At 43.2% G+C, this 57,671-nt stretch carries 56 protein-coding genes (1 of these 56 running past the window's edge); 41 read left to right on the top strand and 15 right to left on the bottom strand.

Translation table 11 applies throughout. From position 1 onward, the window contains the following. Positions 1-355, top strand: partial view of a phosphotransferase gene (locus tag LC455_RS25790; RefSeq protein ID WP_223595310.1) — the 3' end only. Its footprint begins 599 nt before the window's first position; only the last 355 of its 954 coding nucleotides appear in the window; its start codon lies beyond the left edge, outside the window; its stop codon occupies positions 353-355. Between the two features lie 23 nt (positions 356-378). Here the strand turns inward: LC455_RS25790 and pepT are convergent, their stop codons facing one another. Beyond that, positions 379-1,611: a peptidase T gene (gene pepT / locus LC455_RS25785; protein WP_223595309.1), complete on the bottom strand. Its 1,233-nt coding sequence runs from the start codon at positions 1,609-1,611 to the stop codon at positions 379-381. 338 nt (positions 1,612-1,949) lie between these two features. Then, the gene (locus LC455_RS25780; protein WP_223595308.1) at positions 1,950-2,930 is read right to left on the bottom strand and encodes a nuclease-related domain-containing protein; all 981 of its coding nucleotides are present in this window, start codon (positions 2,928-2,930) and stop codon (positions 1,950-1,952) included. 165 nt (positions 2,931-3,095) lie between these two features. On the opposite strand from LC455_RS25780, the gene LC455_RS25775 reads away from it, so the two are divergent. Genes LC455_RS25775 through LC455_RS25760 form a run of 4 tightly spaced genes read left to right on the top strand, consistent with a single transcriptional unit; the run spans position 3,096 to position 6,240 of the window. Next, a complete protein-coding gene (locus LC455_RS25775; RefSeq protein WP_223595307.1) occupies positions 3,096-3,719 on the top strand; it encodes a TetR/AcrR family transcriptional regulator in 624 nt (207 codons plus the stop codon). A gap of 15 nt (positions 3,720-3,734) precedes the next feature. After that, positions 3,735-4,619, top strand: a complete 885-nt coding sequence (locus LC455_RS25770; protein ID WP_223595306.1) for an ABC transporter ATP-binding protein — start codon at positions 3,735-3,737, stop codon at positions 4,617-4,619. Between the two features lie 6 nt (positions 4,620-4,625). Next, positions 4,626-5,423 (top strand): ABC transporter permease subunit, encoded by a 798-nt coding sequence (locus LC455_RS25765; protein WP_223595305.1) that lies wholly within the window; start codon positions 4,626-4,628, stop codon positions 5,421-5,423. A gap of 19 nt (positions 5,424-5,442) precedes the next feature. Next, positions 5,443-6,240, top strand: coding sequence for an ABC transporter permease subunit (locus tag LC455_RS25760; RefSeq protein ID WP_223595304.1), 798 nt, complete (start codon positions 5,443-5,445; stop codon positions 6,238-6,240). A 28-nt stretch (positions 6,241-6,268) separates the two neighbouring features. On the opposite strand, the gene LC455_RS25755 is transcribed toward LC455_RS25760, so the two are convergent. Then, on the bottom strand, positions 6,269-6,967 hold the full coding sequence (locus LC455_RS25755) for a hypothetical protein (RefSeq protein ID WP_223595303.1): 699 nt from the start codon (positions 6,965-6,967) through the stop codon (positions 6,269-6,271). Between the two features lie 145 nt (positions 6,968-7,112). Here LC455_RS25755 and LC455_RS25750 point away from each other — a divergent pair, with 145 nt between their 5' ends. From LC455_RS25750 to LC455_RS25660, 19 genes are all read left to right on the top strand, one after another. Further along, a complete protein-coding gene (locus LC455_RS25750; protein ID WP_223595301.1) occupies positions 7,113-7,847 on the top strand; it encodes a gluconate 2-dehydrogenase subunit 3 family protein in 735 nt (244 codons plus the stop codon). Between the two features lie 25 nt (positions 7,848-7,872). Beyond that, on the top strand, positions 7,873-9,588 hold the full coding sequence (locus LC455_RS25745; RefSeq protein ID WP_223595300.1) for a GMC family oxidoreductase: 1,716 nt from the start codon (positions 7,873-7,875) through the stop codon (positions 9,586-9,588). 68 nt (positions 9,589-9,656) lie between these two features. Beyond that, a complete protein-coding gene (locus LC455_RS25740; protein WP_223595299.1) occupies positions 9,657-10,004 on the top strand; it encodes an ASCH domain-containing protein in 348 nt (115 codons plus the stop codon). 142 nt (positions 10,005-10,146) lie between these two features. Further along, entirely contained in the window at positions 10,147-11,874 is a 1,728-nt protein-coding gene (locus LC455_RS25735; RefSeq protein ID WP_223595298.1) for an ABC transporter ATP-binding protein, read from the top strand. Position 11,875: 1 nt separating this feature from the next. Continuing rightward, complete coding sequence (locus LC455_RS25730) at positions 11,876-13,723, top strand: ABC transporter ATP-binding protein (RefSeq protein WP_223595296.1); 1,848 nt, start codon at positions 11,876-11,878, stop codon at positions 13,721-13,723. 140 nt (positions 13,724-13,863) lie between these two features. Next, complete coding sequence (locus LC455_RS25725) at positions 13,864-14,526, top strand: hypothetical protein (protein ID WP_223595294.1); 663 nt, start codon at positions 13,864-13,866, stop codon at positions 14,524-14,526. Between the two features lie 131 nt (positions 14,527-14,657). Beyond that, positions 14,658-15,758 (top strand): N-acetylmuramoyl-L-alanine amidase family protein, encoded by a 1,101-nt coding sequence (locus LC455_RS31800; RefSeq protein ID WP_223595292.1) that lies wholly within the window; start codon positions 14,658-14,660, stop codon positions 15,756-15,758. Positions 15,759-15,942: 184 nt separating this feature from the next. Beyond that, a complete protein-coding gene (locus tag LC455_RS25715) occupies positions 15,943-17,139 on the top strand; it encodes an MFS transporter (RefSeq protein WP_223595290.1) in 1,197 nt (398 codons plus the stop codon). Positions 17,140-17,455: 316 nt separating this feature from the next. Further along, complete coding sequence (locus LC455_RS25710; protein WP_223595289.1) at positions 17,456-18,631, top strand: ABC transporter substrate-binding protein; 1,176 nt, start codon at positions 17,456-17,458, stop codon at positions 18,629-18,631. A 272-nt stretch (positions 18,632-18,903) separates the two neighbouring features. Continuing rightward, on the top strand, positions 18,904-19,782 hold the full coding sequence (locus LC455_RS25705) for a branched-chain amino acid ABC transporter permease (protein ID WP_223595287.1): 879 nt from the start codon (positions 18,904-18,906) through the stop codon (positions 19,780-19,782). Positions 19,783-19,797: 15 nt separating this feature from the next. Then, positions 19,798-20,772 carry a branched-chain amino acid ABC transporter permease gene (locus tag LC455_RS25700; protein WP_223595285.1) on the top strand — a complete coding sequence of 325 codons (975 nt, stop codon included), beginning with the start codon at positions 19,798-19,800 and terminating at the stop codon, positions 20,770-20,772. Further along, positions 20,747-21,526 (top strand): ABC transporter ATP-binding protein, encoded by a 780-nt coding sequence (locus LC455_RS25695; protein WP_223595415.1) that lies wholly within the window; start codon positions 20,747-20,749, stop codon positions 21,524-21,526. Before LC455_RS25700 ends, LC455_RS25695 begins: the two co-directional genes overlap by 26 nt. 1 nt (position 21,527) lies before the next feature. After that, on the top strand, positions 21,528-22,235 hold the full coding sequence (locus LC455_RS25690) for an ABC transporter ATP-binding protein (protein WP_223595283.1): 708 nt from the start codon (positions 21,528-21,530) through the stop codon (positions 22,233-22,235). Positions 22,236-22,782: 547 nt separating this feature from the next. Next, entirely contained in the window at positions 22,783-24,648 is a 1,866-nt protein-coding gene (locus tag LC455_RS25685) for a GAF domain-containing sensor histidine kinase (protein ID WP_223595280.1), read from the top strand. After that, positions 24,623-25,273 (top strand): response regulator, encoded by a 651-nt coding sequence (locus LC455_RS25680; protein WP_223595279.1) that lies wholly within the window; start codon positions 24,623-24,625, stop codon positions 25,271-25,273. Before LC455_RS25685 ends, LC455_RS25680 begins: the two co-directional genes overlap by 26 nt. A gap of 197 nt (positions 25,274-25,470) precedes the next feature. Beyond that, on the top strand, positions 25,471-27,933 hold the full coding sequence (locus LC455_RS25675) for a S8 family serine peptidase (RefSeq protein ID WP_223595274.1): 2,463 nt from the start codon (positions 25,471-25,473) through the stop codon (positions 27,931-27,933). 71 nt (positions 27,934-28,004) lie between these two features. Then, the gene (gene ybaK, locus LC455_RS25670) at positions 28,005-28,490 is read left to right on the top strand and encodes a Cys-tRNA(Pro) deacylase (RefSeq protein WP_440446427.1); all 486 of its coding nucleotides are present in this window, start codon (positions 28,005-28,007) and stop codon (positions 28,488-28,490) included. A gap of 89 nt (positions 28,491-28,579) precedes the next feature. After that, positions 28,580-29,683 carry a PRK06851 family protein gene (locus LC455_RS25665; RefSeq protein ID WP_223595270.1) on the top strand — a complete coding sequence of 368 codons (1,104 nt, stop codon included), beginning with the start codon at positions 28,580-28,582 and terminating at the stop codon, positions 29,681-29,683. Positions 29,684-29,817: 134 nt separating this feature from the next. Next, positions 29,818-30,294, top strand: a complete 477-nt coding sequence (locus LC455_RS25660) for a transporter (RefSeq protein WP_223595269.1) — start codon at positions 29,818-29,820, stop codon at positions 30,292-30,294. A 51-nt stretch (positions 30,295-30,345) separates the two neighbouring features. Here the strand turns inward: LC455_RS25660 and LC455_RS25655 are convergent, their stop codons facing one another. Continuing rightward, positions 30,346-30,501, bottom strand: coding sequence for a hypothetical protein (locus LC455_RS25655; protein WP_223595268.1), 156 nt, complete (start codon positions 30,499-30,501; stop codon positions 30,346-30,348). Positions 30,502-30,632: 131 nt separating this feature from the next. Between LC455_RS25655 and LC455_RS25650 the strand changes: the two genes are divergently transcribed. From LC455_RS25650 to LC455_RS25640, 3 genes are all read left to right on the top strand, one after another. Next, complete coding sequence (locus LC455_RS25650) at positions 30,633-31,295, top strand: DNA alkylation repair protein (RefSeq protein WP_223595267.1); 663 nt, start codon at positions 30,633-30,635, stop codon at positions 31,293-31,295. A 69-nt stretch (positions 31,296-31,364) separates the two neighbouring features. After that, complete coding sequence (locus tag LC455_RS25645) at positions 31,365-32,219, top strand: HAD family hydrolase (RefSeq protein ID WP_223595265.1); 855 nt, start codon at positions 31,365-31,367, stop codon at positions 32,217-32,219. Between the two features lie 14 nt (positions 32,220-32,233). Beyond that, on the top strand, positions 32,234-33,304 hold the full coding sequence (locus LC455_RS25640) for a PQQ-dependent sugar dehydrogenase (protein WP_223595262.1): 1,071 nt from the start codon (positions 32,234-32,236) through the stop codon (positions 33,302-33,304). Positions 33,305-33,438: 134 nt separating this feature from the next. Here the strand turns inward: LC455_RS25640 and LC455_RS25635 are convergent, their stop codons facing one another. The 7 genes from LC455_RS25635 to LC455_RS25605 form a co-directional block, all read right to left on the bottom strand. Next, complete coding sequence (locus tag LC455_RS25635; RefSeq protein ID WP_223595260.1) at positions 33,439-34,341, bottom strand: FixH family protein; 903 nt, start codon at positions 34,339-34,341, stop codon at positions 33,439-33,441. Next, positions 34,338-35,015: an ABC transporter ATP-binding protein gene (locus tag LC455_RS25630; protein ID WP_223595256.1), complete on the bottom strand. Its 678-nt coding sequence runs from the start codon at positions 35,013-35,015 to the stop codon at positions 34,338-34,340. The genes LC455_RS25635 and LC455_RS25630 overlap by 4 nt, the downstream gene beginning before the upstream one ends. Continuing rightward, positions 35,012-35,809, bottom strand: coding sequence for an ABC transporter permease (locus LC455_RS25625; RefSeq protein ID WP_223595254.1), 798 nt, complete (start codon positions 35,807-35,809; stop codon positions 35,012-35,014). Before LC455_RS25625 ends, LC455_RS25630 begins: the two co-directional genes overlap by 4 nt. Further along, on the bottom strand, positions 35,773-37,113 hold the full coding sequence (gene nosD, locus LC455_RS25620) for a nitrous oxide reductase family maturation protein NosD (protein ID WP_223595252.1): 1,341 nt from the start codon (positions 37,111-37,113) through the stop codon (positions 35,773-35,775). The genes LC455_RS25625 and nosD overlap by 37 nt, the downstream gene beginning before the upstream one ends. 1 nt (position 37,114) lies before the next feature. After that, positions 37,115-37,684 (bottom strand): hypothetical protein, encoded by a 570-nt coding sequence (locus tag LC455_RS25615; protein WP_263297907.1) that lies wholly within the window; start codon positions 37,682-37,684, stop codon positions 37,115-37,117. 79 nt (positions 37,685-37,763) lie between these two features. Next, positions 37,764-39,632, bottom strand: coding sequence for a Sec-dependent nitrous-oxide reductase (gene nosZ, locus LC455_RS25610; protein ID WP_223595251.1), 1,869 nt, complete (start codon positions 39,630-39,632; stop codon positions 37,764-37,766). A gap of 20 nt (positions 39,633-39,652) precedes the next feature. Continuing rightward, entirely contained in the window at positions 39,653-40,096 is a 444-nt protein-coding gene (locus LC455_RS25605; RefSeq protein WP_223595250.1) for a cytochrome c, read from the bottom strand. Between the two features lie 616 nt (positions 40,097-40,712). On the opposite strand from LC455_RS25605, the gene LC455_RS25600 reads away from it, so the two are divergent. Then, positions 40,713-42,110 carry an amino acid permease gene (locus LC455_RS25600; protein WP_223595248.1) on the top strand — a complete coding sequence of 466 codons (1,398 nt, stop codon included), beginning with the start codon at positions 40,713-40,715 and terminating at the stop codon, positions 42,108-42,110. 71 nt (positions 42,111-42,181) lie between these two features. Here LC455_RS25600 and bshB2 read toward each other — a convergent pair whose 3' ends face one another. From bshB2 to pdxK, 3 genes are all read right to left on the bottom strand, one after another. Next, positions 42,182-42,853, bottom strand: a complete 672-nt coding sequence (gene bshB2 / locus LC455_RS25595) for a bacillithiol biosynthesis deacetylase BshB2 (protein WP_223595246.1) — start codon at positions 42,851-42,853, stop codon at positions 42,182-42,184. Positions 42,854-42,876: 23 nt separating this feature from the next. Further along, positions 42,877-43,224 (bottom strand): YojF family protein, encoded by a 348-nt coding sequence (locus LC455_RS25590; RefSeq protein WP_223595244.1) that lies wholly within the window; start codon positions 43,222-43,224, stop codon positions 42,877-42,879. A gap of 139 nt (positions 43,225-43,363) precedes the next feature. Further along, positions 43,364-44,206 carry a pyridoxine/pyridoxal/pyridoxamine kinase gene (gene pdxK / locus LC455_RS25585; protein ID WP_223595242.1) on the bottom strand — a complete coding sequence of 281 codons (843 nt, stop codon included), beginning with the start codon at positions 44,204-44,206 and terminating at the stop codon, positions 43,364-43,366. Between the two features lie 274 nt (positions 44,207-44,480). On the opposite strand from pdxK, the gene fdhD reads away from it, so the two are divergent. From fdhD to LC455_RS25515, 13 genes are all read left to right on the top strand, one after another. Then, a complete protein-coding gene (fdhD, locus tag LC455_RS25580; RefSeq protein WP_223595240.1) occupies positions 44,481-45,257 on the top strand; it encodes a formate dehydrogenase accessory sulfurtransferase FdhD in 777 nt (258 codons plus the stop codon). Between the two features lie 258 nt (positions 45,258-45,515). Further along, on the top strand, positions 45,516-48,494 hold the full coding sequence (gene fdnG / locus LC455_RS25570) for a formate dehydrogenase-N subunit alpha (RefSeq protein WP_263297911.1): 2,979 nt from the start codon (positions 45,516-45,518) through the stop codon (positions 48,492-48,494). Next, entirely contained in the window at positions 48,494-49,321 is an 828-nt protein-coding gene (locus tag LC455_RS25565) for a 4Fe-4S dicluster domain-containing protein (RefSeq protein ID WP_223595236.1), read from the top strand. Before fdnG ends, LC455_RS25565 begins: the two co-directional genes overlap by 1 nt. Continuing rightward, positions 49,314-50,021, top strand: a complete 708-nt coding sequence (locus LC455_RS25560) for a formate dehydrogenase subunit gamma (RefSeq protein ID WP_223595235.1) — start codon at positions 49,314-49,316, stop codon at positions 50,019-50,021. The genes LC455_RS25565 and LC455_RS25560 overlap by 8 nt, the downstream gene beginning before the upstream one ends. Before the next feature lie 185 nt (positions 50,022-50,206). Continuing rightward, the gene (locus LC455_RS25555; protein WP_223595233.1) at positions 50,207-51,022 is read left to right on the top strand and encodes a formate dehydrogenase accessory protein FdhE; all 816 of its coding nucleotides are present in this window, start codon (positions 50,207-50,209) and stop codon (positions 51,020-51,022) included. Then, the gene (gene mobA, locus LC455_RS25550; protein ID WP_223595230.1) at positions 51,019-51,618 is read left to right on the top strand and encodes a molybdenum cofactor guanylyltransferase; all 600 of its coding nucleotides are present in this window, start codon (positions 51,019-51,021) and stop codon (positions 51,616-51,618) included. Before LC455_RS25555 ends, mobA begins: the two co-directional genes overlap by 4 nt. A 17-nt stretch (positions 51,619-51,635) precedes the next feature. After that, positions 51,636-52,868, top strand: a complete 1,233-nt coding sequence (locus LC455_RS25545) for a molybdopterin molybdotransferase MoeA (RefSeq protein ID WP_223595228.1) — start codon at positions 51,636-51,638, stop codon at positions 52,866-52,868. A 12-nt stretch (positions 52,869-52,880) separates the two neighbouring features. After that, positions 52,881-54,806: a molybdopterin biosynthesis protein gene (locus tag LC455_RS25540; RefSeq protein WP_223595226.1), complete on the top strand. Its 1,926-nt coding sequence runs from the start codon at positions 52,881-52,883 to the stop codon at positions 54,804-54,806. Continuing rightward, on the top strand, positions 54,803-55,270 hold the full coding sequence (locus LC455_RS25535) for a molybdenum cofactor biosynthesis protein MoaE (RefSeq protein ID WP_223595225.1): 468 nt from the start codon (positions 54,803-54,805) through the stop codon (positions 55,268-55,270). Before LC455_RS25540 ends, LC455_RS25535 begins: the two co-directional genes overlap by 4 nt. Continuing rightward, a complete protein-coding gene (gene moaD / locus LC455_RS25530) occupies positions 55,263-55,496 on the top strand; it encodes a molybdopterin converting factor subunit 1 (protein WP_223595224.1) in 234 nt (77 codons plus the stop codon). The genes LC455_RS25535 and moaD overlap by 8 nt, the downstream gene beginning before the upstream one ends. A gap of 153 nt (positions 55,497-55,649) precedes the next feature. Beyond that, complete coding sequence (locus LC455_RS25525) at positions 55,650-56,669, top strand: thiazole biosynthesis adenylyltransferase ThiF (RefSeq protein WP_223595223.1); 1,020 nt, start codon at positions 55,650-55,652, stop codon at positions 56,667-56,669. A 162-nt stretch (positions 56,670-56,831) separates the two neighbouring features. After that, the gene (locus LC455_RS25520) at positions 56,832-57,128 is read left to right on the top strand and encodes a YwdI family protein (protein ID WP_223595222.1); all 297 of its coding nucleotides are present in this window, start codon (positions 56,832-56,834) and stop codon (positions 57,126-57,128) included. Positions 57,129-57,147: 19 nt separating this feature from the next. Then, entirely contained in the window at positions 57,148-57,519 is a 372-nt protein-coding gene (locus LC455_RS25515) for a DUF423 domain-containing protein (protein ID WP_223595219.1), read from the top strand. A 63-nt stretch (positions 57,520-57,582) separates the two neighbouring features. Here LC455_RS25515 and LC455_RS25510 read toward each other — a convergent pair. Further along, a partial coding sequence (locus LC455_RS25510) for an IS3 family transposase (RefSeq protein ID WP_223588723.1) occupies positions 57,583-57,671 on the bottom strand: 89 nt, incomplete at its 5' end.

Genomic DNA, 57,671 nt, shown 5'->3' with positions numbered 1-57,671 from the left:
AATGATGATTTTGGATTGGGAGCACACGCACCTTAATACGCCATACTGGGATTTGTATCATGTTTTGGATATGTCTCATCCCCTTTTTCCAAGGACGATTACGAGTGAATTTCGCGAAATGATTTTAAAATCGTATCTTAGCCAAGTGAAGTTAGAGATAAATGACTATAATTTTATGAAGGAGTATTATTTGTTCGCGGCGGCTTTTTCCATTTGGATGCTCCTGCTGATTCAAAAGGACTTACAGAATAACGGCGGAAAGTGGTCGGTGGAACAGCTGATTACGCAGCGGGAAGAGACGGCTTGCAGTTTGCGGCAGTGTGGTGCTGCTCTCTTTTCGACAGAAAAAAGCTAACCATGGGGGTTAGCTTTTTTTGGTTAAGCTTTTTGCTCGGTAAGTTTGATGATTTCAATCACGGTGTTGGTGGCATTGATCATGTTATCAACGGAAATAAATTCATATTTGCCGTGGAAATTTTCGCCGCCGGTAAAAATATTCGGCGTTGGCAGTCCCATGTAGGATAATTGGGAGCCATCAGTGCCGCCGCGAATTGGCTTCGTAATCGGTGTAATGTCCAGATTTACCATTGCCTGGTGAGCAATGTCGACAATTTCTTTTACTGGTTCGATTTTCTCTCTCATGTTGTAATACTGGTCTTTTAATTCTAGCTGGATGGAGTTTGTGCCGTATTTTGCTTGTAGGTCCGCAACAATTTTTTCCATCGTGGCTTTTCTTCCATTGAATTTTTCCTTGTCATGATCCCTGATAATATAGTGAAGCTTCGTTTGTTCAACCTCGCCATTAAAAGAGATTAAGTGGTAGAAGCCTTCGTATCCCTCGGTATGCTCTGGGGCTTCTTGTGCTGGAAGTTTACTATGTAATTCCATGGCAATTTTCATGGAGTTGACCATTTTGTCCTTGGCCGAACCAGGGTGAATATTCGTTCCTTGGACAGTAATTTTAGCGGCAGCTGCATTGAAGCTTTCGAACTCCAGCTCCCCTAGCGGACCACCATCAACGGTATAGGCATAGCTGGCATTGAAGGCAGCAACGTCAAACTTATGAGGTCCCCTGCCAATCTCTTCATCCGGTGTGAACGCAACGCGGACCCTGCCGTGCTTGATTTCCGGATGCTTAATTAAGTAAGCCATCGCAGTCATAATTTCGGTGACGCCAGCCTTATTGTCCGCACCAAGGAGTGTCGTGCCGTCGGTGGTAATTAAGGTGTGACCCTTATAGTCTTGAAGACTTGGGAAATCCTTAGGTGACATGATTACTTTTAGTGCTTCATTAAGGACGATTTCTTGGCCATCATAGTTTTCCACGATTTGCGGATTCACGTTTTTACCAGTAAAATCAGTTGCGGTATCGACATGGGCAAGGAAGCCGATGGTTGAGACTTGCTTTTCTGTGTTGGATGGCAGGGTTGCCATCAGGTAGCCATTCTCATCAAGCGTGATTTCTTCCATCCCAATGGCTTTTAATTCATCTTCGAGCATACGAAGCAGTGTCCATTGACCTTCTGTTGATGGACAAGTTTCACTGCTTTCATCAGATTGAGTGTCAACTTTTACGTAGGAAGTAAATCTTTCAATCAATTCGTTTTTCACTATTGCTACACTCCCTTGTTAGGTTTTTGTACATGAATATCATATCATTTTGTGGGAGCGGTTACACATTTTAACGGGGAGCGGAATCTAATTATCGGATAGCGTGCTCCAATCAGCGGATAAGGCGAGTCAATTGGCGGATAACGCCCTCCAATCATCAAAAAGCAAACCCAATTATCGGATAGCGTGCTCCAATCAGCGGATAAGGCGAGTCAATTGGCGGATAACGCCCTCCAATCATCAAAAAGCAAACCCAATTATCGGATAGCGTGCTCCAATCAGCGGATAAGGCAAGTCAATTGGCGGATAACACCTGCCAATCATCACATTAGAAAAAATTATCTCACCTTAAAGAAATTTATGTTATTGAAGTCCATCATATAAGACCGATATCGGTATTCACCATCACTTAAGAGATTCATACTTTGCAAAATTCGTTTAGCTGTATTGACATCATCCACCCCCAAAAACTCCCGACACTCCCTATTCGTAATACTTCTCTTAAAAATCAAAAACCACTCCAGCAAAGCCCTTTGATGGGCATTGTGGTCACTCGCCCCGCAAAATGGACAATTCCAGGTCCGTGGCAGTTTAATCATTCCAAATCTGCCGCATTCCTCACATCTCACCCCTGGCTTAAAATCGCTAAAAGGTATCGAAAAACTCTCACTTATTGGCTTTGGAATAAATCGTTGATGACTGGCTAATAATTCATTAGAAAGCCAATGGAGGGTATCTATATCCAACTGTTTGCTTTGTTGAGGGATGCTTCGAATGTAGGATGGTATCAAATTGGGGAATAATATCTTTGTTTTCGCAGGAGGAACGGCCACAATTTGCTTTGGATACGCCAGTACAACGGCACCGTAAATGGGGAAATTGATGCCGCGGCTTCTTAGCCAGGCACTCAACAAATCACGGTTCCGCTCTAATTGGAAGACAGGGCTTTCATAGCCATCCCTATGCCCATCTTCTCTGGTCCGAATCAACTGAGGGGGATTATCCTTAAACTCCAAAACGCCCGCAATATTTTTAACTTCTAAAACCAAACCATACCAGGGAGAGAAAAAAAAGTTGTCCATTTGAAATTGCTCATCAGATGTGGGAGATAAATCGTGGAAAATGCGGTGTTCAAATGGAAATGAATGTTTTCGGAAAATCTCAGAAACTCTTTCCTCCCCTCCAATTCCGGCCTCGACCGAAGCTTGTTTTGCAGCCAAAATAGGCATACAAGGATGGCCGCTGGACAACCGATTTTGAGCAGCAATTAATCCTTCTAACTTTAATGATGGATCTCTATTTTTAAGATTAATGTTCATCCACCTCCTTCACCATGCATGTTAGCACATCGATAAAAATCCTACTATACATTTCATAATTTTGTTAAAAATATAGATTGACCACTATTGACCACAGGAGTCAACGGGATTATAATGATGCCATTGACCCACATGGTCAACAGAAACAAAAGGAGGGCTGGCACAGTGTTTTCAAAGTTTCTCAGCCTAGAAAAGGAAAAACAAGATCGAATCATCAATGCTGCCATAAAGGAATTTGCCCAGAAAGGATATGATAATGCCTCAACGAATGAAATCGTGAAGGAGGCAGGAATTTCAAAAGGGCTGCTATTTCATTATTTCGGCAATAAAAAGCAGATGTATTTCTTTTTATTTGATTATTGCACTACTCTCATAACCGACGAATATTACCAAAAGGTAAATTTTAAAGAAACAGACTTTTTTACAAGGATCCGGCAGGCGGTTATCGTCAAAATGGAAATGCTGGGTACCCATCCAGATATATTTAAGTTCATTCAAGAGGTATTTTTGGAGGACTCTCCAGAAATAAAAGTGGAGTTTGATAAGAAGAAACAGGAAATGACCCATATCAATATGGAGAAGTTTTATGAGGGCATTGATTATTCCAAATTTAGAGAAGATGTTGATCTCAAAAAAATCTTAAAAATCATTACTTGGACCTTTGAGAAAATGAGTGATGAGGTCTTATATCAAGCAAAAATGGCACCTAACCATGAAATTGATTATCAAAAAATTCTGGATGAAACGGAAGAATATTTTCAAGTGTTAACCAGATGTTTTTATAAATAAAGGGGGCTATTAACGATGAATGTGATTGAAATTAAAAATCTAACAAAGACCTACGGGAAAGCAAGAGGAATCACCAACATCAGCTTCAATGTCGAAGAAGGTGAAATCTTTGGATTCATCGGGCCCAATGGTGCTGGTAAATCCACCACCATCCGCACGCTGCTGTCGCTTATTTATCCAACAAGCGGCACCGCGAGCATTTTTGGCAAGGACTGCATCCAGTTTGCCCCGGAAATAAAAAGGGAAATTGGCTACCTGCCGTCGGAAGTTTTTTACTATGACAATATGAAAGTGAAAGATCTATTAAAATACTCAGCTAGTTTTTATAAAAAGGATTGTAGTAAGAGAATCAAAGAATTGGCGGAAATCATGGACCTCGATCTCAATAAAAAGATCGATGACCTATCATTAGGTAACAAAAAGAAGGTTGGAATTGTGCAGGGGCTGCTTCATGAACCAAAGCTCATTATCCTTGATGAACCAACAAGCGGCCTTGACCCGCTGATGCAGCAAAAATTCTTTGAACTGCTCGAAGAAGAAAATAAAAAAGGAGCGACGATTCTCTTTTCATCGCATATCCTTAGCGAAGTTCAGCGCCTTTGCAACCGAGTGGCCATTATTAAAGAGGGCAAGATCGTTACCGTTGAAAAGATTAGCACCTTAAAAGAAAACAACTATAAAAAGTTCAAGATTGAGACGAAATCACCAATCAACCAGAATTATTTCCAAATGAGCGGCGTGAATAATTTAGCCATTGATGGCAGCATTACCAGCTTCCTATTCCGAGGAGATATTAATGCCATCATGAAGAAAATAGCCGACATAGAAATTGCGAATCTATGGATTGAAGAGCCAGACCTTGAGGAGATCTTTATGCACTACTATGAAAAGGAGGCCTAAGAAACTATGAATATCTTTTTACATGAGTTGAAGGCTTATCGGAAGTCGACAATCATCTGGTCGATCTCATTAGTGTTGATTATCGCTCTGTTTATGTCGTTGTATTCTTCCATTGCTAAGGATGCAGAGGGGTTTTTGAAGATATTAGAAAATTACCCAGAGGCGATTAGAAATGCAATCGGATTTAATCAAGGGAACTTCTTTACAATATTAGGTTTTTATAGCTTTCCATTATCGTTTATTACTTTGTGCGCCGCCATCCAGGCGATGAATCTCGGAACCTCCATTGTCAGTAAGGAAGTCCGTGAAAAAACAGCCGATTTTCTTTTAACAAAGCCTGTGACACGCAGCCAAATCCTCACAGCTAAGTTAATGGGGGCATTCGTGTCCTTGGTCATCACCAATATTATTTATTTTGCTGCAGCAAGTGTCTTGGCATTCCAAGTGAAAACAGATGATTTTAGTATGAAAATTTTCTTTTTGCTTTCGCTGACGGTTTTTTTCATTCAACTGATTTTCCTGGCTTTAGGGATTATCATTTCCGTGATTGTTCCAAAAATCAAATCGGTACTGACTATCTCGCTTGCAACGGTCTTTGCCTTCTATTTTCTGGGGATATTTAGTGACACCACTGGAGAAGAAGTAAAACGTTATATTTCACCATTCAAATATTTTGACACTGCCTATATTATCAAACACGCAGGCTATGAAGCGTCCTTTTTGATAGCCGGCGTTGTCATTATCTTTCTAGCCATTATGGCAAGCTTTGTTGTTTATTCTAAAAAGGATATTCATGCTGTTTAAAAATGGAGGTGTTTCCAAGGTGAATATTTATATAAAAGAGTTGAAGTCCCACCGAAAATCAATTATCTTTTGGAGCATTGGTGTCTTCCTGATGGTGGTATCGGGTATGACAAAATATGACGCATATTCTTCATCAGGGCAATCGATCAATGATTTGCTAAAAGATATGCCAAGGTCACTAAGGGCTGTTTTTGGCATGAGCGATTTGGATTTATCGAAGGTAAGTGGGTACTTCGGGATGCTGTTCATCTATTTATTATTAATGGCCACCATCCATGCGGCGATGCTCGGGGCAACGATTATTGCCAAAGAGGAGCGAGACAAAACCTCTGAGTTTTTGTTCGTCAAACCGGTATCTAGAAATACCATCATTACGGAAAAATTATTAGCAGCATTAACGAATATCATTATTTTCAATCTGGCAACCTGGATTTCTTCCATTGCTCTTATCACAAAATACAATGAGGGTGAAGCGGTGAATAGGGATATCGCCCTTTTAATGGCTGGGATGTTCATTTTACAGCTGCTGTTTATGGTCATCGGCAGTGCCCTCGCGGCGGTCAAAAAGAGACCTAAGACGGCCGCCTCACTTGCAACTGGTATACTTTTAGTAACGTACATGTTATCGATATCGATTGATTTAAATAAGAATATAGAGAGTTTAAAATATTTGACTCCCTTTAAATATTTTGAAGCTAAAAATGTCATGTTTGGCGGTGGGCTCGATCCCGTTTTTGTTGTGCTTTCAGTCGTATTGATCGCCGTACTATCAGCCGTAACGTATGTTTTTTATAAAAAAAGAGATTTAAACATCTAGAAGACCGGGAGTTAATTCCCCGGTCTTCTTATTTTTCATTGGCCATTTTTACAAGGGTAATAATATCACTTGAAAGCTTGCTGTAAGACGGGGCTGGCGCTTTAATATTGGCTTTGATTCCGTCGATGAGCGGCATGGCTTTTGGATTAGTGATCGTTAGGATTTGAACTTGGCCGTTGAAGGCCTTTGTCATGATTTCCTTCGCCCGTGCTAAATTGTCATCGGTATTCAGGTTTGTCTTGTCGACCCCGTCTAAATTTCCTTTTCCGGACAGTCCATTCGTATTGGTTAACACCTTTGACTGCATTTCATCATAACGGGTGGAGGTGGTTTCTTGATTCGCTCTTGCAAGGATGATGGTGTCATCAAGGACGAACACCTTAATGCCTGGAACCCCTTCCCCTGCAAGTCGTGACTCTAAATGTGATGAAATTCCCCCGTCATGTAAACTGGAGCTGCCAATTAAGCTGTAGACATTGCTGCCAAGCCCGCTTGTCGCTTGAGTTGTTTTCTTCTTGGCGCGATCCACACTTGGAATCACATTGACACTATTATGATTGCCGTGGACGACTCCATTCCCCTTGTTGTTCAGGGACTGTTGGTGCAGATCATGATTGATGGCCGCATCTGCCTCATGTGCTTTTAGATCTTGCTGCCCAGAACATCCGCCTAGTAACAGAAGGGTCCCAATTAAAGGTGTACAGCAAATTTTCCAATTCTTCTTCATTCCTTCGTCGCCTCCTTTTTAAAAATAAATTTCCCTTTTCCTTTTCTGCGTATGAATGGTTTATTTTGGGAACATTATCAAACAGAAGGCAGAAAACTGCCTAAGTCTACTATTTTTTGATTCATTTTCCTTGGAGGTGTTTGGAATGACAGAAGAAAAAAAGGAAAAGCCGGATTTATTATCAAGGAGAAAATTTATTCGTAATACGGGCTATACAGTTGGAGGCCTTGCCGTTGGCGGCGTTTTGGGTAGCATCCTTCCACTGGGGACGGCAAAGAAAAATAAAGAGGAAACAGCCCAGAATTTTAATCGAGCGCTCATGTATTTTACTCCTGAACAATATCGGATTGTCGAAGCAGCGACCGAGCGGATTTATCCGAAGGATGATCATGGTCCGGGTGCCAAAGAATTGGGGGTTGCCTTTTTTATTGATCACCAATTAGCAGGCGATTGGGGCTTTAACTCACGGGAGTATATGCAGGCACCCTTTTTTAAAGGGGAAAAGGTTCAAGGCTTCCAAGGCCGGTTAAAACGGAGAGATATTTTTGACATTGCCTTACGCGAACTGAATAACCATAGCCAATCTGTTTACAAAAAGGACTTTGTCGACTTAAAGGGCGATGAGAAGGACGCAATTTTGAAAGACTTTGAGGAAGACAAAGTGAATATTACCACGATTTCACCAAGTGGATTTTTCAATATGCTGAGGAGTTCAACCTTAGAAGGTGTTTATAGTGACCCGCTTTATGGCGGCAATAAAAATATGGACGGCTGGAAAATGCGCAATTATCCGGGAAGTCAAATGGCTTACGCTTCTGTAATTGAAAAGGATTTTAAGAAAATTAAACCGCAAAGTCTGCAGAACCATATGGGTAAGTAGAATTTTTTAAAAAGAAGGTGAAAACATGGCGAGAAAGTTACCGAAAGTAGATGTTGTTTTGGTTGGTGTTGGCTGGACTGGAGGAATTATTGCCTCCGAGCTAACGAAAAAAGGCTTAAAGGTAGTCGGCTTAGAGAGAGGAAAGGAACGAAAAACCGAAGATTATTATATGGTTCATGATGAATTGCGCTATGCCTTGCGTTATGACCTTATGCAGGACTTGTCGAAGGAAACGATCACCTTCCGCGGAAATGAAAATATCCGTGCCCTGCCAATGAGGCAATACGGTTCGTTCCTGCTTGGTGATGGTTTAGGCGGATCAGGAGTTCATTGGAATGGGCAGACATACCGGTTCCTTCCATATGATTTCGAGATCCATAGTAAAACGATTGAAAAGTACGGAAAAAATAAAATCCCGGCGGAAATGTCCCTGCAGGACTGGGGCATCACCTATGATGAGCTTGAACCCTATTATGATCGATTTGAAAAAACAGCGGGGATTTCCGGTGAGGAAAATCCACTGGGAGGCAAGAGGTCCGATAAATATCCTACTCCGCCAATGAAAATGTCTCCGCCAATGAAAATGTTCGAAAAAGCGGCGAAGAAATTGAATCTCCATCCTTATATGATGCCATCTGCTAATTTATCGGAGTCGTATAAAAACCCGGATGGGATCCAGCGGTCAGCCTGTCAATACTGCGGCTACTGCGAAAGGTTTGGCTGTGAGTATGGGGCAAAGGCTGATCCGGTTGTGACGGTGATTCCGGTAGCACTAAAATCGGGTAATTTTGAGATCAGGACGCATTCTAATGTTAGAAGAATTTTAAAACAAGGTAACAAGGTGACGGGAGTTATGTATGTAGACACGACAACCGGAGAAGAAATTGAACAGCCAGCTGATATTGTCGTGATGACAAGCTATGTATTCAATAACATCCGTTTGCTCTTGATGTCTGATGTAGGAAGACCGTATGATCCTAAAACAGGGAAGGGCGTTATCGGAAAAAATTATGCTTACCAGGTCATGAAAGGTAATGCTGTCGGGTTTTTTAAGGATAAAGAATTTAACACCTATGCCGGGGCAGGTTCGCTTGGTATTATATTTGATGATTATAATGGCGATAATTTTGACCACTCCAACTTAAATTTTATTCATGGCGGAGGCATATCGCTTACACAAACGGGCTACAGGCCGATTCAAAACAATCCTGTACCAAAGGGAACGCCAATGTGGGGGAAAGAATTTAAGAAGCAGTCATTAAAATATGCAAACCGTGTTTTAACCGTTGCAGCACAAGGATCATCCATGCCATTTAAGCATCATTTTCTTGACCTCGATCCTACCTATAAGGATGCATTCGGCGACCCGTTAATTCGGATTACCTTTGATTTTGAAGAACAGGACCGTCAGCTCGCCGTGTTCCTTGCTAATAAATGTGCCGATGTCGTTAAGGAAATGGGTGCGGACCATATTGATTCATTGAAGGAGTTAGGACCGTATGATATTACCACTTATCAATCGACGCATAATACAGGCGGGGTGATTATGGGGGCAGACCCGTCCACCTCTGCGGTCAATAATTACTTGCAAATGCATGATTACGATAATTTATTTGTTGTGGGTGCATCCGCCTTTGCACATAACTCAGGGTATAATCCGACGGGAACAGTCGGGGCTCTGGCCTACCGTGCGGCCGAAGGCATCCTGAAATACCACGAAAAAGGTGGACAAGTGGGTTAGAAAGCGTTTAAAAAGTTACCAACAATGGTAATATGGTAAAATAAACATATTAAAGGAGGAGAAACTCTATGACGACACAAAATGAAAGCAAGTCCTTACCGCCAAAAACATGTTCTGTTGAGCGACTCGTAACATTGGAAGAGGATGTAAAGAAGGTCCTATCCGGAGAAAAAACAGCCACACGCCGGAATGGCCGTTACGCTGATCCAGGCGAAATCATGACACTAGAAGGTCGAAAGTTCGTTGTGGATAAGGTTTATTCACAAAGCCTAGGCGAGCTGACAGATGATGATGCCCGCCGCGAGGGCTTCCAAACAGTGGAAGAATACAAGCAATCGATTCTATCCATTCACCCAGGTATGCCTTGGCTCCCGCAAATGCGCGTCTGGGTTCATGAATTCAGCCCGGTTGAATAGAAAAGAAATGGTCCATTACCAATGATGGGCCATTTTTTAATGGAATTTTAATCTTTCGGCAGTCGTAAAAATTTGTTTAAACCTTAAACACAAAATTATAATAGCCTTATCAAAAGATTTCCGACAAGCCGGGGTGACTAGAATGAAGTTTTTTAATAAATACATAAACAAGTATTGGAAGTCTTTTAGCATGGCTGTCTTATTTCTCACCTTCGAGGCGATTAGTGATTTAATGCAGCCTACAATCATGGCTAAAATCATCGATAAAGGTGTGGCGGAAAAGGACCTTCATTATGTATTAAAAATGGGCGGCGTCATGCTTCTGATTACGGCCGGTGGTGCAGTTGCGGCCTCGACGAGAAGTGTCATCGCCAGTATTGTATCGCAAAATTTCGGCACGGAGCTCAGGTCCGATTTGTTTAAAAAAATCCAAACACTTTCGTTTAAACATATTGATAGGTTTGACCGCGCGTCGTTAATTACACGGCTCACCAATGATGTTACCCAGGTACAGGTCTTCGTCAATGGCTTAATGCGGATATTCGTTAAGGCACCTCTTCTCGCCATTGGCGGCCTGATCATGGCGACGCGCCTTAACCTTCACCTTGCGGTCGTCCTCGCAGTCGTAGTGCCAATTGTGGCCATTCTCATTATTTTCAATATGAAAATAGGATTTCCGCTTTTTTCCAAGGTGCAAAAAGCGCTCGACCGGGTCAACGCTGTCATGCGTGAGTACTTATCAGGGGTCCGCGTTGTCAAAGCTTTTAATCGATTCGATGTGGAGATTGGCAAATTTACGAAGGCAAATGAGCATTTTCGTGATCAATCCATTACTGCAGGCCGCTTGATGGCGACCTTCAGTCCGGCGATCATGCTGACTGTGAATCTGGGAATTGTTGTCGTTCTATGGATCGGTGGTTTAGGGGTAAATAAAGGGAATATCCAAGTCGGCCACATTATTGCCTTTACCAACTATATGACGCAAATCTTATATTCTTTAATGATGATCTCAATGGTTTTTAATATGTTTGTCAGAGCGAGGGCTTCTGCAAGCAGAATTGGTGAGGTCTTTATGCTTGAGGATCCTTCCGTTATGGAAACGGAAGCCGCGCCAAAACAAGGAGAAAAAGGCAGCATTGAATTTGAGAATGTCTCTTTTACCTATGAGACTGCATCGGGCCAGCCCATCTTAAAACATATCAATCTAACCATTTTACCCGGAGAAACAGTCGGTATTATCGGCTCGACAGGTTCGGGAAAAAGTACGCTTGTTGGGCTTATTCCACGCTTCTACGATATCACAAGCGGTACAATTAAAGTCGATGGAGAGGATATTAGCCAGGTAAATCCCAAAAAACTAAGGGAGAAAATTGCGATTGTCCCGCAAAAGAATATTTTGTTTACGGGAAGTATCGCGGAAAATCTCCGCTGGGGAAAAGAGGACGCCACTGAGCAGGAAATGGAAGAAGCGGCATTAATCGCCGGTGCACACGACTTTATCTCAGCCTCCCCTGAAGGCTACAACACGAAAATTGGCCAGGGAGGCGTTAATTTTTCCGGTGGGCAGAAGCAGCGGATTTCGATTGCCCGCGCATTGGTGAAAAAACCGGAAATTTTAATCTTGGATGACAGTACAAGTGCTGTCGATGTGGCAACTGAGGCAAGAATTAAGGAAGGCTTGAAAAAATATGCCAGGGGCCTTACATGTCTCCTGATTGCCCAGCGGATAACCTCGATTATGGATGCCGATAAAATCGTTGTCATTGACCACGGGGAAATCGTTGGGGTCGGCAGTCATCCTGAATTAATGAAAGATTGTAAGGTTTATCAGGAAATTTACCACTCGCAAATGGGCAAGGAGGTATCATAAAATGTCAAACCAGCAAACAAACAATCCCCCTTCCCCTCCTCCATTACGGCCTGGCGGTGCCCAGCGATTAAGGGGCCCGGTGGTAAAGCCGAAGAACTTTAAAGGAACGCTAAAACGGCTGTGGACTTACTTTGGGAAAGAACGGAAAATGTTGACCGTCATCTTTATCTTTATACTTGTTGACGCTGCCCTCATGTTGGCAGCTCCGTACCTGATTGGGAAATCCATCGATGCCATGACTCTAAAACGGGGCAAGGTAGATTTCGATGTTCTCGAAATGATGATTATCGTTTTAATAGCTGCATATATAGCGGATGCCCTCCTCACCTTTTTGCAAGGATGGCTGATGGCCGGCGTAGCGCAGCGAATAGTCAAGAGCTTACGGGAGTCTATTTTTCAAAAACTGCAAAAGCTGCCTGTCTCGTTTTTTGATTCACGTACCCACGGCGAGCTGATGAGCAGGCTGTCCAACGATGTCGATAATGTCAGCAATACCATTTCCCAATCGACAACCCAATTAATGTCCGGGGTGATTGTCATCGCCGGGTCGTTAATCATGATGCTGATATTAAGCCCACTGTTAACATTAGCAAGCCTAATTACCGTGCCGCTAGTATTTTTGCTGACAAGGACGATTGCGAAAAGAACGAGCGTCATGTTTAAAAATCAACAAATCCAGCTGGGCCAATTAAACGGCCATATTGAGGAAACAATTTCTGGGATTGAAGTGGTCAAAGCCTTTAATCATGAAGAGAAGGTAATTGAAGAGTTTAGTACGGTCAACGAGAAGCTGCGTGAGGTCGGCCTTAAGGCGCAAATTTGGTCAGGGTTCCTGATGCCGATTATGAATGTTATCAATAATCTTGGCTTTGCGGTCGTTGCAGTAGTCGGCGGCATACTTGCCGTAAAAAGCCTGATTACCGTTGGGGCTATTGCCAGCTTTATCACCTATTCGAGGCAATTTGTCAGGCCGCTTAATGATCTGGCGAACATTTTTAATATCCTTCAATCGGGCGTCGCCGGGGCGGAGCGGGTTTTTGAAATCATTGATGAGCAGGAAGAACCTGCTGATTCGAGTGATGCTGTGCCGCTGGAAAGCCCAAAAGGTCATGTTGTGTTTGAAAATGTCAGCTTTGGTTACAGGGCAGATGTCCCAATTCTAAAGAATGTCAGCTTTGAAGCGGAGGTAGGCAGCAGTACGGCCTTGGTGGGGCCAACCGGCGCAGGAAAAACGACGATTGTGAATCTGCTGACAAGATTTTACGATGTGACTAGCGGAAGAATCCTGCTCGATGGCCGTGATATCCGTGATTACACAAGGGACAGCCTGCGAAGCTGCTTCGGTTTTGTTCTGCAGGATACGTATTTATTCTCCGGAACCATTAAGGAGAATATCAAGTATGGAAAGCCGGAAGCAACTGATGAAGAAGTCGAGCAGGCAGCAAGGATGGCGAATGCCGATGCCTTCATTAAGCGGCTGCCCCGTCAATATGACACCGTGCTTTCAGAAAATGGCGGAAACCTCAGCCAGGGTCAGCGTCAGCTGTTAGCGATCGCCAGGGTCTTCTTAGCGAAACCCTCGCTGCTTATTTTGGACGAGGCAACCAGCAGCATCGATACGAGGACAGAGCTCCATATTCAAGCTGCATTGCTGACTTTGATGAAGGACCGGACCAGCTTTATCATTGCCCACCGTTTAAATACGATTCGTGATGCCGATACAATCATGGTCATTGACCAAGGGCAAATCATCGAAAAAGGAAGCCATGATGCCCTAATGAGCCGGCAAGGGCGATATTACCAGATGTTTTTTAACCAATTTAAAAATGTAGAAGGTGCACTAGATTAAGTGAACTTGAAAAGCTCCCGCTGCAGGCGGGGGCTTTCGTTATGTTTTCTATAAAAAGTAATTATATAAAATATTATCTAAAAATACCAAAATATGATAATGTAAATAGGTGAATTTGTCGAAATAAAGGTGGATCGAACGTGAAAAAGTGGACAATTTTTTTAAGCAGCATCGTTGTCATATTAGCAGTTGGGGCAGGGTCGCTTTATTATTACCTCAATATTAAAGAATATAAGACGGCTGATCCAAAAGTAGATAATATTGTAAAAACGGATTTTACTATCAAATTACCTGATGAGAACACTACACAGACTGGATCTGTGGCAGATGAACAAGGTCAAAATTTAAGCAAGGCGGTTGAGAAGGTTTCGTCAAACTCCGCCAATGAAACGTTTAAACCTGCAAAAATAGAAAGTAAAACAACGGCTCCTATCGTCAAAACAAAGCCGACTGCTGCTAGCATTATCGGAAAATATCAAGCGTCTTTTAATGATCTCGAAGGCCAAGCTGACAGCAAACTTAATAATCTTTTATCCTACGCCATGAGTGAATATCAAGAAAAAAAGGCAAATGGTGAGGACATTTCCTATTTCTATTTTTATTCAAAATATAATAGTGCGGCCAAAAGTTTGGAAGCGAGTACTGATAATTCGTTTTACTATATTTATAATACCCTTGTGAAAGAATTAGAAAATTATGGGTACAGTGCTGACGAAGCGAAGCCGATTAAGAATCATTATGTAAGTCTGAAAAAGCAGAAAAGATCCGCACTAATGGATAAAGCTGTCGGTGCATTAAAATAATAGGAAAAATGTATTATTTTGTTGTAGAAAATGGTAGTTTTATGTAAAATAAGACTATTACTTCTTATAGTAAACTAGCATTCTAGTTTATAGATTCAGAGGTTCAGTACATAACAACTAGGAGGATTATTGTGAAAAGAATTATTGCATTATCTAGCTTTTTATTCCTTTTACTGATGACAGTACTTCCTGCCGGCATTTCACACGCGGCAACGAATGCAGCTGTTAAGTTGAATGGAATCACCCTCGTTTTAGCCGATGGAAAGACAATCAATGCAGTTGGTGCTGGCAACAACAACTTCTTGTTAAACTTAGTTGGCGGCCATGATGTAGGAGACAAAATCGTGAAGGAAATTCAGATTACTTCCGATACTGCTACTACCCTATCATTGCTTCCGGCTGACTTTGATTACAGTCAGGTTGCTCCTTTAACAAAAGACGAATTTGATATCCAATTTGTCGATGGTGTGGCGGTTTTAGATCCTCAGAAAGCAGCAAACTGGTCGGATAGAATTGCAAAATTAATGGGCGATACAGATCCTGTTGAAGAAAATCTTGACTATTTGTTTACTGTTGATGAGCTAAGAACGGATATTTTCCCAACGCTTTCTGGACTATACTCTAATTTCCTAGATGTTAATGTTGAGTCAAACAACAAATATGTGTTCCCAGGATATTTGACTGATAAAGATGGAAATAAGTCAACGGCTTCTTTAACAGTTTTGACAAAAGGCTGGAAGAAGGAAGCAAAGGGTTGGAAATACTATGATGAATATGGCGATTATCTAACTGGCTGGTACAAGGAAAACGGTAAGTGGTACTACCTTAACCCTAAAGCAGAAGGAGTTATGGTAACTGGCTGGTTTAAAGTGAATGGCAAGTGGTATTTCTTTAATCCTGCAGGTGACATGAAAACAGGCTGGTTCAAAGATAAAGGCAAATGGTACTACCTCGATCCAGTAAATGGAGATGCGTCAATCGGCTGGGATAAAATTGGCGGAAAATGGTACTATTTTGATTCAGTTAATGGTGATATGAAAATAGGCTGGATTAAATTAGCTAACAAGTGGTACTATTTAGATCCAGTTAATGGTGACATGAAAACAGGTTGGATTAAATTAGCTAACAAGTGGTATTATTTAGATCTTTCAAGTGGTGTAATGAAAACTGGCAAAGTAAAAATTGGTTCCAAAACGTATACTTTTGCAAGTGACGGACATTGGTTATATTAATTTTTAGTAAGAGAGGATGCAAGTTGGCATCCTCTCTTTTTTATGACATTTTTGGAAAAGTAGTGACAACTGTAAAGACACTTGCTAGAATATCTATGTTTAGTAGCGTTTAATTCCTAATCGAAAATAAAGAGAACAAATTGGGGAATAATGTTAATGAACGCTACAGCATAGGGGGATTTTAATGGACAAAAAGGAAATATCAGGCCGTAAATTACTTGGCATTGCCGGGATGGGCTGGATGTTTGATGCCATGGATGTCGGAATGCTTTCCTTCATCATTGCGGCTTTAAAAGTAGAATGGAATCTAACCCCGGGGCAGATGGGCTGGATTGGCAGCATCAATTCTATTGGAATGGCTGTCGGTGCCCTGCTTTTCGGCGTAATGGCTGACCGTATCGGGCGGAAAAATGTCTTTATTATTACGTTATTATTATTTTCAATTGGCAGTGGCGCCTCTGCATTTACGTCAACGTTAACTGTCTTTTTAATTTTTAGATTTTTAATAGGAATGGGCTTGGGGGGAGAACTCCCTGTCGCTTCCACTCTCGTATCCGAAAGTGTTCCGCCGGAAAAACGCGGCCGAATTGTCGTCCTTTTGGAAAGCTTTTGGGCGGGCGGCTGGCTGATTGCAGCCCTGATTTCTTATTTTGTCATTCCTAAGTTTGGCTGGCAGACGGCTTTAATCATTAGTGCCATCCCTGCTCTTTATGCCCTATACTTACGAATAGGGCTTCCGGATTCACCGCGGTTTTCAGCCATAAAAGAAAAAATTTCTGTTTTCCAAAGTCTTTCGAAACTTTGGTCAAAAGAGCATGGACGCCAAACGGCGATGCTATGGGTTTTGTGGTTTTGCGTCGTCTTCTCTTATTACGGGATGTTTCTCTGGCTGCCAAGCGTGATGGTGATGAAGGGCTTTAGTTTAATTAAAAGCTTTGAATATGTCCTGATCATGACACTGGCCCAATTGCCGGGTTATTTTACCGCTGCCTGGTTTATTGAAAAATTTGGCCGGAAATTTGTATTAGTTGTTTATTTATTCGGTACTGCTGCCAGCGCTTATTTCTTTGGCACCGCCGAATCAACCGCCCTTTTGATGACCTCTGGAATCCTGCTTTCCTTCTTTAATCTTGGAGCCTGGGGCGGCCTATATGCCTATACTCCTGAACAATATCCAACGATTATTCGCGGGACAGGTGCTGGTATGGCTGCTTCTTTTGGGCGAATTGGAGGGGTGCTGGGTCCATTATTAGTGGGTTATCTTGTAGCCCAAAAAATGTCGATTCAGTCCATCTTTACGATCTTTTGTATCTCTATCATTATTGGAGCGTTAACAGTATTGTTTTTTGGAAAAGAAACAAAAAACAAAGAATTGGTATAACAATTTGTTGAGAGGGATCCCCTTTTGGGGTCTCTTTTTTTTCAATTTAAGAGGAAAGAAATATATTTAGACAAAATATTAATCTGATTATAACCCTTTTAATGGAAAAGTAAATTCTTATTCACTTTAATTGAATAAAGCTTTAAAATGTACGAAAACCGAAAAAAATATTATTTTCAAAATTATTTTAAAATAACGCAGAAATAGACTAGACGAACTATAAAATTTTAGATACAATGTTTTCAGAATATTATATGTTTTTAAAACAGTAGCACAAAAGGTTGGGAAAATTTTTCGGAAAAACAGGGGGTAAAGTATGAGGAAGAAAAAGGTAGCTGGAATTTTTATGTCGCTGATGATGGCGGCAGTCGTAATGGCAGGCTGTGGCTCTGCGAGCACGAGCGGAGATGCTGAAAAGGGCGGCACAATCAAGATCGGTGCAAACCTAGAGCTATCCGGCGGTGTAGCTTCTTACGGCCAGTCTGTAAAAGAAGGTGTTGAATTAGCCTTTGAAGAAATCAACAAAAAAGGTATTGACGGCAAGAAATTAAAATTAGTGGCAGTTGATAATAAATCAGATGCTGCAGAAGCAACAAACGGTGCTATTAAGCTAGTCAGCCAAGATAAGGTATCAGCAATCATCGGTTCCGCAACAAGTACAAATACCCTAGCCCAAGTTCAAATTGCCCAAGATAACAAAGTTCCATTAATTACACCAACTGCTACTAACGCAACAATTACAAACAAAGACGGTAAGGTAAATGACTTTGTATTCCGTACTTGCTTTATCGACCCATTCCAAGGTACTGTTGCTGCAACTTTTGCACTAGATACTCTAAAGGTTAAATCTGCAGCCGTTATTATCGACAGCTCTAGTGACTATTCAAAAGGCCTAGCGTCTTCCTTTAAAGCGAACTTTAAGAAAAATGGCGGTACTATCGTTGCAGAAGAAGCATATGTAGCAAAGGATACAGATTTTAATGCAATCCTAACAAATATTAAAGCAAAAAATCCAGATTACGTGTTCCTTCCTGGATTCTATGAAGAAGTTGGTCTAATCGTAAAGCAGGCTCGTGCTCTTGGTATTAATGTTCCAATTATGGGCGGCGATGGCTGGGATTCTCCTAAACTAGTAGAAATTGCTGGTGCCGATCCGCTTAAAAATACATTTATCACAAACCACTATTCTTCTGGTGATAGCGATAAGAAGGTTCAGGAATTCGTATCTGCATTTAAAGCTAAGTATGATGGTAAATCACCTGATGCCTTTGCTGCTTTAGGTTATGATACTGCTTACTTCGTTGCCGATGCCATTAAGCGTGCAGGAAGCAGCGATCCTAAGAAAATTCAAAAAGCCCTTGAATCAACTGACGGTCTTCAACTTGTATCTGGAAACTTAAAGCTTGATAAAAACCATGATCCAATTAAAGCCGCAGTAATTCTTGAGTACGTAAACGGTCAACAACAATTTAAGACAAAAGTAAATCCTTAATCTAGAAAAGCGAAAGCGCCTTGACCGGGGGCGACAAGCATAAGACGAGCCGGCGGGAAGGCTGCTTTTTAACCTTCTCGACGGATTGGCTGTAGACCTGCGAGCCCCTAGGCGCTGTAGCTAGACAATTTCTATAAGTGTTTTAATTGGATAGGGAGCGAAATGCCTCCCTATTCCAATTTATTAGAAATAAACACTTTTTCCACCATGTTAACCTAGTTAACGCCTAATTTTTTAAAAAAGTTGAGTCCTTCTAAAGGAGTGTTACACAAATGGAAATCATACAGCAGCTAGTCAACGGAGTTTCCTTAGGCAGTATTTACGCTTTAATTGCCTTAGGGTACACAATGGTATATGGTATCGTAAAATTAATTAACTTTGCCCATGGGGACGTCTTCATGGTTGGTGCATTTATCGGATTTTATTGTATTTCAATTTTTCATTTAGGATTTTTCCCAGCATTAGTGATTGCCATGGTGGCCTGTGCTATTTTTGGAGTCTTAATTGAACGGATTGCCTATAAGCCGCTAAGAAATGCGACAAGGATTGCGGCGCTGATTACAGCGATTGGTGTATCCCTGTTTATCGAATACGGAACAATTTATGCCCGCGGTGCACAGCCGGAAGCATATCCAAGCAACATCGTTCCACTAAAGAGCTTAGAGATTTTTGGTGTTAAGATCAGCGGACAATCTCTTTTAATCTTAGGTACATCCGTTTTCTTAATGATTTTACTGCAATTTATCGTTCATAAAACCAAAATTGGTAAAGCAATGCGTGCGGTATCACACGATATGGACGCTGCAAGATTGATGGGAATCAATGTAAATAATACGATTTCTGCAACTTTTGCGATTGGTTCTGCCCTTGCTGGAGCAGCAGGCGTTATTTTCGGAATGTACTACACAAAAATTGAGCCATTAATGGGAATTATCCCAGGTCTTAAGGCTTTCGTTGCTGCCGTTTTAGGCGGAATTGGCATTATCCCTGGTGCAATGACAGGCGGTTTATTACTAGGTGTTATCGAGGCCCTTGTAAGTGCATCCGGATATTCTTTATGGCGTGACGGTGTAGCCTTTGTTGTCTTAATTCTAATTTTAATTTTCCGACCAGCAGGTTTATTTGGTAAAAATGTCAGGGAAAAAGTCTAGGGGGTGGCTAAAGCGATGAAAACATTAAAACAAACAAAGACTTTTTGGATTTGGATCGCTGCTGCCGTTGTTTTTGCAGTAGTAACACAGTTTTTAATTAACGGAGGTACATTAAACTCCTTCTATGTAAACACACTCTTCTTTATCGGTATTAATATCATTCTTGCGGCTAGTCTTCACTTAATCATCGGGATTACAGGACAGTTTTCAATTGGACATGCTGGATTCCTTGCCGTAGGTGCCTATGCTTCGGCAATCGTAACAACTAAATTAAGTCTGCCATTCCCGGTCGCTTTAATTGCAGGCGGTATCGTCGCGGCAATTGCCGGATTAGTTATTGGTATCCCTACACTAAGATTAAGAGGCGACTATCTTGCCATTGCAACATTAGGTTTTGGCGAGATTATGAGAATTGTATTTTTAAATATGGATTATGTAGGCGGAGCAAGCGGTATGACCGTTGCCCACCTGATCACATGGCCTTGGCTGTTTGCATGCGTACTGATTACAATTGTTGTCATCGTTAACTTTACGAATTCTACTCATGGACGAGCGTGTATTTCGGTCAGGGAAAATGAAATTGCCGCAGATGCCATGGGAATCAATACAACTTATTACAAGGTTATGGCTTTTGTTATCGGTGCTTTCTTTGCCGGTATTGCTGGTGCCTTACATGCTCATAACTTTTATATTATCCAGCCGACAAACTTTGGCTTCTTGAAATCCTTTGATATTTTAATTTTCGTCGTGCTTGGCGGTCTTGGCAGTATGTCTGGTGCCGTTATCGCAGCCATACTATTAACGATTATCTCAACTTTCCTTGCCGATTTTCCAGAGGTTCGGATGGTCGTTTACAGCCTTGTGTTAATTGCAATGATGCTTTTCCGCCCACAAGGATTGTTAGGAACAAGAGAAATTACCTCATTCTTCAAGGTTGGTAAGTCTGCTAAGGGAGGTTCTCATGATGCAAGCAAACAAACCGTTGCTTAAAGTAGATAATGTAGGAATCCGATTTGGCGGATTAAAGGCTGTATCAGATGTAAACGTGGAATTAAATCAGGGTGAACTTGTCGGTTTAATTGGCCCAAACGGTGCTGGAAAGACGACATTTTTCAATCTTTTAACAGGTGTCTATATCCCTACGGAGGGAAGCATTTCGCTCGATGGCGAAAAACTAAATGGGCAAGCACCCTATAAAATTACGAAAAAAGGCATCAGCCGTACATTCCAAAATATCCGTTTGTTCAGTGAATTATCGGTATTGGATAATGTAAAGGTAGCCTATCATTCTCATGCCAAACATTCGATCTTGAGCTCAATCTTCCGCCTTCCTTCCCACTTTTCCGGGGAAAGGGAAATGGAAGAAAGAGCGATTGAATTTTTAAAAATCTTTAAACTTGATGAGGTCATGCATGAGAAAGCAAAGAACCTGCCATACGGCCAGCAGCGCCGCCTGGAGATTTCCAGGGCACTCGCAGCCAATCCAAAGCTGCTTCTGCTAGATGAGCCTGCAGCAGGGATGAATCCGCAGGAAACAGAGGAACTTATGAATCTAATTGCCTTGATTCGTGAGCGCTTCTCCTTAACTATTCTCTTGATTGAGCATGATATGCCCCTAGTCATGGGAGTGTGTGAAAGAATTTATGTACTTGACCACGGTCAACTGATTGCCAGCGGTACTCCAGAGGAAATCAGAAATAATCCAAAAGTCATCGAAGCGTACTTAGGCGAGGAGGTCTCTTAAAATGCTAAAAGTCAACGATATAAATGTCTACTACGGAAACATACATGCATTGAAGGGAGTATCCCTCGATATCAACCAAGGTGAGATTGTTACACTGATTGGTGCTAACGGAGCTGGAAAAAGTACTCTTTTAAAAACGATTTCCGGCTTATTGAAGCCGAAGAACGGTGAAATTGTTTTTAAAGACGAGCACATTGCCGGCAAGGTTCCGCAATTGATCGTGAAAAGAGGCCTATGTCAGGTACCAGAAGGGCGTCGTGTTTTTTCCAACATGTCGGTTGAAGAGAACCTTGAATTAGGGGCTTACCTGCGTAATGATAAAAAAGGCATTCGCGAAGATTTTGAAAAAGTCTATCAACTTTTCCCGCGTTTGCATGAACGCCGCAAGCAGCTGTCAGGAACTTTATCCGGTGGCGAGCAGCAGATGCTGGCAATGGGCCGTGCGTTAATGGCACAGCCTCGTCTATTGCTTTTGGATGAACCTTCGATGGGTCTTGCACCTTTATTAGTAAAACAGATTTTTAACATCATCGAAGAAATCAATAAAACAGGTACAACAATCCTGTTGGTCGAACAGAATGCCAACATGGCCTTATCAATTGCTGACCGTGCCTATGTCATCGAGACTGGGAAAATTGTTGCCTCTGGCTCGGCTGCAGAACTTAGTGCAAGTGATCAAATTAGAAACGCCTATCTGGGCGGGCATTAAAAAAGGGAATCGGAGTTTTCCGGTCCCTTTTTCCTTTTATATTTTCATTTTCCTACGCTCCGGTTCGAGTTTGAATTACCGGCGAAGTTTTGGCTGAAGCTGATTTCTAATTTTATTGGCATAATCAACATAGAGCTGCTCTAAGCCTACCAGGTAATCAATCTTTGCCGATATAGGCCATCGATTTTTCTATCTTCCACTTAATGTCTTCATACCCTATCAGATCAATCAAGTGATATTTTAATTTTGTTAACGATTGATTTTACTACAAAGGTACTAATGGAGAATAATCCATTTAGCAAATGGAAAATATGGGTATTCTGTGTGATAATGTTACTATCAAACCTCCACCAGGTTTGCGGGACCCAGTATCGGTAAGTGTAAACATTGTGCCGGTCTGGGCTTTTTTGTGAGGTTAAGAGGCTGGGAAATATCTGCTTGCCCAAAGGCTTCACTCGACTTCGATAATTGTTTTTCTTATATCATTCCATTACAATAATAATTGACAGAAAATTATGTTATTTGTAATAAAATGTGGAGGTGCATCATGACCAATTCTGAGATTTTGCATAAGAAGGAACGACTCGCAAGGTTCTTTTTGCTGTTGACATCTATTATAGGAACGGTGATTTTCATCCAATTTGGACTGTTAAAATTAACGTCGCCGAAAGAGCCGATGATTTTTGCTCTATTAGTGATTTTCCTTTTTATCGTCGAGTTCTTCCCCCTCCCAATTTGGAAAGGTACCGTAACGATTTCTTTTTCGCTTGTTTATGCCATATTCATCATGGATGGACTTGCGTTTACTCTTGTATTTTACGGTTTGATCGTTGCAGCCGTTAATCTTATTAAAAGACGCCCATTACGACTTGTTTTTTTTAACCCGGCTCTCTTGGTAATTAGCTTCTTTCTCGCATACATACTAAGCATGTCCTTGTTTCCAGCTCTGCCGATTGCAGACCAATCAAAAGTAGTAAGAGGAACAGTCTTTTTCACTCTTCTGATGATTCCTTTTTATGTGATTAATAACATCCTAGTCGATATTTTGCTTGTACTTCGGCCGCAAACCTATAGTTTTAAAGCATGGAAGCGCAAGTCATTGCAGGAAATGAATAGTTTTTTTATTTCGTATGCCTATCTCATTCTGTTTCATTTTTTAGGTAACCAAAACAGAGGCGAAATTGATGCCATTTCCTTTTTCTTCTTTTTCTCACCGTTGGTTTGCTTTGCCCTGCTAAGCTCGATCATTGCTAATATGAAAAGGGAAAAAGCTAAATTAAAAGCGCTTTTCAGTATTTCCTCGGAATTAAATAAAAAAATTGCTGCTGCCGATTGGATGATCTTTTTAACCGAAAATCTCCAAGAATTTATTGATGTTGATGCTTGGGTTTTATGGAAAAGAGAAGAAAACGTTTGGAAATTAAAGACGGCCTCCGGACTTCTTAAGGAGGGGTGGACTTTATCTAAGCAAATGGCCGATTCCCTGGATGAACTTATGCAATTAACGGTCTATCACAATACGAAAAAAGCAACGGGTCCTGTTGGGGAAATTTTTAAGGAAGAAATTGCTTCGCTGTTATATGCACCATTGATGCTAGAGAAAGAACTGGTCGGCATGTTTGTGTTTGGCAGAATCCGTACGAAAAGCTTTGCCGAGGAGGATATGCAGTCAGCAGCGACACTTGCCAATCAGATGGCCGTCCTGATCAAAACGAGATGGTTATTTGCCGAGCAGGAAAAACGATTAATTTTAGAAGAAAGAAATCGAATTGCCCGTGAAATCCACGACGGGGTTGCCCAGTCGCTTGCCGGGGCGATTATGAATTTAGAGACGGCTCAGCGAAAATTTGCGAAGATGCCCGAGGATTCTTTCCGCTTAATGAATGGCAGCACGGAAAAGCTGAGGAGAAGCCTTAAGGAGGTCAGGGAATCGATCTATGCGCTCCGGCCTTATCCAACGGAACGTGTCGGTTTGCTTACGGCTGTTTCCACGAAGATTAAAGCAGTGGAGCTGGAAGCAAAAATCCCTATTTCCTTAGAAACGAGGGGACCAGAGTTTCAGTTAAGTCCAATGGTGGAAAAAATTATGTTTGAGATTTGCCGGGAAAGTGTGCAAAATGCGATCAAGCATGCTGATGCTTCCAAATTAGATATTCTCTTAAGCTATCAAAAAGAGCATGTCTTATTAAAGGTGAAGGATAATGGCAAAGGATTTTCGCTTTTCCAGGCAATGATAAAGGCACGCGAACACCCGCATTTCGGAATCTTGCATATGAATGAAGCGGCTGAAAAAATCCAGGCCACCCTCCAGGTTGACAGCAAGGAAGGGGCTGGGACAGAAATTACCTTAACAGTACCAAGGATGGGGATTGAAGGGAGTGAATTGCGTGATCAAGCTTATGTTAGTCGATGATCATGCCGTCTTACGGGATGGGTTAAAGAATATTTTAGATATGGAAACAGATATTGAAGTGGTCGCAGAAGCTGTAAATGGGAATGATGCCATCGCCAAGGTGAAGGAAGAGCAGCCTGACGTCATTTTGATGGATATTAATATCCCGGAGAAAAACGGTATTGAAGCCACAAGTATCATTAAGCAGCTTTATCCATCAGTAAAAATATTAATGCTGACGATGTATGACCATGATGAATACTTTATGTCGGCGATTCGTGAAGGGGCGGATGGTTATCTTCTAAAGGATGCCCCTTCACAACAGGTGGTTGATGCCATCCGTGCGGTTGCGGGCGGGCAATCGGTGATTCATCCTACGATGACCAAGAAGTTTCTTGCCTTTCAACAGCCAAAAGCGGCAGAGCCTGTTGAGGAGAAAGTGGATGGTGCCCTGACTGGAAGAGAAAAAGAGGTTCTTCTTTGCCTTGTAAAGGGGATGAATAATAAGGAAATTGCTGGTTCCCTTTACATAAGCGACAAAACCGTTAAAATTCATGTGTCAAACATATTCAAAAAACTAGGCGTCAAAAGCCGTTCCCAGGTCGTCATCTACGCCGTTCAAAACCAGCTCGTCCCATTGACATAAGGTGTCAGGCACCATGTGAAATCTTCACATGGTGCCTGACACCTTTTTTAACCTTTTGGTCTGGTTAATATTACTTTTGTACGAGTTGAAAATAGTACCTTTTCTTTTTTTAATTACTCCCTTTGTTGAATAGTAAGCTGGTCTGAATTTTTAGACAATAGTCCTATCATATGTAATTTGGAAAAGGGGAATGGAATGTGAAAAGGTGGTTTTCAGGCTTACTTGCTTTCTTATTACTGTTTTCGCTCGTTTTACCAAATCTATCAAAGGCACATGCCTCGGTTACATCTGCGGTTCTTGATAGTAAACTAGTTAAAGCACTAGAATCTGCAACAGAACCTTTGCAGGTTATCGTGAGCTTTGACGGCCATGGTGCTCCGACAAAGGGCAATTTGGATTTATTGAAGGGCCTTGGAATTGCCAAAGGAATAACGATGAAGGCATTACCGATGGCTGGAATTGTTGCCACAAAGGATCAAATTAATAAGCTGGCTGCTTCGCCTGGAGTTAAGTCCATTTATTTAAATCATAAACTAGAATATTACAATGCTGATGCTACCAATATTACAGGGGTAGATAAGGCTCGCACAGACGCTGCAATGCAAAAAGCAAACGGCGGCCTTCCATTAACCGGTAAGGGTGTAGGGGTTGTCATTAACGATAGCGGCGTGGATGGAACACATAAAGATTTGCAGTTTGGCACTCATGTTGTTCAAAACGTGATGGCGAGCCTAAATTTAAACAGCTTGGAACCGAGCTTGCTTCCCATTACGTATGTTGAAAATGTACCAAACACTGACACGAATTCTGGCCATGGAACCCATGTTGCCGGGATTGTCGGCGGAACCGGCGCAGCCTCTAACGGAAAATATGAAGGTGTCGCCCCGGGTGCAACCTTAATCGGGTATGGATCTGGTGCTGCCTTACTGGTACTCGATGGAATTGGCGGCTTCGATTATGCCATTACCCACCAGTCTCAATACAATATTCGCGTGATAACAAACTCTTGGGGCTCTTCCGGCGATTTTGATCCGAATGACCCTATTAATTTAGCAAGTAAAGCGGCCTATGACCGCGGCATTACCGTATTGTTTGCAGCAGGAAATGAAGGTCCTGGCGAAAACACTCATAATCCATATGCAAAGGCACCATGGGTCATTTCCGTGGCGGCCGGTGAAAAGGATGGCTCACTAGCAGACTTTTCTTCGCGGGGAACTAAGGGTGTCGGAGGCACGTTTGAACTGGATGGCCGCACATGGACTTGGAAGGATGAGCCAAGTGTTACCGCCCCTGGGGTGGACATTATCTCGACACGGGCAGTGGCCCCGGTATCTTCGTTAGCGGCAACGGATGACGCCGCGATGATTGAACCGGCTTACCTCCCATACTATACGGTGATGAGTGGTACTTCCATGGCAACGCCGCATGTTGCCGGGATTGTCGCCCTTCTCCTTGAAACAAAGCCAACGTTAACGCCGGATGAAATTAAGAAGGTGTTGCAGGATACCGCGACGAATATGCCTGGATATGAAACGTGGGAAGTCGGAAGCGGGTATGTTAACGCTTATGCGGCGCTGGATGCAGTTCTTTTTGGCAGTACCTACGGAAAGACCGTGAATGCGAATCAAACATTTAATAGCAATGCAGCTTCTTCTGTTGAAAGGTCGCTCTTTCAAGTAGACTATAACCCATTGCTGTCAACGTCAAACACCTACTCGTTTGATGTCCCGGCAGGTGTCTCCCAATTATCAGCCCGAATTGATGCTTATGGATTACTTGGTCAAACCGGGAACCCTGTCAACCTTATATTAACGGCGCCGGATGGCACGGAATACAGCTCAGGGATCAGCCTATTGTTTACGCTTTATCCCGACCGTACGGCGACAGTCAATTCACCAATGGCTGGTACATGGCAGGTAAAGATTGATGGTTTACACTATAATACGGCCAATCTGGTTGGTGTCGGCTTGCCTGAAACGATCCAGGGGACGATTTCTGTAGCGAAGGTCAATGGTTTTTCAGGTTTGAATGATATTGCCGGCAGCCCTGCAGCCTCCGCGATTCAAATGGCGGTAAGTGAACGATTAGTAGATGGTTATGCGGATGGATCATTTAAGCCGCAGCAGAATCTGCTAAGGAAGGATTTATCCCGGTTTTTAGTAATGGGAACTGGAATTCGTCAAAGCCAGGCTCCTGCCTTGAAGGATGTTCAGCCAGCTGACGTTCCGTTTGTTAAGGCAGTTACGGCCAAAGGGGCTGCCATTCGTGATGGTTTACAGACGCAGAGCGGCGTTATGCTCCAGGATTCGGCCGGTAATTTTAATCCAAACGGTGAGGTCACCCGTGCGGAGCTCGCCTACTCGCTTGTGCAGGCGCTTGGTTTAGAAAAACAGGCAAAGGATTTCAGCGGTGATACGGTAACGGTGCTTTATAAGGATGAGCGGATTCCTTTGAAGGATAATGCGTCTATTCCCGCAACACTTAAAGGTTATGTCCAAACAGCGCTTGACCTCAATATTTTAAATGCCACTTTTGCTGTAAAACAAGGACCTTACGATTTTGTGCCAACTGTCGAAGCCAGCTTTGATCCAGCGAAAAAAGTGACAAGAGGCGACTATGCGGTTGCCGTAACGCGTTACTTTCAGGCGTGGCTGCAATAATCGTTTTTGGAGGAGAGCTTGACTGTGAGCTCTTCTCTTTTTTTTGATAAAATAGTATTCAAAAAAGAAGGATGATCAAATTGGCACTGGCAAAAACAAATGCAATGCGGATATTGGATGCAAAAAAGGTCCAGTATGACATGCTTACATACGACAACAAAGATGGAAAAATTGACGGTGTTTCCGTGGCTGAAAAAATTGGCAAGGATATAAAAGAGGTCTATAAAACGCTTGTTGCACAGGGAGCGAGCAAAAATATTTATGTTTACGTTATTCCGGTTGCAGAAGAACTGGACTTAAAAAAAGCGGCGAAGGCAGCTGGAGAGAAAAAAGTTGAAATGCTTCCGATGAAGGATATTCAAAAATGGACGGGCTACATTCGCGGCGGCTGCTCCCCCATCGGCATGAAAAAGGAATATAAGACCTTTATTGATGAAAGCAGCCGCGAGATCCAGACAATTGTTGTAAGTGCCGGAAAAATTGGGATGCAAATCGTCCTCACCCCTGCAACTTTAAAGGAAGTAACAAACGCATGTCTTACCGATATTCTTAAATAATTTTCATAGGCATTCACCTATAAATGACAAAAGCATAAGATAGGGTGAAATAAACTTAAGCTTTCGTCATAAAAAGGGAGTGTTGAAGAGTGGCAGGTAAAATTAAGAATTATTTTGCCGGCGGTAATACAGCTAGGGGGTTCCACAATCTGTACGATTCAAATCTCCAAGGACTTGACCGGATATTTATTTTAAAAGGCGGGCCTGGAACAGGTAAATCCTCGCTGATGAAAAAAATTGGCAATGAGTGGGTTGGAAAAGGCTTCGATATCGAGTTTCTCCATTGCTCATCAGATAATAATTCCATTGATGGTGTAATTATTCCGGCGTTGAAGGTGGGAATAGTCGATGGAACCGCGCCGCACGTCATTGAACCGAAGGCACCTGGTGCAGTCGAAGAATACATTAACCTTGGCGAGGCTTGGAATGCCAAGGCCCTAGCTATTCATAAAAGCACGATATTAAAATTAACAAAGCAAATCAATCAGTCCTTCCATAAGGCCTATGATACGTTCAAGGAAGCTCTGGATATCCATGACGATTGGGAAAAAATTTATATCAACAGCATGGATTTCAAAAAAGCTGATCAATTAACGAACAAATTAATTGATACGTTCTTTGGGAAAATGAAGCTCAGTAAACAATCCGATATCCGTCATCGCTTTTTAGGGGCGGCAACGCCAAAAGGCGCCGTTGATTTTGTTCCCAATCTAACAGAAGAGATTCCGAAGCGTTATTTTATTAAAGGACGTCCTGGTTCAGGAAAGTCTACCATGCTGAAAAAGCTGGCGGCCGCTGCTGAAACGAGAGGCGTTGACACTGAAATATACCATTGCGGTTTTGACCCTCATAGTTTAGATATGGTTATTTTTAGAGAACTGGGGATCGCCATTTTTGACAGCACTGCACCTCATGAGTATTTCCCGAGCCGCGACGGCGATGAAATCATTGATATGTATGAATTGTTAATTGCTCACGGTACAGATGAAATTTTTGAAGATATCCTCAGTAAAATTGCAGCTAACTATAAAAGCAAAATGCAGGAGGCAACCTCCTATTTGGCGAAGGCAAAAGAACTGCATGATGAGTTAGAAGAAATTTATATTGCAGCCATGGATTTTTCCGTTGTGGAGGGAATTCAGAATGAAATTGCCGAAGAAATAAGAAATTTAGCTGCTGCCAGGGTTGAATAGGACTGAGATTTCACCAAAATAGGCCGATTGCATACATTAGAGGGAATACAAATAGAAGGGGGTTTTGTGCCTTGGATTATTTGAATTACCCTTATGGCTACGGCCTAATACATGGTATTTCTCATGAAGATTATTTGCGTCAGACACAGTTTCAAGGAGGAGGCCAGCATCAACCGTCAGGACCGCCGCCGCAGAGCGGGGTTCAACACATGCCGCCGCACGGGGGTGGCCAACATCAACCACCACACGGAGGATTTCCGCCGCCGCCACCGCCGCACGGGGGTGGTCAGCATCAACCACCACACGGGGGATTCCCGCCACCACCACCGTATGGGGGAGGGCAGCATGGCGGACAGCATGGAGGACCTCCGACTGCCCCGCCGCCGGGCTTTATACCACATGAACAAGCGGGATTATATGCGGTCGACCCAGGCGGCATCAGACCGTGCCTCTACCGTTACACCTATATTTGGTTAAGGAATGGAAAGAACTTCTGGTACTATCCAACCTATGTGGGCAGAACGTCCATCGCCGGTTACCGCTGGCGCGGCTACCACTGGCAATATTATGGAATAGATTTAGACCGAATTCGCTCCTTTACCTGCCATTAATTTCAAAAAAAAATCGGCTTTCAATGGAGAAAGCCGATTTTTTTGCTAGATTTATGCATGTGGATTAGTTTTGCTTTGCTGGCCTTTATTGCGCTTGTTCCCTTTACTGTTATCGCCGCTTACAAATTCATTGGCAAATTCTGCTTCCGCGTGTCCTGCCTGCGGAGAATTTTGGTTGCCGCTGCCTTTATTAAATTTCTTTGTCAATGATTTGACCTCCTTCCTTATCCACTTTTAGTTTGGCATTGGTAAATTCGTTTATACGGAGGGTATCGAAATAAATAGAAACGGAAAAAAGTTAAAAAGAGAATAATTTATAAGGGAGAGGAGTGATTTTTTTGCAGCTAGATTTGTTAACCAATCTTTTCGAAAAAAACCGCAATGAAATAAATGCCGGGCCAATGGAAAGCTATATGAAGGGTCAATTTCCCTTCTTAGGAATTAAGTCTCCCTTGCGTAAAGAGCTTGAAAAGCAATTTTTTAAAGAGAGCGGGATTCTAAAAGAACCATTTAATAGAGATTTTGTCAGCGAGCTTTGGGACAAGCCTGAAAGGGAATATCAATATACAGCCCTTATTTATATAGAAAAATCGCTTAAAAAGCTGGAAAAACAGGATTTGGAATTCATGAAGCGGCTGATTATGACGAAATCATGGTGGGATACCGTGGATGCGATCTCCCCAAAAGCGGTCGGGAAAATCGCTCAAAAATACCCTGAAGTCATTGAGGAAACGCTAAATGGCTGGGCAGAACACGATTATATTTGGCTTCGCCGGGCGGCAATCCTTTTTCAATTAAAATATAAAGAGAAAACGATTGAAGAATTGCTTTATCAGTACATTAAGCTCAATGCTGACAGCAAGGAATTTTTTATCCAAAAGGCGATCGGCTGGGCGTTACGGGAATATTCCAAGACAAATCCCGCATCGGTAAAGGCGTTTATCGAAGGTCACCGGTTAGCATCCTTAAGTGTACGCGAAGGCAGCAAGTATGTTGGCTAAGCCTTCTGGAGGAAAATTACCAGCCAATCATGTTAGAATGGCAATATCAAAAAATAGGAGCTGGACAACATGATTAAGTGTATTGCATCAGATATGGATGGAACCTTATTAAACAGTATTCAACAAATCACACGGGAAAATAAAGCGGCCATTTTAAAAGCGCAGGCGCAGGGGATCGAGTTTGTCGTCGCGACAGGAAGGTCGTATCAGGAGGCAACCTTCGTGTTGGCTGAGTCGGACCTAAAATGCCCGATTATTTGTGTGAACGGGGCGGAGGTACGCTCGAAGGATGGCGAGATTATTTCTGCAAACTCAATTAGCAAGGAATTGGCAAGGGAAGCAGCGGCCACGCTAACGGAGCATGATATTTATTTTGAAGTCTACACAAACCAAGGTACGTTCTCGCTTGATTCGGAAAAAGCAGTTTCGATTCTTGTTGATATTGTGATGAGCGCGAATCCGGATTTGGATCAAGAGGAGATTGTTTATAAGGCAGGTGCACGGGTACGTAATGGCCTAGTTCATGAAGTTGGGGATTACGAGATGATTTTTGCAGATGAAAATCACCAGATTTATAAATTGCTGGCGTTCTCCTTTGACGCAGACAGACTTGAAGAGGCTAACAATGCCCTTGCTGCAATAGAAGAATTGGAGATTTCCTCATCTGGTCATGAAAACATTGAAATTACCCATAAAAATGCCCAAAAGGGAATTGCGCTGGAGTCCTTTGTGAAAACAAACGGGATTGATTTATCTGAGACAATGGCGATGGGAGATAATTTGAATGATGTTTCGATGTTCGAACGGGTAGGAAGAGCGGTCGCAATGGGCAATGCCAGCTACTACATAAAGTCACTTTGTGACCACGTGACAGACACCAATGAAGAAAGTGGAGTGGCAAAGGCGATATTAGAAGTCCTATAGGAAGGAAGGGATTTATGTACAAGGTTGGTTCCGGATTACTAATGATGTTGCTGCTGTCATCAGGCTGTTCCTTTTTTGAAAAAAAAGAAGCGAAACCGGAAGACAAAGAGGTTATTATCGGGCAGCCAGAGGTGGAAGTGGTGGCGGAGAATTTGTCTGTCCCATGGTCAATTGATAAGCTGAATCAAGCTTTCTACATCAGTGAACGAACCGGAAGTATTGTGAAGGTTGAAAATGGTAAAACGGAACGGCAGCCAGTGCGGCTGGCACATCCGCTTGCGAAGGCGGCGGAGGCAGGGCTGCTTGGCTTTGTACTAGATCCTCACTTTTCTGCCAGCCATCAGGCCTTTGCTTATTACACCTATGAGGATGGTAATGGGCAATTTAATCGCGTTATTGTGTTAAAACAAAAGGGTCAAGAATGGGCAGAGGAAAAAGTTCTTTTGGACCGGATTCCAAGCGCGGCTTTCCATCATGGCGGCAGGCTGAAAATCGGTCCTGACGGCAAGCTTTATATTACGACTGGTGACGCAACCGTACCGTCAACAGCTCAAAGGCTGAATTCGCTGAATGGGAAAATATTACGAATGAATATAGACGGGACTGTTCCTGGGGATAATCCATTTCCGAATTCTTTTATATACAGCTACGGCCACCGCAATCCGCAGGGATTGGTGTGGATGCAAGGCAGGCTTTATTCCAGTGAGCATGGCCAATCGGCCCATGATGAAATCAATGTGATTAAACCGGGGGCTAATTTTGGCTGGCCCATGATTCAAGGTATGGAGCAGAAAGCTGGAATGGAAGCGCCTCTTTATCAATCCGGTGATGAAACATGGGCCCCTTCGGGAATGGCTGCAGCAAATGGCAAGCTATATGCGGCCACATTAAGGGGCAATGCCGTCCGTGAATTTACGCTGTCAGAAAATAAGACGAGGCCAGTCATTACAGGATTAGGCCGGATTCGCGACCTCTACGTCGACGGAGACTATCTTTATTTCGTCAGCAACAACACTGATGGCAGAGGTAACCCGGATGAAACAGACGATAAACTGTACCGTGTCCTTCTGAACGAACTAAAATAAAGGGTCTGTTATAGGGCATTGCTGATCTTTAACACTGTTGATTGGGGCGGAAAGCGAAGCGCCTGGAACGCAAATCAACAACAAAGTTTAACATAGCCAAAATTAAAGCATCGCGGCGATGAACCGCGGTGCTATTATAATACTTCTATATTTAACGAGTTTACCTGGGAAACTAATAGCTCTTCGTAAGCCTTTTGAGCAAGATAATAGACTTCTTGTTCGCCGACATTCGGATTGTCCTTTTTAACCTTTTCAATGACGTCCTTTTGTACCTTTTGAGAAAGAACGATTAATTGATACTGCTGCTTTTCGGTTGCCCAAAACTTGTCTTCGCCATACTCTTGGATTAAACTCTTGGCGGACTCGAATTGATTATATTGATCGCGGGCTTTAGCAACGGCCTGTTCAACTTCGGCACCTGCTGCCTTATGTCCTTTTTCATTGGCCAGCATCGCCATTGCGCGTAAGCGGATAATTTGCGTTAATAATTGGTTTTTATCATCATTGATTTTTTCCTGTGAATCAAGATAGGCCAGTTCTTCCTCTAACTGCTTGCCGGTATATTTTTTCTTGGCCGCCTCGCGGTTGATTTCCAGTTGCAGCTTATTAATAAACTGATAAAAAGCAATGTCATCATTTGTGATCCATTCACCATTAATTTTGGCCACACCTTTAGGCTTTGTGACATTAAGGTTGATGACTTTCTCCGTTTTTTCTCCATCATTTTTGAGCGTAAACGCCGCTTCATATTTACCGCCCATTGGCAGCTTCACATTACCTGAGTAAGTGCCATTTTTCCCTTCCTCTAACTTCACATCATAGGTGCCATGGTCCATATTTGTCATCGATATCTGAGCTGACACATCCAGTCCCTTCACCGTTTTTTTATTTTCGGTTACTTTAATTTCAAACGGCAGCGCCGTGTCTTTTTGGAAATAAAGAACTTTTGTCACTTCGATTTTATATTCAGGCCCCTTGCTGCAGCCGGCCAACATGGCAATCAAAAGCAGCAAGGGGAAGATTAGGCGTTTCATCATGACTCATTCCCTCCTAATTGGTGAGTTTTTAAAAATTTCTCAACTGTATATTTTTCCATTTTTCCATTATCTAAATAAGCAACGTGTGTGCAGACCTGCTTGATTTCATCGAGATGGTGCGAGGAGAGCAGGATGGTCTTATCATGAAGATTCCGTAGGACCTCCAAAATTTCCTTTCTTCCCATCGGGTCTATGCCGCTTGTCGGTTCATCAAGAATCAGAATGTTCGAATCCTGATAGAGGGTGATGGCTAAGCCAAGGCGCTGCAGCATTCCTTTTGAGTAGGACTTAATCTGTACATCCCGGTCATCCCAAAGACTTACCGATTTCAAAACCTGTTCCATCCGGCCAAGGTCAGCCTTTTTAAAAACAGCTTCCGCAAAAAACGTCATATTTTCAAGCCCGGTCAGCATCGGATACAGCATAAATTTTTCCGGAAGATATGCAATGGTCTTTTTCCATACCTGACTTTTTTTCGTGACTTCGATTCCGTTTATCGAAATAGTCCCCTGTTTAACCGGGAGCAGTCCGAGCAGGCTGTTAATAAATGTCGACTTACCGGCCCCGTTTCGGCCGACAAGGGTACAGATTTCATTTTTTTCAATCTCGATTGAAATCGAATCCAATACCGTCTTTTTTCCGAAGGATTGGTTTAAATTTGTCACTTTAATCATTCGTAGCCCTCCTTTCGGTTAAAAACAATCGCTGTACTAAAAGAAACAGCAAGCCAGAAAATCAAATTTCCGAGTAAAAAGAACACGGGCTTCGTCCACATAAACGCTTGTAAAAGCCTTGACATATGGCCGAAGGAATAGACGCCCATGCCGGTTTCTAAAAACATCCTGACTGCCTGCAGCGGATTTAAGAAATAAACCGCTGAGAAAAATTTGACATTTTCATACTGAACATCTGGCAAAAAGGATAGCAGAATAAAATCATGCAAGAAGAAAAAGTAGAACCAGACAAAAATCGTAATCCCTAAAATTTGCATCCGTGAGCGGCTAAAGCTGCCAATCGCAGTGCCCATTTGCAAAAACACCAGCGCCATGCAAATAACGGCAATCATAAACATCAGATAGCTTTTGATATCGAGTTGAAAGTTAAATTTTAATAATAATAGATAGATAAAAAACCAAGTAAGGATCGGAACAAGTACAACGGTATAAAGCCCCAGGCTTTTTCGAGCCAAAAAGCTGGAGTAATTGTCCTTCTTCGTCAGCAGCATAATCAGCGTTTTTTGTTCCTTTTCCTGAAAAATTGAAAAGGCGCCGATAAACAAACACAGGATTGGGATAAAGTAGATCAGCGTATCGAACAAATTGATTAATAGAATATAAAAGCCTTTATCAAATGAAAGGTTGGTCGAGCGGAACAAAATACTAATGCTTAAGAGCACGATAATGCTTAAACTGAGCCACAGGCCTTTACCCCTTATATTTTCCTTCCATTCCTTCCAAATGTAATGCATAGCCGTTGTCTCTCCTTTAGTAAAATCAATACCACAAGCACCCCTAACACGAAAAATAGAATCGTATGCGGCTTGCCTTTTGCGGCAGCTAACGGGTGTGGATCCTTAAACATCGTATCCTCATCCTTCAGCGTGGCATTGATTTTTTCATAGATCGATATTGCTGGACTTTTTAAAAATAAATACGTTAGTTCCTGATCCTCAATTAATTGATATAACGAGGAACGATAGGTGACCGGAAAATCTCCGATGCCGTCCTGGTTTAAATCGGTGAGCGGAAACGCGCGTCCCCAATCATTGCCTTTCCCATGCTTGCTCCAGGAATTATGCTCGCCTGTACCGCCAAGGGTTACAGCAGGAATCGTATTTTCAGAGATGTGATTTAACGTGAACGTCTGGTCATTGGAGCTGGCCCAAAGCTCAATGCCAATTTGGTTCTGGACGATATGGTTGTTCTTAATGGTGTTTCGCGTTGCCTGATCAATGTACAGGCCCCGTTGGTTCATATAAAATGTGTTACCCGCTATATAATTATCATTGGCCTGCAGAAGCATTAAGCCAAACGATTGATTTCCATAGTTAACGATAAATTGATTATCTTCTAATTTAAGATGGTTTGAGTTCATGATGGCAGCTCCGCCAGTGTTCATGGTAAAGGTATTTTTCTTAAAAATATTTTCATCGGAATACATATAGTGCAAGCCATACCGGGTATTGCTGATATTGTTTTCATAGCTTTTATTGTTGTTAGCATAATCGAAGAACATCCCGTCGCGGGTGCCGTCGATCATATTGTGCTCGAGCAGATTATCATTGGCATAATAAATGTGAAGTCCATTCCCCTGGGCGGCAATTTCGCCTTTGCCCATGCCTTTGATGTTATTATTACGGATGATATTATGGTGTGCCTGACTTAAATAAATCCCGTGAAAGGAATGGCGGATCAAGACATTCTCCACCACATTATTGTTTGTATAGATCTTGATGCCTGCATATTCTTCAGCCGAATTACGGTCCATACTGCTGTGGGTCACGGCTAGGTGGCTAAGCTTCACATTTGGAGCTTTAATGGAAATGACATTTCCCGTTCCGTCTCCCTTGATCACGGTATTACTAGAACCCATAATCGTCATACTTTTGTTGATGACGATATTGCCTTCATACGTTTTATCTTCCAGTCTCAATACCGCTCCCTCTTTCATGGAGTCGATAATTGCCTGAAGGTTTTCGGCTGCCATATTTTTCTCAGGTTTCACGAATAAAAAGAGAGAAAAAACTAAAGAGATGAGCGTGAGTTTTTTCATTTTACTTTCGATCCTTCCATAACGGAATTAGTAATAATAGAAACGCCGCAATCACGAGATACATTCCAGTCCCAAACAGGCTGGTTGTATGAAAGTTGGCAATCGTATTGTGACCCAAAATCGGCGGGATAAAGGGATCAATTTTAATCGGTGCTTCTGGGCTTAAATTCGTTCCAAATTTTTTCAAGGCAGAATGGAGATCAAGAACGCCAAGCAGGCCGCCAATGGCAAAAACGCCAATCAATCCATAAAGAACCGGCTTTTTCCGAAGCAGCGCTGTTAATAGAGTAATAGCTGCTAAGCCTCCAATTAAATAAGGCAGATACTGAAGCTCGGGGAAGTTTGCTTCACTGAAGTTGGCCATTCCGATATAGTGATTCAGTCCGTTCACGATATCAATTTGACCCTCAAGCTTATTCGGAAAAACAATAATATTTAGCCCTTCTGGATATTGCGGGGCAATGAACACCATTTTCCACCACGGGAAAAAGAGAGAGCCTGCAATCAAAATGGCTGATACCGTTAAAATTAAGGAAGAAACCACTGATAACTTTTTACTGGTGCCAATCAAGTTAACCACTCCTAATATAGTGTTAATTAAGAAAAAGGCGAGGGTACCAATTGATTGAATTGATACCCATCACCAATGACTAATTCTTTGGTTTTACTAGGAAGTAACCAGTCATTTCCTGGTGTAGTGCGGAACAGAAGTTTGAACAGTAAAGAGGGAAGGTACCGGCTTTTTTGGCGGTAAATTCCATTGTATTTGTCTGGCCAGGCTGTACTTCCATGTTTAAGTTATAGCTATTGATAGCAAAGCCGTGGGTGATGTCTTCATCGAAATCAATGTTGGTCAAATGGATGGTGACTTGATCGCCCTCATTGACTTCAATCACATCAGGACGTTTTGCTTTCGCATCAAAGATAAACTTCGAGCGCATCGCGATTCCGTATACATCGACCTTGTTTCCATTGCGGACAATTCTTGCATCAGACTTTTTATAAACAGCGTCTTTATTCTTTTCATCCTTAGGGTACACGTTAATCGTCTTGATCTTATCGGCTTTAATCATTTGTGCGTAGTGCGGTTCTGGGTTAACCGGAGCAGATTGGATGACCTTCATTTTGCCGCTGATGTCGATTAACTGCATGGACTCAGGGTGTGAAGGACCAACAGACAGGTAGCTGTCTTTCGCAATCTTGTTAAGGGCAACCAGATATTTACCGTCCGGTGCAACCGTGTCACCTTCAGCAGCAACAGAGTGACCTGGAGAGTATTGTACAGGCACACGGTCTAAAGTTTTACCAGTGTTTGGATCCCATTTTACAACCTCAGAAGAGATGAACATCGTTGTATACGCCATGCCTTTGTCATCAAATTGAGTATGAAGCGGTCCAAGAGCGTTTTCTGGGTTAACTTCTCTTTCCATAACAGATTTGTAGTTAAGAATCGGAATACCGTTGCGGTCGCCGGCAAAGTCTTTGTTTTCAATCGCCTTAAATGCTTTTTCAAATGAGAATACAGTCATCGTAGGTGCCAGTTTACCGGAAGCAATGAAGCGTGTGCCGTCTGGCGTTACGTCAACGCCGTGCGGTGACTTCGCCACCGGAATTAAATAGATGCCGCCTTTTTGTTTTTCAGGGAAAATCATTTTTTGGCCGTTAACATCCTCATACTTGCCGTCCTTGACCATTTTCTCAAGCTCTTTCCAGTTAAAAAGAACAATATAGTCACGGTCTGCTTGTGACGCGTTAATTTCAAGGTTTGTAGTTGATTCTTCCGTATTATAAGTCGTTAATACAGCCCAATCCTTGGAGATTTTTTTACCAGCATCAGATAGGTCGTAGGACCATGGCGGAAGCGCCACTTGGTAAGCAATATTGAGCTTTTCTTTGTTTTGGTCGAACGTTACGGCAGACATTACACCCCGGTATTTCGTGCTGTAGTCATCCAGTGATTCGTACTTTTGACCAAGCGGTACAGCGAAACGAGTTGGCAGGAACATGTACTCGGTATTTTCGGTAACGAAGGCCGCACAGTGCGGGCCGCTTGTGTTCGGAACTTGAATAATGTCTTTGACTGTGAAGGTTTTTAAATCCATGGCCGCCGCACGGCTGTTACCAACGTCCGTTGCAAACATAAATTTACCGTCATAGTCACCGTTTGTTTCTGAGAAGGCAGGGTGGTGAAGGTCTCCCCATGTATAGTCACCCATTAATTTCTTGGAGTGCTCATCAAAGCCATATCCTGTTGCCGAATCTGGTGAGAATACAGGAACAGTACGAATATGTCGCATTGATGGAACACCGTAAATAAACATTTGTCCTGAGTGTCCGCCGGAGGCGAATAAATAGTAATCATCTTTTTTACCAAATGGAACATATACCTTTTCTGCATCGCTTTTGTTGCTGGCGGATGCAGCTTCCGTATTGGTTTTTGAGGAAAAATCAGCAAACGAGATTGTCGCAGCTACAAAGCCGGCAAGTAATCCCGATGCAATTGGAATCCATTTTTTCATTTTCTTACACCACCTTTTGATTATTTTGCTTCAGATGCTTGCTTCAGAAGATCAAGGACCTGCTTGCGCTCGTCATCTGTTAATGGATTTTTACCGATGACGCCAGACATAACGGCTGAAGTAGGCGCCTTAAGGAATTCTTCAATTGGTTTGCCGTGCTTGCCTTCTACATTTACAAAGGCTTGGGAAAGATCCGGTCCGACGGCACCGCCTTTTAGATTAAGAGCTTCCACGCTGTGACAGCCAAGGCATCCTTTTTTATTTAGGATGTTATCCTCGTTTGCCGATGAAGTTTTTGCGGGTTCCTCTTTAGCTTCTGTGGTTGTAGTCTTTGTTTGCTTTGAATCAGCTTGAGCAGTTTGCGGCTGTTTTGCGGAGTCTCCCATGATGACCCCAAAAACAAGGTAGCCTAAACCAAAGCCAAGCAGCGCGCAAATGACAAAATTCATAATGGCTTTATTCATTTTGATTTGACCCTCCTTTTTGTCTAATGAACAACTTTATCCTACCCGCGAAGGGACGAATAGAATGTGATGTACCTCACACCATTTCGGTGGATTTTGAACGTTCTGTGAAAGGGCTCGCAAACCCTAGTAAAAATCGCTATTTTAAATTATTGAACGATTTGTGAATCTTAAGAATACAGAGATTTATGACGTTGGTTGGGACATAAGGGCAAGCGTTTGCCGGGAATTTTTCGAGGCGTAAAAAAGATATTTTGTAGTCTGATAAAATTATTTTGTTCCACATTTATTATTATTTATTGGATAATTTATATTTTGCTAGTAAGACACTTTTAGGTGAAAATTCATCACTATAAGTCCTTCTTTATGCTGGTGGTTTTATAATATTCCGATTTTTTTGTGTTTTTGAAATAATATTGACATTATTCCAATACGATTATAGAATGACACTGTAATATATGAAACGATATACTTCTAATAAAGTTTAAGTCGAACTTTTTCTATTTCGGTTGTAACCGCTTCCAACTTTTGCCTCGCACTAATGGAAATATGAACAAAGGGTTTACATGCATCTTATCTTGGAAGCAACAATAAGGAATAAAGGGGAGGAAAAGAAATGGCAAACAAGGAATTGAGCAGGGGTTTAAGTTCACGCCATATTCAAATGATTGCTTTAGGTGGAACGATTGGGGTAGGTCTATTTATGGGATCTTCCAGCACAATAGGCTGGACTGGTCCATCTGTCATGCTCGCTTATGGAATTACAGGAATTTTTCTATATTTGATTATGCGCGCCATGGGTGAAATGCTTTATTTGGAACCAAGTACAGGTTCATTCGCAACATTTGGCTATAAATATATCCATCCAATCGCGGGATATATGACTGCCTGGAGCAACTGGTTCCAGTGGGTAGTTGTCGGCATGGCGGAGGTTATCGCGATTGGCACCTATATGCAGTACTGGTATCCAGATCTTCCTGCGTGGATTCCGGGACTTATCGCAATGGTTATTCTCGGAACAGCAAACTTTATTTCTGTTAAATCATTTGGTGAATTCGAATTTTGGTTTGCGCTAATTAAAGTAGTTACGATTGTATTGATGATTGTGGCAGGTTTTGGCTTGATTTTCTTTGGCTTTGGCAACGGTGGAGAAGCGATTGGCCTATCAAATCTCTGGAAAAATGGCGGCTTCTTTACTGGGGGCTTAAAAGGTTTCCTTTTTGCACTATCACTTGTTGTTGGTGCTTATCAAGGTGTAGAGCTTATCGGTATTACAGCTGGTGAAGCAAAAGATCCTCAGAAAACATTAAGAAACGCGATTCAAAGTACAATTTGGCGTATTCTTGTATTCTATATCGGTGCTATTTTTGTTATTGTTACTGTTTATCCTTGGGATAAGTTAACTTCACTTGGAAGCCCTTTTGTAGCAACTTTTGCAAAAATCGGTATTACAGCTGCTGCTGGAATCATTAACTTTGTTGTAATCACTGCTGCGATGTCAGGCTGTAACAGCGGTATCTACAGCGCAGGACGCATGCTTTATACTCTTGGAGTCAATGGACAAGCTCCAAAATCGTTTGCGAAGGTTTCAAGCAACGGGGTGCCATTAGTCGGTACAATCGGAGTACTGATTGGCCTTGGCGTTGGCGTAGTGTTAAGTTACCTTGCACCAGAAAAACTGTTTGTGTACGTATATGCGGCAAGTGTCCTTCCTGGGATGGTTCCTTGGTTTGTTATCCTAATCAGCCAGACCAAGTTTAGAAAGGTCCATGCAGACAAAATGGCCAGCCATCCATTTAAAATGCCGTTTGCGCCTGTTACTAACTATGTAACTATCGCCTATCTCGTAGCGGTCCTTATTGGTATGTGGTTCAATGAAGACACACGTGTTTCACTGATTGCGGGTATTGTCTTCCTGGCTCTCGTGGCCATCAGCTACTATGCTTTCGGAATCAACAAACGTGTACCTGCCGATATTCAAACAGAGGATTTTACAGATAAGAAAGCAATTTAACGGGTTTGTTTTAAGATATATATTGGAAAAACAATACGAAAAAGCCCTTCAAAACTGAAGGGCTTTTCAATTTAGTTGGCAAATTTATAAGTCCAAAACCGTTCGTTGTTGATCCATACCATGATTTGCGGATCTTTGTTTTTCAACTTTGCCTCTACATCTTTAAACATCTGCTCGGTCTGGGAGCGGTGCGCCTGAATAGCGGCGAGCTTTTGTTTAGCGACAGGGGTAATGTTGTTGATAATGTCAGCCTCACCAAGCTCCTCGACGCAATTATTTGAAAATGCGACACAGTGTAACGTTGGCCTTGCGGCGGCAGGCAGCTTTTCAACAGCTCTCACGACTGCCGCACCGGTGGCATCATGGTCCGGGTGAACGGAATAGCCGGGATAAAAAGTAATGATTAAGGAAGGATTCAATTCTTTAATGAGTTCTGACATGGTGTTTGTCAGCTTTTCTTCATCCTCAAATTCAATTGTTTTATCACGGAAGCCGAGCATCCTGAGATCCTGAATGCCGAGAACCCTGGCAGCCTCCTGCAGTTCTTTTTTTCTGATTTTAGGAAGATTTTCCCGATTTGTAAACGGAGGATTCCCCATGTTTCGTCCCATTTCCCCCAGCGTTAAACAGGCATACGTCACCGGTGTTCCATTTTGCACATGTGTGGCAATCGTTCCGGATACTCCAAATGCCTCATCATCAGGGTGAGGGAAAACGACCAGGACTTGACGTTCTTTTTCCATCTTCATTCTCCTTTCCACATTGCTTAAGCAAATGGTGTAGTACTGATTTCTAGTGCAACGGCGAGCCTTCCTTCATTGTCGTGGCCGGCCATTAAAAGGTGATTTTCTTCATCTATTTCAAAATGTGTGATCCCTTCGGCATAAACCCAGCCGAGGTTAATTTTTAAACCGACCCGGTGTGGTCCTTTGCCGGTGATTTTCCCTAATTCATAACGGACAAGGGCGTTCCTGATGTAAGCTCCCGCATTAAAGAAAGATTGATCTTTATGGGATGCATAGGCTCCGTTCGTTGTTTCAAGGTGAATGTAGACATCTTTATTCGCAAAATGATTAATGGCTTCTTGAACCTTTTTAATATCAACTAACTCCAAGGCTAATGTCTCCTTTCCCTTTCGTACCTAATGACTATTTTTCATTAATAATGTATCCATCATACTAAAATCTGTTAAAAAATGCGAAAACCATGCACAAAAAAGAACCGGACACTAAGGCCACGGTTCTCCACGCTATTTACTCTTCACAATCTTCGCAATACTCGGTAACGGCTCCGGCACTGCGGTACGCCCCGTGCCAGGTAGGACCCACGTATTCATTTAAGCGGAAACCCTGCTGGATGCCCGCTGAAACAAATTGCTTGGCCACATCGACTGCTTCATAAACGGATAGACCTTTTGCCAATCCAGCAGTGACGGCTGAAGAATTCGTACAGCCTGCCCCATGAGTGAAGGTGGTCTCAATTTTAGGAGACTCGTAAATTTTGAAGTCCTTACCATCATATAAAAGATCAATGGACTTTTCTTCTGACTGCAGCTTGCTGCCGCCTTTAATGAGGACATGCTTCGCGCCTAAATCATGAATTTTCACGGCAGCGTTCTTCATGTCATCAAGCGTACGCGGTGTACCTGTCCGGGCAAGCTGCCCTGCTTCAAACAGATTTGGTGTCACAACAAAAGCTCTTGGCAATAATAGCTCGCGCATTGCATCCGCTGTCTCCGGATTTAACACCTCATCTTCGCCTTTACACACCATAACAGGGTCAATCACGACGCGTCCGAGTTTGTGTTCATCCATTTTTCTTGCCGCTAATTCAATGATTTCTACCGTTCCAAGCATCCCCGTTTTCATGGCGTCGATGCCGACAGAGAGAATTGTTTCCAGCTGCTTTTCAAGGATATTCACATCGATGGGGAAAACCTCATGATGCCAATGGTTTTTTGGGTCCATGGTAACGATGCAGGTAAGGGCGGTCATTCCGTATACGCCAAGCTCTTGAAATGTTTTTAGGTCTGCTTGAATCCCTGCCCCGCCGCTTGAATCCGAACCGGCAATAGTCAATACTTTATTAATTGTCATTATGTAATCAACCTCCTCATTCTATAAAACCTCTTCTTTATTATAATTCATCTTTTTAAATTTAACAGAAATCCGCAATAGTTGACAGAAAAATGACAAATGAAGCATTTTTACTATTTACAAGTGCTTAGCGTGATAAAAATTACTTTCAAACAATAAATGGAAAAGTACGATTTAAGTAAAAGGCCTTAAGCCAGATTGCTGTGATAAAAATTGTTGAAAGCGGTTTAATCCAAACGTTAAATTTAAAAGTACCCTTTAGGGAGGGAAAATAATGAACCGGAAAGGCTGTCCTGATGAATATCCCATTACCTTGCTGATTAACGGCTGTGAAATCGCTGTTTTTCAACTGACAAAATATAACCTTGAAGACTGGACATATGGCTATTTGTTTTCTGAGGGATTTATCCAGGATGCCAATGATATTGAGTCAATCGTCGTCAATGAAGAAGTTGGCAGTATCAGTGTATCGCTCCACTCCGATTTTGATGAAGAGCAGGTTTTTTCAAAAAGGAAACATTACACGGCCGGCTGTGGCAGAGGAGTTACCTTTTTCTCGATGACCGATGTGAAAAATTTTAAAAAAATAACCGCTGATCAAACCTATCCGCTTACCTATCTCTTAAAAAAACGAAGTGAATTTGCCCAAAATTCGTCGCTCTATCTGGAAACGGGCGGCATGCATGGGGCCTGCATTGTTAAGGAAGACGGCACCATGGAAATCCGCGAAGACATCGGACGGCATAATGCTGTCGATAAAATTATTGGCTTTTGCCTTCGAAATCGCCTGCAGCCTGGAAGGTTAATTTTATTAACAACCGGAAGGGTTTCATATGAAATGCTCTCAAAGGCAGCGAAATTCGGCTTTCCTGTCATCGCTTCGCGTACAGCCGCCACTAAACAAGCTGTACAGCTGGCAAAATATTTAAATATTGAGGTCATTGGCTACTTAAGGGGAAAGATGGCGATGATTTATACCCGTGCCGGCAGAGTCGAAAACGATGTCACACCAGATCCTGCTTTCGAAAGAGCCTTTGAAGGGGGGAATTAAAGGACTAGCAATTAGAGAGAAAAAATATGTCTAGCTCCATCGCCTAGGAGCTCGAGGTCATAAGCCAAACCGTCAAGAAGGTTAAAAAGCAACCTTCTCACCGGCTCGTCTTATGCTTGTCGCCCCTGGGCACTAAGGGTAGCTACTAAGAGAATAAGCTTCGCAGGAACAAGCTCTGCTTGTTCCGAAGGCGCTTCCGCTTTTCGTGGGATGTTCTGTTGAAATCAAATCTTGGGAAGGAGATTCGAAATGGTTGATATGAACCTAAATCGCCGGCAATTTTTAAAACTTTCAGGCGCCACAGCAGCGACCCTTGCAATCATGGAACTGGGCTTTAATGAGAAAAAAGCGTATGCGAAAACAAAAGAATTCAAAATTGCCAAAGCTACTGTAACACCAACCATTTGCTGCTATTGCGGTGTTGGATGCGGAATCCTCGTCCACACCAAAAACAATACCGTGGTTTATACGGAAGGGGATCCGGATAACCCGATTAACGAAGGAAAGCTATGCAGCAAGGGAACCACATTAAGACAGCTATATACCTCTGAAAAGCGCTTAACCAAGCCGCTATATCGCGCACCAGGCAGTAATAAGTGGGAAGAAAAAGATTGGGATTGGATGCTTGACACCATCGCCAAACGCACAAAAGAAACGCGTGACAGTTCATTTGTTGAAATGGAAAACGGTATTACCGTTAATAAAACTGAAAAAATTGCCAGCCTTGGCGGCGCGGCACTTGATAATGAAGAAACGTACTTGCTCTCGAAACTCATGAGGGGCCTTGGTGTAGTCTATTTAGAGCACCAGGCACGAATATGACATAGTTCAACGGTTGCCGGTCTGGCACCTACATTTGGTCGTGGAGCAATGACTAACCATTGGAATGATCTGCAGCATACGGATTGTGCGTTGATTATTGGCGCAAACCCTGCAGAAAATCACCCAATAAGCTTTAGATGGCTGACGAAGGCCAAGGAAAACGGCGGAAAAATCATCTCCGTTGATCCGCGCTATACAAGAACTTCTGCACAAGCTGACGTTTACGCTGCCCTTCGCTCCGGTACGGATATTCCGTTTATCGGCGGGATGATTAAGTATGCGCTTGAAAACGATCTCATCCACAAAGAGTATGTTGTTAACTATACAAATGCCTCCTTCATTGTCAAAGAGGGCTATGATTTTAATGACGGTCTGTTCTCAGGCTATGACGAAGCAAAACGAGTGTATGATAAAACAAAATGGGCTATTGAATCAACACCGGACGGAAATCCAGTAAAGGATCCAACTTTAACCCATCCGCGTTCCGTCTTCCAATTAATGAAGAAGCACTATTCACGTTATGATATTGATACTGTAACAACAGTAACAGGCACACCAAAGGACGATTACCTAAAGGTTTGCAAAACCTTCTGTGAAACGGCGAAGGTCGGAAAAGCCGGCACAATCATGTATGCAATGGGAACTACCCAGCATACGGTCGGCTCACAAAACGTCCGCATCTATGCGATCCTTCAGCTCCTATTAGGAAACATTGGCTTACCGGGCGGCGGCATCAATGCAATGCGCGGCGAATCCAATGTACAAGGATCAACGGACTTTGGCTTATTATTCGATAACCTGACAGGCTATCTTGGCGCGCCAAAAGCAACGGTGCCTGAGCATGCAACCTTGAAAGGCTATTTGGAAAAAGAAACACCAAAAACAGGTTATTGGAGCAACAAGCCTAAATTTGTAGTCAGCTTACTGAAAGCGTGGTACGGGGCAAATGCCACCGCTGAGAGCGAATTTGGCTACCAATTTTTACCAAAAGGCAACAAAAACTACTCCCATATCAATCTATTTAAAGCGATGTACAACGGCGAGCTTGACGGTGCCTTCCTATTTGGAACAAACCCGGTTGTTGGCGGACCGAATGCCGGCAAGGAAAAAGAAGCCCTTAGCAAATTAAAATGGCTCGTTGCGATTGACCTTTGGGAAACGGAAACTTCAGCATTCTGGCAAAAAGAAGCCGGCAGCAATCCGGCAAACATTAATACAGAAGTATTCTTACTGCCAGCATCTGCATCTTTTGAAAAAGAAGGCAGTGTTTCCAACAGCTCACGCTGGATGCAGTACCGTTGGAAGGCGATCGAATCACTTGGTGAAGCAAGGCCAGACCTAGATGTCATTCATGAGCTTGCTTTAAAACTGAAAAAAATGTATGCGAACAGTCCAAAATCAGCTGACAAGCCTTTCTTAGCTATGGATTGGAATTACGGCGACGGAGAAGAACCAAATATCGACCTTGTTTGTAAAGAAATCAATGGCTATGACTTGAAAACTGGAAAATTAATCGCCGGTTTTGGAGCGCTGTTGGATGATGGTACCACTTCTAGCGGCAACTGGATATATTCCGGCTTCTATCCTGAAGAAGGCAAAAACAAGTCAAAGAACCGTGACAACAAGGATTTAGGCGGCGAACATTATTTGAATTGGTCCTTTGCGTGGCCGATGAACCGCCGGATTCTTTATAACCGTGCGTCTGCCGATCCAAGCGGTCAGCCGTGGAGCAAGGAAAAAGCCGTAATTTGGTGGGATGCAGGACAGAAGAAATGGGTTGGCAAGGACGTTCCAGATTTTAAAGCGGTGACAGCACCAACAGAACCAGGAGGAACAGGTGCCTTTATGATGAACAAGGATGGTGTTGCCTTATTGTTTGCACCAACCTTGAACGACGGTCCATTTCCAGAGCACTACGAACCGTTTGAAAGCCCAGTTCCGAATGCATTCAATAGTCAGCAATTAAATCCAGCAGCCGTCATTATTGAAGGCGATTTTAATAAAAAAGGCGATAAGAAGAAATATCCGATTGTCGCCACGACTTATCGGGTAAGTGAACACTGGCAATCCGGCTCGATGACACGCAACCAGGAATGGCTCTCAGAGCTTGCCGGACATATGTTTGTCGAAATGAGTGAAGAGCTTGCCAAAGAAAAAGGCATCAAAAATAAAGATCAAATCATTGTCAGTTCCGCACGCGGGCGCATCTTGGCCTATGCGATGGTGACCAAACGCTTTAAGCCAATCGGTGTGAATGGCAAAAAGATTCATGAAATTGGAATGCCATGGCATTTTGGCTATAAAGGGTTTGCTACGGGAGATACCGCGAACCGCCTGACTCCTCATATTGGAGATGCCAACACGATGATACCTGAATTTAAGGCATTCTTGTGCGACGTCAGGAGGGCTGACTAATGACGAAATATGTGAAATATGTTGATGTAACAAAGTGTGATGGCTGCCGTGCCTGTATGGTGGCCTGCAAAAACTGGAACGACCTGCCGGCGGAACCGACGGATTTCTTGGGGAGTGTCCAATCACATCCGAAAACAACAGCTGATACTTGGAATGTCCTGCAATATATCGAGCATGAGAATGGAAAAGGCGATTTGGAATATCTTTTCCGTCATTCCTCCTGCTTCCATTGCACAGATGCTGCCTGTGAAAAGGTATGCCCGGAAAATGCCATCAGCTATACGAAATATTGCTCTGTTGTGATTAATCAAGATAAGTGCGTCGGCTGCGGCTATTGCGTTCAAAACTGTCCGTTTGAAGTGATTTCGTTAAAGACCTATAAAGATAAAAATGGCAAAGAGTACAGAAAGTCTCATAAATGCACAATGTGTACGGACCGCTTGGAGGAAGGGCTGCAGCCTGCCTGTGTCACTACCTGCCACACAGGCGCGATGGAGTTTGGCAGCAAGGAAGCGATGCTTCAAAAAGCGGAGAAGCGTTTAAGTGAAATCAATGGCCGTTTCCCTAATGCCAATATTTACAATCCGCAAGGAGTCGGCGGCACACATACGGTTTACGTGTTGGCAGAAAAGCCGTCCATTTATGGTCTGCCGGAAAATCCGAAGGTGCCGACGTCTGCCGTTGCCTGGAAGGATTATGCTCAGCCAATTGGCAAGATGATGCTGGGGGCGACAACGATGGCGCTTGTTGGAGCGTTTGTCACAAATAGGCTGTTTAATAAAGAAAGCAGGGGCGAAGGTCAAGATGGAGGTGGAAGCCATGAGTAAACAGCAGGTTAAGCCTGATGTGCAAGTAAAGCGTTTTTCTAAGGCGTTTGTCTGGGCGCATGCCATCAATGCTCTTTCATTCTGCGCGCTCTACATTACAGCGCTGCCAATGTATACTGAGTTTTTTGACTGGCTCTATCCAATCCTTGGCGGTCCGGCGAATGCCCGTCTGCTGCATCGCATTTTTGCGGTAGCCTTTGTGTCACCTATGATTATCTATTTAATTTTTGACACTAAAGGTTTTTTCCACTGGATGAAAGAGCTTGTCACTTGGAAAAAGCGGGATCTGGAATTTTTCACTGAGTTTGTGAAAGAACTGTTTGGCTTTAAGTTTAAGCATGTGAAACAAACGTTCTTTAATGCCGGTGAAAAAATTAACTCGATTCTGCAAATTCTTTGTGCTGTTATGATTATTGGTTCAGGCTTCCCAATGTGGTTCCCTGAGTATTTTCCGAGAGCAGTGGTTCAATGGGGTTACTTTTTCCATAATGTCGGTTTCGGCCTGGCGATTGCTGTTATTGTCGGCCATATCTATTTGAGCGTGATTCACAAAAACTCCCGCCCTGGCTATACCGGTGTGGTAACTGGCAAGGTTCCGGCCTGGTGGGCGAAGGAGCACTACACAGAATGGTATGAAGAAGAAGAGAAAAAAGGCAATTTCCCTAACTTGGACGATCCAAAACGAAAAAAAGGCGCATAAAAGTAGTTTCAGGAGATGGCTGTCGAGGTAAAGGCAGCCATTTCCTTTAAAAAGATTTCTATATCGGCGGAAATAGGCAACTTAACGGCGAATATGGGGCATATATCGGCGGATTTTTCATTTTATCGGCGAATCCAAGCCCCTTATCGGCGAATAAAAAAACTTGAAATAGAGGTGCGGCAACAATGATTAAATCGGTTGTTTCAAAAGAATACCAGAGTCTGCAAAAGGAAATCGTAGCCCTTCAGGAAAAGTGGAAGCAAATGATCGACCCGGAAACAGTCAAACCGAATCTGGATAAAGCAGCAATGTCAGCAGGAGTGCCTGCTGCAGCCTTAACGGTTATTAATTTTGAAATTTCCCTATTTTTACAGTGGATAGAGGAAATAAATGCTACCCTCGTAAAAAGCAATTCTGAACTAGAAAAAAAGCTTGAGAGTATTAGCAGCCTGTTAAATAAGGAAATCGCGATTCGCTGGATTGAAGAGGCCTTCGCCTGCAATCATGATTATTTTGCTAGATTTGCTGTAGAAAACGGCTTGGAAGAATGGGTTCCCCATTTTCTTGCTGAAACGGCGATTCGTCCATACCTGCAGTTAATAGCGGAAAAAGTACAGACTGCGGTTGACCTTGCTGTACTGGGTGCAGGCTGTCCTGTCTGCGGTGAGCCCGTAAGGTTAGCCGCACTTGAAGAAGAGGGGAAAAAAATCATTCATTGTTCGCGCTGCCAGGCACGATGGAACGCGAAACGACTGGAATGTTCTCACTGCGGCAATGAAGACCATAAAACGATTCAATTCATTCAAATTGAAGGGGACGCCGTATCGCAAATCCAAGTTTGCGAACAGTGCAACGGCTATATTAAAATTATTGATACAAGACAATACATCGAAAAGCCCTCTGCAGCCATGCTGGATTTGAATTCCATTCATTTAGATTTTATAGCCCAGGAAAACGGGTATCACGCAGTTGGGGAACTGAAAAAAGAGGGTGCTTCATGAAAGCAGCGGTTATTATTTTATCAGGCGGGAAATCGAGCCGGATGGGCACAAATAAAGCCCTATTAAAAATAAATGAGAAAACCAATATTGAGAGAATCCGTGATACGCTTAGTTCCTCGTTTGATGATATAATTCTAGTAACGAATGATTCAGAACAATATGAATTTTTGAATATAGAAATGACGGCGGATCGCTTTCCAGGCATGGGGCCGCTCGCCGGCCTGCATGCAGGCCTCATCGCAAGCGAAAATGATGTGAATCTTATTGTCGCCTGTGATATGCCGTTTGTATCTGCGGGGCTTGCAGCGGGACTCGTCAGTCTGTGCAGTGAATTTGATGCAGTTATTCCTGTCATCAACGGAAAGCAGCATCCGTTATTTGCTGTTTTTAAAAAAATGGCTGCCGAGAAAGCCGCACAATCGATTGAAGCAGGAAATCTCCGCATGAAAGACCTGCTAGAGCAATTAAATGTCCTATTTGTAACTGAAAAAGAGCTTAAAGGCTTTAGTGAAATCGATATTGAGCGCGTTTTTTTTAATATGAATCATCCTGAGGAATACGAAGACGCCAAAAAGTGGGCTGAAACAGAACATTAAGGGGGACTAAGGGAACCATGCAATTTTTCAAAGTAAAAACAGTTGAAGAGACATTTGCCTTAATCGAGGAAAAAATAGCAGCAATCGGAGCAACAGAGGTTAGGGAGCTTGACCGTGCCCTCCATTATATTTTAGCGGAACCGGTCACAGCAAAGGAAAATGTTCCGGGATTTGACCGTTCAACTGTGGACGGATATGCCGTCCGCGCGAAAGATACGTATGGTTCCTCCGAATCGATGCCCGGCTTTCTCACATTGGCGGGAGAAGTAAAAATGGGCGAAGTCCCGACGGATGAGGTCAGCTCCGGTAAAGCTGTTTACGTGCCGACAGGCGGCATGCTTCCTGCCGGCAGCGATTCCGTCATCATGATTGAACATTGTGAAGACTTAGACGGTCTTTTAAATACATACAAGCAGGCAGCACCTGGAGAAAATATCATCCGTGCCGGCGAAGATATCCGCGAAGGCGAAGTCCTGCTTGATAAAGGTGTGAAGCTTCGCCCGCAGGAAATAGGGGCTCTTGCGTCTTTAGGCATTACTCATGTCACCGTTTACCGAAAATTGACGGTCGGCTACCTCTCGTCCGGGGATGAAATTGTTCCCTATCAAACTGAGAAACTGCTAGTTGGGCAAATCCGCGACATTAACTATTTAACGATTGCCGGCTTAGCGAGCGAATGGAATGTTGACGTCATTTACGGCGGGATTGTCAAAGATGATTTCGCGGAATTTCAGGCCCGGGCACGCGAGCTTTATGAGCAAACAGATTGCTTAATTCTCTCCGGCGGCAGCTCGGTCGGGGCGAAGGACTATACGACCGATGTAATTCAATCTTTAGGGGAACCGGGTGTGTTTGTTCATGGTATTTCAATCAAACCAGGTAAACCTACGATTCTAGCAATGTCGGACGGAAAGCCGGTTATTGGACTGCCGGGTCATCCGGCCTCGGCCATGATTATTTTTCGCTTGTTTGGCGAACAAATTCTTCGCAGGCTTTCAGGAGAGCTGCTGGAGCGGAAGCCTGAGCGTATTTTTGCGAAAATCACAAAAAATATTCCATCTTCAATGGGGCGGTCAGATTATATTCGTGTCCGCTTGTTTGAAAATGCTGGGGAATGGTGGGCCGAGCCGATTATCGGCAAATCCGGCCTGATTACGACGCTTGTAAAAAGTGACGGCATTGCCGAGATTAGTTCAGAAAAAGAAGGTATTTCACAGGGTGAATACGTGCCTGTGATAGCATCACGATAGGGGGAAACGTAAATGTACAAACGAAAAATTTATTTAGAAGACAAACCCCGTTTGGAGGCACGCGACGAAATCTTGGCAGCTTCTAGGCTGAACCCTGAAAAAGAATACCTCTCTGCTGCAGACGCTATAGGCCGCGTCACCGCTGAACCGATTTTTGCCCGGGTGTCCATGCCGCACTACCATGCCTCCGCGATGGACGGTGTTGCTGTTATCGCTGAAGCGACATATAACGCTCACGAGCAAAATCCACTTCATCTTAAGCGCGGCGGGCAATTTTCCTATGTGGATACCGGAAATGCGATTCCATCCCCATTCAATGCCGTCATTATGATTGAGCATGTTCAGGTGATTGATGAAGATACAATTGAAATTATCGAACCGGCAACCCCGTGGCAGCATATCCGCCCAATTGGTGAGGATATCGTTCAAGAGGAAATGCTGTTTCCACAAGGGCATGTGTTAAGGCCTGCTGATCTAGGTGTGTTGCTGGCGGCGCAGCAGACAGTGATCCCCGTTGTGAAAAAGCCGGTAGTGACAATTATTCCAACTGGAAATGAGCTGGTGGATGCTGCTTCAGAGCTTGCTTCCGGAAACATTATTGAATTCAACGGCACAGTGTTTGCTGGTTTTGTGAAAGAATGGGGCGGTGAGCCAAAGCTGCACGCAATCGTTAAGGACGAGCCTGATCGAATTAAAGAGGCTTTACTGGAAGCGGCTGAAACGTCCGATATTATTGTTATTAATGCCGGTTCCTCGGCCGGCTCGAAGGACTACACGGTCCACATCATCGCTGAAATCGGCGAGGTTTTTACCCATGGGGTCGCCGCACGGCCTGGTAAGCCGGTTATTTTAGGGAAAATTAACGAAAAAATTGTTGTCGGTGTCCCGGGATATCCAGTTTCAGCTTACCTGGCCTTGGAGTGGTTTGTGAGGCCGCTAGTGTGCAAGTATTTAGGGATTCCAGTACCTGAGAGACAAAAGGTGACGGTCAAACTTGGCCGCCGCATTGTCTCGTCCATGGGTGCTGAAGACTTTGTGCGAATGAATATCGGCTTTGTGAATGGACAATTTGTCGCCAACCCGCTGACCAGAGCAGCTGGCGTCACGATGTCCTATGTCCGGGCAGATGGCCTGTTAATCGTTCCGCCGAATGTGATTGGCTATGAGCAGGGGGATACGGCAGAGGTCGAACTTCTGCGCCCGCTTGGAGAAATTGAAAAGGCCATTGTATTTAGCGGCAGCCATGATATGACGATTGATCTGCTATCGTCAGAACTGAAACGAGTGCGCAATGACATGAAAATTGTCTCCTCGCATGTCGGCAGCATGGCGGGAATCATGGCAATTCGAAAAGGTGAGGCCCATGTAGCGGGCATTCATTTGCTTGACCCGAGTACAAAGCAATATAATATTTCATATGTACGAAAGATAGTAGCCGGTCTCGACATTGTTCTTTATCCATTTTTAAAAAGAAAGCAAGGCTGGATTTTACCAAAGGGCAATCCGCTTGAAATTGAAGCGGCTGCAGATTTAGTCCGGACGAACGCGAACTTCGTCAACCGCCAAAAAGGAGCGGGTACACGCATCCTGTTTGATTTGCTGCTAAAGAAAGCGGGCCTTTCGGAAGAGGATATTAACGGCTATGACCGGGAAATGTTCTCCCATTTAGCGGTTGCGGCAGAGGTTAAAGGCGACACTCATGGTGCAGGACTAGGAATTTACCCGGCAGCGAAGGCAATGGACTTGGAGTTTATCCCAGTCGCTGATGAAGAGTATGACTTACTGATGACTAGAAGTTTTTATGAAAGCGAAAGCGGCCGTCTGCTGATTTCGCTGATTCAGTCCGCCAGGTTTAAAGAGCAGGTTGAAAAAATTGGGGGCTATCAAGTGGTTGAAAATGCGGAACCGAAGCTTTTAGCTGAAGAGGTGACAGAATGAAAATGTACGAAATTTCGAAGGAACCGATTAATATACAAGCGGTGATTGATAAAGTGGTGCAGCGTGAAGCAGGTGCGATTACCACCTTCATTGGCACCGTCCGCGAATTAACGCATGGAAAGAAAACTTTATTTTTAATCTATGAAGCATATGAAGCGATGGCGGTTAAGAAGCTCGAGCAGATCGGTTCAGAAATAGAAGAGCGCTGGGAGGGCTCCCGCGTCGCGATTACCCACCGGGTAGGGCGCTTAGATATTACTGATGTTGCGGTCGTGATCGCCGTATCGACGCCGCACCGCGCAGATGCTTATGAAGCGAACCGCTATGCCATTGAGCGCATCAAAGAAATTGTCCCAATTTGGAAAAAAGAGCATTGGGAGGACGGCGAGGCGTGGATGGGTAATCAGCTCGAAACGGTTGCCTACCCGAGCGGCAAGCCTGAGGAGAGTGACTTAAATGAATAAAGTGTTGTTTTTTGCGCATTTACGGGATGCCGTCGGCGAAGAGTTTTTGACGTTGGAGGCGGGTGGGAAAACGGTCGCTGAATTGAAAGCGGATTTGGCGGCTCAGTACGACCTTCCGCGAATGGAAACCGTCATGACTGCGATTAATGAAGAGTTTGCTTCCAATGACGAGGTCATCAGTGACGGTGATGAGATTGCTTTTATTCCGCCTGTGAGCGGCGGTTGATTTTTAGATTCGCAAATAAAAGCGGTTGATTCGCAAATAAACTAGGTGAATTCGTAAATAAAATCGCGGTAATGCCTTTTAATAAGCAAAAAAACATGAATTAGTGCATTAAGCTCGCCAAACGGCGAGTTTTCTATTGGCGAGGTGAAAAATTTGAACGAACGGTATTCACGGCAGGTCCTCTTTCCGGGCATCGGCAAAGACGGGCAAGCAAAAATTAGCGAAAAACATGTCCTTATTATCGGGGCCGGGGCTCTTGGTTCAGGTAATGCTGAAGTATTGACCCGAGCCGGAGTCGGGCGGATTACCATCATCGATCGTGATTACGTCGAAGCAAGCAACCTCCAGCGCCAGCAGCTCTACACGGAAGAAGATGTCGCTGAAAAGCTTCCGAAGGCCGCTGCAGCGGAAAAGCGGCTGCACGCCATTAATTCCGATGTGGAAATCCGGGCGATCATCGGTGACGCCAACCCTGAATTGCTGGAAGAGCTCGTCACCGGTGTGGATGTGATGATTGATGCAACGGACAATTTTGAAACACGGATGGCGATGAACGATGTATCGCAAAAATATAAGGTTCCATGGATTTACGGCGCTTGTGTCGGCAGCTTTGGAATGAGTTTTTCGATTATTCCGGGGAAAACGCCGTGCTTGAACTGCCTGCTGCGCAGCATCCCGCTTCAGGGGATGACCTGTGATACGGGCGGAATAATATCTCCTGCGGTGCAAATGGTCATCGCCCATCAGACGGCTGAAGCATTAAAAATGTTGGCTGAGGATTGGGAAGCAGTGCGCACATCGTTTGTCAGCTTTGATTTATGGCGAAACCAATATACGAGTTTGAAAATGTCGAAGGCGAAGTTTGCCAGCTGCTTATCCTGCGGCGAGGAGCGGACTTATCCGTATCTTGACCAGGAAAATATGACGAAAACGACAGTGCTGTGCGGCCGCGATACGGTGCAAATCCGCCCTTCCTCGGCAGGAGAGATTTCACTCGAACGGCTTGCCGGTCAACTTAGTTCACTTGGATATACGGTTAAAGGCAATCCCTATTTAGTTTCAGTGGAAATGGGTCCGGAGCGGATGGTTATTTTTCAAGATGGCCGCGCCCTCATCCACGGAACAAAGGATTTGACGCATGCGAAGTCTATTTACCAGAGAATACTAGGATAATCTTAAGCCCGCGCCTTCATTGGTGCGGGTATTTTAAATGACATAAAATGACATGTTTCACGTGGAACATGAAAATATTGTCGCAGCCCACAGTCTAATTTTTCGTAAAAAGGTCAATACTCAGGTAGAATAGAAGCGAGTCTTAATTTTGAGGTGTCAAACGTGAATATATCCATTCAAAAACTATTAGACAAAATGGAAACAGAATTAAAGCTGGCGCAAACAGCTCAGAAGGAAGAAAGCTTGCGGGAAAAGATTTACTCTATTAAAATATTATGCGAATTGATACTGGAAGAAAAGCCTGGTATTAGGGAAGCTTCATGGAATCCTGCCAGTAAGGTCCAGGTCCAGCCTGTGATCACACAGCCGGCATTTCAGAATCAGCCAGTATCACTGCAGCAGCCTAAAAAATTAGAATTAGGTGACGAAGCAAACGGCGATTCGTTATTTGATTTTTAACAGGGGAGGAAAATTAAAGATGAAAACCTTTATTATAATTGGTGCCATCAATGCCTTTTTGGCCGTTGCACTGGGCGCCTTTGGGGCACATGGATTAAAGGATAGACTGGATGCCCATTATTTAGATATTTGGAAAACGGGTGTAACCTATCAAATGTTTCATGCCACAGGCCTGTTCATTATTGGCCTCCTTCTCGGCAAGGTTCCAGCCAGCACTTTGTTTAGCTGGTCTGGATGGTTGATGCTTGCAGGAATCATTTTATTTAGTGGAAGCTTGTACCTGTTAAGCTTGACGAAGGTAGGCGTTCTAGGAGCGATTACCCCCATTGGCGGCGTTTGTTTTTTAGCGGCGTGGATTTTGATAATCTTCGGGGCGGTAAAACATTTATAAACGAAAAAAAGGCATTGGACTTGAGTAAAGTGTACCCGTTGTAAAGGACATTTTTAAAAAAGGTCATGCCACATCGAGAAGATGATTTCTGTATTCTACAGGGGTCATCTTCTTTAAATTCCATTGATATCTGTAATTGTTATAGTAGGTCA

This window comes from Neobacillus bataviensis (genome assembly GCF_019969725.1).
Note: the sequence above shows the minus strand (reverse complement) of the source record. Positions and strands in the feature narration are given on the sequence as shown.

What these genes read in the sequence shown, in the direction of transcription:
- LC455_RS25780 (WP_223595308.1), bottom strand. Translation starts at nt 2,930, where the DNA reads ATGAACATTAATCTTAAAAATAGAGATCCATCATTAAAGTTAGAAGGA.
- LC455_RS25770 (WP_223595306.1), top strand. Translation starts at nt 3,735, where the DNA reads ATGAATGTGATTGAAATTAAAAATCTAACAAAGACCTACGGGAAAGCA.
- LC455_RS25765 (WP_223595305.1), top strand. Translation starts at nt 4,626, where the DNA reads ATGAATATCTTTTTACATGAGTTGAAGGCTTATCGGAAGTCGACAATC.
- LC455_RS25755 (WP_223595303.1), bottom strand. Translation starts at nt 6,967, where the DNA reads ATGAAGAAGAATTGGAAAATTTGCTGTACACCTTTAATTGGGACCCTT.
- LC455_RS25750 (WP_223595301.1), top strand. Translation starts at nt 7,113, where the DNA reads ATGACAGAAGAAAAAAAGGAAAAGCCGGATTTATTATCAAGGAGAAAA.
- LC455_RS25745 (WP_223595300.1), top strand. Translation starts at nt 7,873, where the DNA reads ATGGCGAGAAAGTTACCGAAAGTAGATGTTGTTTTGGTTGGTGTTGGC.
- LC455_RS25740 (WP_223595299.1), top strand. Translation starts at nt 9,657, where the DNA reads ATGACGACACAAAATGAAAGCAAGTCCTTACCGCCAAAAACATGTTCT.
- LC455_RS25735 (WP_223595298.1), top strand. Translation starts at nt 10,147, where the DNA reads ATGAAGTTTTTTAATAAATACATAAACAAGTATTGGAAGTCTTTTAGC.
- LC455_RS25730 (WP_223595296.1), top strand. Translation starts at nt 11,876, where the DNA reads ATGTCAAACCAGCAAACAAACAATCCCCCTTCCCCTCCTCCATTACGG.
- LC455_RS25715 (WP_223595290.1), top strand. Translation starts at nt 15,943, where the DNA reads ATGGACAAAAAGGAAATATCAGGCCGTAAATTACTTGGCATTGCCGGG.
- LC455_RS25710 (WP_223595289.1), top strand. Translation starts at nt 17,456, where the DNA reads ATGAGGAAGAAAAAGGTAGCTGGAATTTTTATGTCGCTGATGATGGCG.
- LC455_RS25705 (WP_223595287.1), top strand. Translation starts at nt 18,904, where the DNA reads ATGGAAATCATACAGCAGCTAGTCAACGGAGTTTCCTTAGGCAGTATT.
- LC455_RS25700 (WP_223595285.1), top strand. Translation starts at nt 19,798, where the DNA reads ATGAAAACATTAAAACAAACAAAGACTTTTTGGATTTGGATCGCTGCT.
- LC455_RS25695 (WP_223595415.1), top strand. Translation starts at nt 20,747, where the DNA reads ATGCAAGCAAACAAACCGTTGCTTAAAGTAGATAATGTAGGAATCCGA.
- LC455_RS25690 (WP_223595283.1), top strand. Translation starts at nt 21,528, where the DNA reads ATGCTAAAAGTCAACGATATAAATGTCTACTACGGAAACATACATGCA.
- LC455_RS25685 (WP_223595280.1), top strand. Translation starts at nt 22,783, where the DNA reads ATGACCAATTCTGAGATTTTGCATAAGAAGGAACGACTCGCAAGGTTC.
- ybaK (WP_440446427.1), top strand. Translation starts at nt 28,005, where the DNA reads ATGATCAAATTGGCACTGGCAAAAACAAATGCAATGCGGATATTGGAT.
- LC455_RS25645 (WP_223595265.1), top strand. Translation starts at nt 31,365, where the DNA reads ATGATTAAGTGTATTGCATCAGATATGGATGGAACCTTATTAAACAGT.
- LC455_RS25640 (WP_223595262.1), top strand. Translation starts at nt 32,234, where the DNA reads ATGTACAAGGTTGGTTCCGGATTACTAATGATGTTGCTGCTGTCATCA.
- LC455_RS25635 (WP_223595260.1), bottom strand. Translation starts at nt 34,341, where the DNA reads ATGATGAAACGCCTAATCTTCCCCTTGCTGCTTTTGATTGCCATGTTG.
- LC455_RS25630 (WP_223595256.1), bottom strand. Translation starts at nt 35,015, where the DNA reads ATGATTAAAGTGACAAATTTAAACCAATCCTTCGGAAAAAAGACGGTA.
- LC455_RS25625 (WP_223595254.1), bottom strand. Translation starts at nt 35,809, where the DNA reads ATGCATTACATTTGGAAGGAATGGAAGGAAAATATAAGGGGTAAAGGC.
- nosD (WP_223595252.1), bottom strand. Translation starts at nt 37,113, where the DNA reads ATGAAAAAACTCACGCTCATCTCTTTAGTTTTTTCTCTCTTTTTATTC.
- nosZ (WP_223595251.1), bottom strand. Translation starts at nt 39,632, where the DNA reads ATGAAAAAATGGATTCCAATTGCATCGGGATTACTTGCCGGCTTTGTA.
- LC455_RS25605 (WP_223595250.1), bottom strand. Translation starts at nt 40,096, where the DNA reads ATGAATAAAGCCATTATGAATTTTGTCATTTGCGCGCTGCTTGGCTTT.
- LC455_RS25600 (WP_223595248.1), top strand. Translation starts at nt 40,713, where the DNA reads ATGGCAAACAAGGAATTGAGCAGGGGTTTAAGTTCACGCCATATTCAA.
- bshB2 (WP_223595246.1), bottom strand. Translation starts at nt 42,853, where the DNA reads ATGGAAAAAGAACGTCAAGTCCTGGTCGTTTTCCCTCACCCTGATGAT.
- pdxK (WP_223595242.1), bottom strand. Translation starts at nt 44,206, where the DNA reads ATGACAATTAATAAAGTATTGACTATTGCCGGTTCGGATTCAAGCGGC.
- fdhD (WP_223595240.1), top strand. Translation starts at nt 44,481, where the DNA reads ATGAACCGGAAAGGCTGTCCTGATGAATATCCCATTACCTTGCTGATT.
- LC455_RS25565 (WP_223595236.1), top strand. Translation starts at nt 48,494, where the DNA reads ATGACGAAATATGTGAAATATGTTGATGTAACAAAGTGTGATGGCTGC.
- LC455_RS25560 (WP_223595235.1), top strand. Translation starts at nt 49,314, where the DNA reads ATGAGTAAACAGCAGGTTAAGCCTGATGTGCAAGTAAAGCGTTTTTCT.
- LC455_RS25555 (WP_223595233.1), top strand. Translation starts at nt 50,207, where the DNA reads ATGATTAAATCGGTTGTTTCAAAAGAATACCAGAGTCTGCAAAAGGAA.
- mobA (WP_223595230.1), top strand. Translation starts at nt 51,019, where the DNA reads ATGAAAGCAGCGGTTATTATTTTATCAGGCGGGAAATCGAGCCGGATG.
- LC455_RS25545 (WP_223595228.1), top strand. Translation starts at nt 51,636, where the DNA reads ATGCAATTTTTCAAAGTAAAAACAGTTGAAGAGACATTTGCCTTAATC.
- LC455_RS25540 (WP_223595226.1), top strand. Translation starts at nt 52,881, where the DNA reads ATGTACAAACGAAAAATTTATTTAGAAGACAAACCCCGTTTGGAGGCA.
- LC455_RS25535 (WP_223595225.1), top strand. Translation starts at nt 54,803, where the DNA reads ATGAAAATGTACGAAATTTCGAAGGAACCGATTAATATACAAGCGGTG.
- moaD (WP_223595224.1), top strand. Translation starts at nt 55,263, where the DNA reads ATGAATAAAGTGTTGTTTTTTGCGCATTTACGGGATGCCGTCGGCGAA.
- LC455_RS25515 (WP_223595219.1), top strand. Translation starts at nt 57,148, where the DNA reads ATGAAAACCTTTATTATAATTGGTGCCATCAATGCCTTTTTGGCCGTT.